The sequence below is a fragment of the Mycolicibacterium llatzerense genome (assembly GCF_025331195.1).
GTDB classification, from domain to species: Bacteria; Actinomycetota; Actinomycetes; order Mycobacteriales; family Mycobacteriaceae; genus Mycobacterium; species Mycobacterium llatzerense.
Map to the genome: position 1 here is coordinate 162,242 of NZ_LXOV01000001.1, position 57,303 is coordinate 219,544.

The window sequence follows — 57,303 nt, forward strand, 5'->3', positions numbered from 1 at the left end:
TGCGGCATCCAACTCCACCGCCACTTCGTCGCCGCGGCGGGCGGCGACGATGCGGCGCTCGGTCGCCCGCACGGTGTCGATGAACTCCAGAGCCACTGTGCGCAAAGCGCTTTCGGCGTCGACGTCGGGTGCCAGGGTCACCGAGGTCAGTCCGGCCGGAAGCAGATCGGCGGGCAACCCGGCCGTGCCGGTCCGTTCGATCAGCTTCTGTGCCAGGGCCAGTGCCGGCAGCGCCGTCGGCACCTCGTCCATGCACGACGTCCGCGCGGCCTTCTCCAGCGCCTTGCGCTCTTCCCACTGGGCGATCTGGTCTTCCAGCGAAATCTCTTGTCCGGCAAGCACTGCCGGCACGCGGTTGCCCAGTTTGCGGATCAGTGTGTCGGCCACGTCGTCGATGCCGAACGGGTGCAGCGGCGCGTCCTCGGCTATGCGCGCGTGGAACAGCACCTGCAGCAACACATCTCCGAGTTCCTCGCGGACGTCGTCGGCATTGCCACCCCGGACCGCGTCGAACAGCTCGTACGTCTCTTCCAGCAGGTAGCGACGCAGCGAGTCGTGCGTCTGCTCGCTCTCCCACGGACCGTTGCTGCGCAGCTTGTCCATCATCGTGACGGCGTCGATGAGCCGCTCCCCCGGCTGCGAACCGTCTGCCGCGATGAGCTTCTCGCCCGCGGCGAGCCGGGCCCGCACCTGGGGATGCTCCGGATCGGAGGACAGCAGCACCGGCGCCGGATTGTCGGAATCGCCGTAGGCCGGCCGGCCCGACGGCAAGGACCACGGCACCTTGACCGGCAGTTCCTCGGTGTACTGCACGTCGCCGGTGAGCAGGACCAGCGCGTCGATCGGCATCAGCGACGGGCGGCGCGGATCGACCAGGACCACCGTCATGCGCGATCCGCCTGCGGCTTCTCGCTGCCAGTCATGCGCTACCCCCCAAGTCGGTTATGTCTACTTCACCGGGCGCTTTTCCGTCGAGCTCCAGCAGCAGTCCGGCCACTGCCCGGGCCAGTTCCAGGTCGCGGATGCGCGGTGCTCCCACGCCGGCACCGGCCCGCGGAATCGGAATCTGCACCGTCGACGTGGTCGCCCGGTAGTTCGCGCCCGGATACATCCGCTTGAGCCGCAGTTGCCCGGAGTCCATGAGCGTCAGGGGCGTCAACCGGATGGTCGAGTCGGAGATCGCGGTCACCTCGGTGACGCCGTACTCGCGGCACAGCAGCCGCAGCCGGGCCACGGCGACGAGCCGCTGCGCGGGTTCGGGCAGTGGCCCGTAGCGGTCTACCAGCTCCTCGACCACCGACGCCACCCGCGCGTGATCGGACGCGGCGGCCAACCGGCGGTAGGCCTCGAGCCGCAGCCGGTCGCTGCCGATGTAGTCCGGCGGCAGGTGCGCGTCGATCGGCAGATCGACCCGCACCTCCTTCGCTTCCTCCACGGCCGCAATGGTTTTCCCGTCCACGGCAGCGCGGTAGGCCTCGACGGCCTCGCCGACCAACCGGACGTACAGGTCGAAGCCGACGCCCGCGACGTGCCCGGACTGCTCGACACCGAGCACGTTGCCCGCACCGCGAATCTCGAGGTCTTTCATCGCGACGGCCATACCGGCGCCCAGATCGTTGTTCTGCGCGATGGTGGCCAGCCGGTCGTGTGCGGTCTCGGTGAGCGGCACCTCGGGCGGGTACAGGAAATACGCGTACCCGCGCTCGCGGCTACGGCCCACCCGGCCACGCAACTGGTGCAGCTGCGACAGGCCGAAGGTGTCGGCCCGCTCCACGATCAGCGTGTTGGCGTTCGAAATATCAAGGCCCGTCTCGACGATCGTGGTGCACACCAGGATGTCGTAATCGCGGTTCCAGAAGCCCTCGACGGTCTTCTCCAGCAGCTCCTCGGGCATCTGCCCGTGTGCCACCACGACGCGCGCCTCGGGCACCAGCTGGCGCACCCGGGCGGCGGCGCTGTCGATCGACTTCACCCGGTTGTGGATGTAGAACGCCTGCCCGTCGCGCAGTAGTTCGCGCCGCAGCGCCGCGGCGACCTGTTTATCGTCATGCGGCCCAACGTAAGTCAGGACCGGGAAGCGTTCCTCCGGCGGCGTGAGGATGGTGGACATCTCCCGGATGCCGGCCAGGCTCATCTCCAGGGTGCGCGGGATCGGGGTGGCGCTCATGGTCAGCACGTCGACGTGGGTGCGCATCGACTTGATGTGCTCCTTGTGCTCGACGCCGAACCGCTGCTCCTCGTCGACGATCACCAGACCGAGGTCTTTCCAGGTGACGCCGGTCGCCAGCAGCCGGTGGGTGCCGATCACCACGTCGACCGAACCGTCCTTCAAACCCTCGATCACCAAACGGGATTCGGCCGGATCGGTGAACCGCGACAGTCCCTTCACCGTCACCGGGAACCCGGCCATGCGGGCCGCGAAGGTCTGCAGGTGCTGGTCGGCCAGCAGCGTCGTCGGCACCAGCACCGCGACCTGCTTGCCGTCCTGCACCGCCTTGAACGCCGCGCGGACCGCGATCTCGGTCTTGCCGTAGCCGACGTCGCCGCAGATGACGCGGTCCATGGGGACCGGCTTCTCCATGTCGGCCTTGACCTCCGTGATGGCGGTCAGCTGGTCCATGGTCTCGGTGAAGCCGAACGCGTCCTCCATCTCGTTCTGCCACGGGGTGTCCGGGGCGAACGCATGGCCCGGCGCGGACTGCCGCTTGGCGTACAGCGACACCAGCTCGCCGGCGATCTCACGAACCGCCTTGCGCGCCTTGGTCTTCGTATTGGTCCAGTCGCTGCCGCCGAGCCGGCTCAGCGTGGGCTCCGTACCGCCGACGTAGCGCGACAACTGGTCCAGCGAGTCCATCGGCACGTACAGCCGGTCGGACCCGCCGCCACGTTTCGACGATCCGTACTCGAGCACCAGGTACTCGCGCCGGGCGCCACCGACCACCCGCTCGGTCATCTCGATGAACTTGCCGATGCCGTGCTGGTCGTGCACCACCAGGTCGCCGGCCGTCAACGCCAGCGGGTCGACGACGTTACGCCGTTTGGCGGCAAGCCTTTTACCCTCGGTGGCCGCGGCCCGGTTACCCGTCAGGTCGGTCTCGGTGATGACGACAAGGTTGACGCCGGGCAACACCAGACCGTCGTGCAGCGGACCCTTGAGCACCCCGACGACGCCGGCCTTCGGTACCGCGCCGGGCTCCAACATCGTTGCGGCGACATCGGATTCACTGAGCTGCTCGACCACGCGGTGCGCGGTACCGGCACCCGGGGTCACCACCGCCGCAAGCCCGCCGGTGGCGATGTGCGCCCGCAACATCGCGAAGATCTCTTCGAGGCTCTGCTGGCTGCGGGCCGACGGCGCCGGCCGGATGTCGACCTCGACCGCCGTTTCGTTGGCCAGCTGGCTCAGTGTCCACCACGGGTGACCACCGGCGGCCGCGGCTTCCCGGATCTCCACGAAGTCCCGGAATCCCGAACCACCAAGCTGCTCAACGTCAATCGGTGCGTCGCCGCCCACGGCGGCCACCGACCACGAGGCCTCCAGGAACTCGCGGCCGGTCTTGATCAGATCGGCCGCGCGGGTCCGCACCTTCTCCGGGTCGCAGATCAGCAGCGGCGCACCGGCCGGCAACCGGTCGGTGAGCAACGCCAGGTCGCCCGGACGCAGCACCGGAAGCAGCGCTTCCATGCCGTCGACCGGAATGCCCTCGGCGAGCTTCGCCATCATGTCCGCGATGCTGCCGGTGACCTGGTTGTCGCTGCTGGGCAGGCTCGCCCCGATCTCGGCGGCGCGTTCGCGGACGTCGGGCGTCAACAGCAGTTCGCGGCAGGGCACCGCGATCATCGTCTCGACGGCGATCTCAGGGATGGACCGCTGGTCGGCCACCGAGAACATCCGCATCTCGGTGACCTCGTCGCCCCAGAACTCGATGCGCACGGGGTGCTCGGCGGTCGGGGTGAAAATGTCGAGAATGCCTCCGCGGACGGCGAATTCGCCGCGCTTGCCGACCATGTCGACCCGGTTGTAGGCCAGCTCGACCAGCCGTGTCACGGTGTCGTCGAAGTCGGCTTCGCCGCCGATGGTCAATGTCACCGGTTCCGCGTCGGTCACCCCGCCGGCCAGCGGCTGCAGCAGCGACCGGGCCGTGGTGACCACGACCCGCAGTGGCGGACCGAGCCGGGTGTCGTCCGGCCGCGCGAGCCGGCGCAGAACGGTCAGCCGGGCGCCGACGGTGTCGACACCAGGCGAGAGCCGCTCGTGCGGCAAGGTCTCCCACGACGGGAACAGCGCCACGGCATCGCCGTGGACGGCCCGCAGCTCGGCGGTGAGATCGTCGGCCTCGCGACCGGTGGCCGTGACGACCAGCACCGGGCCGGCGGCAGCCAGCGCCGCCGCGACCGGGAGCCGGGCGCTGACCGGGCCGACCAAAGCCTGCTCGGCGATGCCCTCGGCGGCCTGCCGCGTCAGTTCCTGCAGGCCAGGATCGGTGAGTGCGAGTTGAACGAGCCCCGCCAACGGGGTTTGGATCGATTGCTGCCCCGGGGAGGTCATGATGCCCCCGATTGTAGTTCGCAGGACTTCGTCAATATTGGGCACGGTCCCGTCAAAGGATCGTCAACGGGACGCTCACCCGGCATTTCCCGGCGCAGGCTGGAGCCATGACACTGCTCGACATCCTGCCGTCCCTGCGGGGCGCCATGCGCCCGCGCATCGACACCACCATCTGGCCGCTGACCACCCAGGTCGACGCCTTGGGACGTCTCTGCATCGGATCGGTGGCACTCACCGACGTCGCCGACGAGTTCGGCACGCCCGCATACGTTCTGGATGAGACCGACTTCCGCACGCGCGCGCAGCACTACCGCGCCACGTTGCGCGGTGTCGAGGTGGTCTACGCCGCCCAGTCCCTGCTGACCAGGACCGTTGCCGGCTGGATGCACGAGGCCGGCCTCGGCATGGCGGTGTGTTCGACGGCCGAGCTGGCCACGGCCCTCGCCGGTGGCATGGACCCGGCGCGCATCGTGGTCCACGGCAGCGGCAAGTCGGTCGACGAGCTGGCAACGGCCGCGGGCGCCGGGGTGGGCCGCATCGTGCTGGACTCCCCCATCGAGATGGCCTATCTGGCCGGTGTCGCGCGCCGGCCGCAGGCGATGTTGCTGCAGGTCCTGCCCGGTGTCGACGTGCTGCCGATGGTCCACCGGGCGCTGGCCACCCCGCAGCTGCCGCTGGCCGGGCTGTACTGCCACCTGGGCACGCAGATCGCCGAGCCGGAGGTCTACGTCGAGGCCGTGCGCCGGCTGGTCGACACCATGGCCGACGTGCGCGCCGCCCACGGCGTCCTGCTCACCGAGCTGAACATCGGCGGCGGGCACGCCATCGCCTACCGGACCGGCGAATCCGAGCTCGACGTCGCGGCACTGGCCGATTTCCTGGAAGACGCCCTCGACGCCGCCTGCGCCGCGAACCGGTTCCCCCGCCCCCGGCTCGTCGTCGAACCCGGCCGGGCGATCAGCGGACGCGCCGGGGTGACGCTGCACCGGGTGCAGTCGGTATCGGCGCGCACCGACGGACGCGCCGTCATCACCGTCGACGGCAGCCATCCCCACTCCGCACCGATCGCGAATTACACTGTGGCCCTTGCCAACCGACACCCCCTCGGGCCCACGCGCCCATCCACCATCGTCGGCCGCGACGGCACGGCCATCGCCGACGACCTCGACCTGCCCGCCGACGTCCACCCCGGCGACCTGCTCGCCACCGCCTGCACCGGCGCCTATCACCACAGCACCGCGTCGAACTTCACCATGACGACCCGGCCGCCGGTCATCGCCGTGTGCGAGCGTCGGGTGCGGCCGCTGATCCGCCGGGAGACCACCGCGGACCTGCTGCTGCGCGACTGCGGCTAACCGCCGAATTCCCGTCAGCCACCCGCTGCGCGAGGCGCTAGGTTGTTGACAGGGAATTCACAGTCCGGGGGAACGGCATGGCATCACGGTCGGGGGCGACTGCCGAGTGTCGGTGACCATATCCGCGGTGAAGGCTTCCGACCCAGCACGCTTGGCCGATGGTGCGGCGCAGCTACGCGGTGTGGTCAAGCAGCTCGATGAGCTCATCTTCGACGAACAGCGAGCGCTGCATCAGCTCGGCGACGGCTGGGAAGGCACCGCCGCCGACGCCGCGAAGGCCAAGGGCGACTCGCTGGTTCAGCAGCACGAGGCGCTCAAGACGCGGCTCACCGCCATGCAGTCGGCGCTGGAGTCCGCCGGAACCAGCCTGACCGCGCTGCGCGGCACCATCATCGGCATGGTGCAGCAGGTCTTCGCACTCGGCGGCACCGTCAGCGATGACGGCACCGCCTCCGCTACCGGCTCTGGCCAGACCTTCACCCCGGAACTCGCCGCGGCCTACACCTCGATCCTCAAGAGCCTGCTGCAGCAGTTCACCGCTGTCGACGAAGCCACCGCTGCCGCCCTCGACAACGCAGGCAGCGGCAGCGCCCGGAGCAACTTCTTCGGCGACCCGCCGGCGTCACCCGCAGGTCGTGACCTCGACAGCCTCAAGCCACCGGACGGCGCCACCGATACCGAGGTGAACAAGTGGTGGGACGGGCTGAGCCAGGCAGAACATGACCGGGTCATCGCCGAGCGGCCGGAGTGGATCGGCAATCTCGACGGCGTCCCCGGCGCCGCACGGGACCAGGCCAACCGCAATCGGTTGGCCAAGCTACGCAATGACCCGAATCTGACCGGCGAGGAGAAGGGCACCATCTCCGAGATCGACAAAGCCCTGGCCAAGCCCGACAGCCATCTGCTGGTGCTGGATTTCGACGGCGAGCATCCGAAAGTGGCTGTCGCACTGGGCGATGTCGACACTGCCGATCATGTCAGCGTTTACGTGCCGGGGACCGGCGCAGTCACGTACGACAAGCCCGGCGAGGGCAACGACCTGCCCACCTACGTCGAACAGGCGGGCTGGCTGCGCACCGAGACACAGCGCGTGCTGGAGAAGGCCGGCAAGACCAATGAGACCGTCGCGACCGTCGCCTGGCTCGGCTACGAGCCGCCCGAGAACGTCGGGGAAGCTGCCAGCGCCCACTACGCGAACGACAATGCGCCGAAGCTGGCGTCGTTCATCAACGGCCTCGACAGTTCCCGCGACACCGACCCGCATCTGACGGTGCTCGGCCATTCCTACGGTTCGACACTGGCCAGCGAGGCGCTGCAGCGCGGGACGGCCGCCGACGACGTCGTCTTCATGGGCTCGCCCGGCCTGGAGACCAACCCCATGCAGTATCTCCACGACACGACACCGTCAGACCTCCACCTGACCCAGGGTCACGTGTACGTCGAACACGCGAAGAACGACGTCGTCGCCAACCTCGGCCGGTATGGCTCGACCATTCCGTCGGACCTGCCCGGCTTCATCGATCTGTCGACCAACGCCGAGACCACACCATTGGGACCGCGCAATGAATCGACGGGACACAGCAAGTACTCGTTCGTCGACACCACGGCGCTCTACAACCAGGCCGTCGTCATGGCGGGACTGGGCCAGGACAACCGATTCGTCAAAGTGGAGGATTGATGTGGCGGCTATCGATAGCACTCATGCTCGCGGCGGTACTCACGGGATGCGGTCCGGTGTCTGAGATGTTCGGGTCGACGTCGTACACGGGTCGGGCAAAAGACGACTACGGCTACGGCACCGCAAGCGAATTGCAGCCCCTTTTGGCTCGCCGCGATGCCGAGGAAGTCCTCGCCGAACGCGACCGCATGATCGGCGACATCATCACCGAACTGACGCGCGTCATGCCCGGATCCCAGTGGTTCCCGAACCGCAACGAGACCTCGGTGATCTGCGGCGACTACGGATCAACCAAAGGCAGCCGGTACTTCGGTCGGAACTGGGTGGCCAAGATGCCGATACCGGCCGACCAATGGCAGCGGATTTCGCAGGCCGTCATCGACGTCGCCGCCAAGTACGGCTACACCAAAGTCGAGAGCCGCAGTCAGAATCCCGTCGGCGACCAGGCGACCGACATGATCATCACCGACAGCGAGGACGGCCGGCTGGCGTTCGGCGCACAGGTCGCCACGGTGCTCCAGGTGACGACCGGTTGCTACCTCACAGCCGAAGACAAGCGACAAGCCCGCGAAGCCGCCCCGAAGTAGTCAGCCCTCGTGCAGTTCCGGGTCGGACTCGAGATGCGTCAGGCCGTTCCACATCAGATTGACCAGGTGCGCCGCGACCACTTCCTTCTTCGGTTCGCGGGTGTCCAGCCACCACTGCGCGGACATCGACACCGAGCCGACGAGCGCCTGCGCATAGAGCGGGGCCAGCTCCGGGTCGAGCCCGCGGCGGGAGAAGTCGCCGGCCAGGATCGAGCTGACCTGGTTGACCGCGTCGTTGAGCAGCGTCGAGTAGGTGCCCGACGTAATGGCCGCCGGCGAGTCGCGGATCAGGATGCGGAAGCCGTCGGTGTGTTCCTCGACGTACGTCAACAGCGCCAGCGCCACCCGTTCGACCCGCACCCGCGACCGGTTGTTGGTCAGCGACGACGTGATGCCGTCGAGCAGCGCGGACATCTCGCGGTCGACGACGACGGCGTACAGGCCTTCCTTACCGCCGAAATGCTCGTAGACCACGGGCTTGGAGACATTGGCGCGCTGCGCGATCTCCTCGATGGACGTGCCGTCGTAGCCGCGCTCGGCGAACAGCGACTTCGCGATCTCGATGAGCTGCTGACGGCGTTCACTGCCGGTCATGCGCGCACGAGGGCTGCGCGCTCCGTTCTCCGCCGCTGCCATGGTCACCAGCGTATCCGCTTGCACTAGAGTCTCTGGCGAGCAATCCGTCGTGGTGTAATCGGCAGCACCTCTGATTTTGGTTCAGATAGTTCAGGTTCGAGTCCTGGCGACGGAGCGAGGCTTGCCGAGCGACTATCGGCACAGCGCCAAGCAGCAAAGCGCGACATCGCGTAGAGAGAGGCGTACGTGACTCGAGGCGAAGCCGCCGTCATCGTCCTGGCCGCTGGGTCAGGCACCCGGATGCGCTCCGACATTCCGAAGGTCCTGCATACGCTGGCCGGCCGCAGCATGCTCGCGCACGCGCTGCACGCCGTGGCCAAGGTCAATCCGACGCACCTCGTCGTGGTCGTCGGCAAGGAACGCGAGCGGGTCACCGCGCATGTGCACGAGATCGCGGGCGGACTCGGCCGGACCGTCACCGTGGCCATCCAGGACGAGCAGCTCGGCACCGGGCACGCCGTCAGCTGCGGCCTGTCCGCGCTCCCCGCCGATTTCGCCGGCACAGTCGTGGTCACCGCGGGTGACGTTCCGCTGCTCGACGCCGACACTCTCGAGGGCCTCGTCGACACCCACGCCACCGCCACCGCGGCCGCGACGGTACTCACCACCACCGTCACCAACCCCACCGGCTACGGCCGCATCCTGCGCACGCAGGACCACGAGGTGATCGGCATCGTCGAGCAGGCCGACGCCACCGAATCCCAGCGCGCCATCCGCGAGGTGAACTCCGGGGTGTACGCGTTCGACGCCACGGCACTGCGCTCGGCGCTGAGCCGGCTGCGGTCGGACAACGCCCAGCAAGAGCTCTACCTCACCGACGCCATCTCGATCGTGCGCGGCGACGGCCAGATCGTCCGGGCCCACCACGTCGACGACAGCGCGCAGGTCTCCGGCGTCAACGACCGGGTGCAGCTGTCCGAGGTGGCCGCCGAACTGAACCGCCGCATCATCGCCGGTCACCAACGCGCGGGCGTCACGATCATCGACCCGGGCACCACCTGGATCGACGTCGACGTCAGCATCGGCCGCGACACCGTCGTCAAGCAGTGCACCCAGCTGCTGGGCGCCACCGACATCGGCGCGAACTGCGTCATCGGCCCCGACACCACGCTGACCGACATGGAGGTCGGTGACGGCGCCGAGGTGATCCGCACCCACGGGCAGCTGGCGGTCATCGGTGCCGGCGCCGCCGTCGGCCCCTTCACGTACCTGCGGCCGGGCACCGAGCTCGGCGCCGACGGCAAGCTGGGCGCGTTCGTCGAGGTCAAGAACTCGAAGATCGGCACCGGCACCAAGGTGCCGCACCTGACCTACGTCGGGGACGCCGACATCGGCGAGTACAGCAACATCGGCGCGTCCAGCGTCTTCGTCAACTACGACGGCGAGAACAAGAGCCGCACCACCATCGGTTCGCACGTGCGCACCGGCTCGGACACGATGTTCGTCGCACCCGTGACCGTCGGCGACGGTGCATACACCGGCGCCGGCACCGTGGTCCGCGAGGACGTGCCACCCGGAGCGCTGGCCGTTTCCAAAGGTGAGCAGCGCAATATCGAGGGCTGGGTGGAGCGCAAGCGGCCCGAGTCGAAGGCCGCGGAGGCCGCGCGCAAGGCGCGCGAACAGGGCTGATGACGCCGGTGAGGGCTATGCACGAAAACGGTGCCGAATCCGTGCACAGCACTCACACTCGAAGTTTGCTGTTGGTGTTCCGGTAACCCGGCAACGGTTCCTGGTTACCGACAAGTACCATTACGACGTATCGATCCCCCACCGCGAAAGCAGCACACAGTGGCCACGGACTGGACCGACAACCGCAAAAATCTGATGCTCTTCTCGGGGCGCGCGCACCCCGAACTGGCCGAACAGGTCGCCAAAGAGCTCGGCATCGAGGTCACCCCGCAGACGTCCCGGGACTTCGCGAACGGCGAGATCTTCGTCCGATTCGACGAGTCGGTGCGTGGCTGCGACGCCTTCGTGCTGCAGAGCCATCCCGCGCCGCTGAACCAGTGGCTGATGGAACAGCTCATCATGATCGACGCGCTCAAGCGAGGGTCGGCCAAGCGGATCACCGCGATCCTGCCGTTCTACCCGTACGCGCGCCAGGACAAGAAGCACCGCGGCCGCGAGCCCATCTCGGCCCGTCTGATCGCCGACCTGCTCAAGACCGCCGGCGCCGACCGCATCGTCTCGGTCGACCTGCACACCGACCAGATCCAGGGCTTCTTCGACGGTCCGGTCGACCACATGCGCGGCCAGTCGCTGCTGTGCGGCTACATCGGCGACAAGTACGGCGACTCTGACCTGGTCGTGGTCTCCCCGGACTCCGGCCGCGTGCGCGTCGCCGAGAAGTGGGCCGACTCCCTGGGCGGCGTGCCGCTGGCCTTCATCCACAAGACCCGCGATCCGCTGGTCCCCAACCAGGTCAAGGCCAACCGCGTCGTCGGTGAAGTCAAGGGCAAGACCTGCATCCTGACCGACGACATGATCGACACCGGTGGCACCATCGCCGGCGCGGTCAAGCTGTTGCGTGAGGACGGGGCCAAGGACGTCATCATCGCCGCCACCCACGGTGTGCTGTCCGACCCGGCAGCCCAGCGCCTGGCCGACTGCGGCGCCCGCGAGGTCATCGTCACCAACACGCTGCCCATCACGCCGGACAAGCAGTTCCCGGCACTGACCGTGCTGTCGATCGCGCCGCTGCTGGCGTCGACCATCCGCGCGGTGTTCGAAAACGGCTCGGTCACCGGCCTTTTCGACGGATCTGCCTAACAATGGCCGCCCGCATCTACCACAACCCGAAGTGCTCGACCTCCCGTAAGACGCTGGATCTGCTGCGGGAGAACGGCATCGAGCCCGAGGTCGTGCAGTATCTGAAGACGCCGCCGACCCGGGCCGAGCTGGTGGCGATGATCGAAGATGCGGGCATCGACGTGCGCACCGCGGTACGCAAGCGCGAATCCCTCTACGCCGAGCTGAATCTGGCCGACGCCACCGACGAGCAGCTGCTCGACGCCATGGCCGAACATCCCATCCTGATCGAGCGGCCGTTCGTCGTCACCGCGAAAGGCACCCGGCTGGCCCGCCCGATCGACGCGGTCCGCGAGATTCTGTGATCCTGCGCAGGGTTTGTGCCGCCGCTGTGGTGGCGCTGGCACTCACCGCGTGCGAGACGAAAACGCCTGACTACAAGTCGATCTGGTCGACGACGCCGACCACCAGCACGACGCCGGTGGACAAGGCCAGTCTGATTCCGTTCCCGGACTACCTGAACAAGCTCGGGGTGCAGAGCAAGCAGGTCATTCCCGACCAGCTCACCGACCTCAAGGTGACGCTGCCCCGGCCGCAGGGCTGGACGGGATACAAGAACCTCAATTACTCGCCCGGCACCGTGACGATCGCCAAGAACGACACCTATCCCCTGGCGATGCTGATGGTGTTCCAGCTGTCCGGAGACTTCGACGTCAAGGATGCCCTCAAGCATTCCGACGCCGATGCCCTGCTGTCCGAGAACTTCAAGAAGCTCTACAGCTCGGGCGACGACTTCCAGGGCTACCCGTCGGCGATGATCGAGGGCAGCTACGACCTGCACAACCGCCGGATGCAGTCCTACAACCGGATCGTGATCGCCCAGCCGTCCCCGCCACGACCGGGTATCCACTACCTGATCCAGCTGACCATCACGACGTATGCCGAACAGGCCAAGGACCAGGCCGGCGACATCGAAGCGATCATCAAGGGCTTCTCCGTCGGCCCCAAGTAGCCCTGCGGCACTAAGCTCGCGGTCATGAGTCAATGGACCGCCGCCGACCTGCCTTCTTTCGCCGGCCGCACCGTCGTCGTCACCGGCGCCAACAGTGGCCTCGGCGAGGTCACCGCACGTGAACTGGCCCGCGTGGGCGCCAAGGTCATCCTCGCCTGCCGCAACACCGCCAAGGGCGACACCGCTGCCGCGGGCATGACCGGCGACGTCGAGGTTCGGCCCCTGGATCTGCAGAGCCTGGCCTCGGTGCGGGAGTTCGCCGCCGGTGTCGACAAGGTCGACGTGCTGATCAACAACGCCGGCATCATGGCCGTGCCGTTCTCCCTGACCGAGGACGGTTTCGAGAGCCAGATCGGCACGAACCACTTGGGGCATTTCGCCCTGACCAACCTGCTGCTGCCCAAGATCACCGACCGCGTGGTCACGGTGTCGTCCGAGCTGCACATGTTGGGCTACATCAGCCTGAAAGACCTGAACTGGAAGTCACGGCCGTACTCGGCATGGTTGGCGTACGGGCAGTCGAAGCTGGCGAATCTGCTGTTCACCAAGGACCTGCAGCGCCGGCTGTCGCTGGCTGGTTCGTCCGTGCGGGCGCTGACCGCGCATCCGGGCTATTCGGCGACCAACCTGCAGGGCCAGACGGGCAACGAGTTGGGCGACAAGTTCTGGCTCGCCGCCAACAAGATCGCCACCCCCGCTTCCTTCGGCGCGCAGCAGACGCTGTTCGCGGCGTCGCAGGACCTGCCGGGCAACACGTTCGTCGGCCCGAAATTCGGCTTCCGCGGGCCGACCGGGCCGACGCAGCTGATCAAGCCTGCCGGCCGGTCAGCACGCACCGCGACCGCCCTCTGGGACCTGTCTGCCCAGCTCACCGCCACTGAATTTCCGCTCTGAGGGGCGTTTCCGCTAGTCTGACTGACGATCACGGCGAGGGTAGGTCCACCAGGACCACCGTTATCGACGGGAACTTCACAGCACTGATGTGCGCTGATATCCCAGCCCTGGCCGTGCCACCCAGTAGATACGGCATCAGGAGCGATTCACATGGCCAAGAACGCGGCCCCCACCTCGAACAATCTGACCGCTGAGGTCCGCACCCGGACCGGCAAGGGCGCCTCGCGTCTGGCCCGTCGCGAAGGCCGCGTGCCGGTCGTCCTGTACGGCCACGGCACCGAGCCGCAGCACCTCGAGATCAACGCCCGCGAGTACGCTGCCGTGCTGCGTAACTCGGGCACCAACGCGGTGCTGACCCTCGACATCGCCGGCAAGGAGCAGCTCGCGCTGACCAAGCAGGTCGTCGTTCACCCGATCAAGCGCAACATCCAGCACGCCGACCTGATCGTCGTGAAGCGTGGCGAGAAGGTCACCGTCGACGTGAGCATCGTCGTCGAGGGTGACGCCCAGTCCGGCACCCTGGTCGCCCAGGACACCAACACCATCCAGATCGAGGCCGACGTCCAGTCGATCCCCGAGTCGCTGACCGTGTCGGTCGAGGGCATCGAGGCCGGTACTCAGATCCTCGCCGGCCAGGTCGAACTGCCCGCGGGCGTCACGCTGGTGACCGACCCCGAGGTGCTGGTCATCAACGTCGTCGCGGCGCCGACCGCTGAGGACCTCGAGGCCGAGGGCTCCGGCGAAGAGGCCGCTTCGGGCGAGGCTGCTGCCGAGGGCGAGGCGGCCGCAGAGGCCGCTGCCGAGTCGGAGTAATTCGCTTTGGCCGAACCGCTTTTGGTGGTCGGCCTGGGCAATCCTGGGCCGCGCTACGAAACAACGCGGCACAACGTTGGATTTCTGGTTGCCGACATCCTGGCCGAGCGCATCGGCGCAGGGTTCAAGGTGCACAAGAAATCCGGAGCTGAAGTCACCACGGGCCGGCTGGGAGGCCGGTCCGTGGTGCTCGCCAAGCCGCGCACCTACATGAACGAATCCGGTAGGCACATCGGGCCTTTGGCGAAGTTCTATTCCGTCGAGCCGGCCGACATCGTGGTGATCCACGACGAGCTGGACATCGACTTCGGCCGCATCCGGCTCAAGTTCGGTGGCGGCGAGGGCGGTCACAATGGTCTTCGTTCCATTGCTTCCGCCTTGGGCACCAAGGATTTTCAACGCGTCCGCATCGGCGTGGGCCGTCCGCCGGGGCGGCAGGACCCGGCGGCGTTCGTGCTGGAGAACTTCAATTCGAAGGAGCGGCCCGAGTTGGGCACCATCCTCGAACAAGCCTCCGACGCAACGGAATTGCTGCTGCAGTATGGCGTCGAGGCAGCGCAGAACACCGTCCACGCCTGGTAGCCGAGCTGCCCACGAAAGCGCGAAAACCCCCAAACTCCAAGGAATTTGGGGGTTTTCTCATGCAGGTACTCCCCGCCTGCGCGGGAGGTACGCCAGCAGAGCTATCCGCAGATGTGTTGCCGGTCAACGGCATCGGTGTAGCAGCTCCGACGGCCCTGAGCGCCCACGCGGGAGCTCTGGGTGGTGTCTTGAGTGCGGATGCCCGGGGTCGCCTTGATCGCCACGCTGCCGTTCGTCTCGCAGGTGGAGAGGCTTCCGGCGTCCTGACAGGTCGGGCGGGCACCTGCAACAGGCGCCATGATGCCACTGACCGAGGCCAGGCCCACCAGCAGAGCGACCATCCTGCGCTTGCTTTGATGAGTCATGTCACCTTCTCACTATTCGGGGAAGGTCGTCTGTCTCCGGTCCGTAATCGACGGGCTGAAAACCACTGACACGCCTTCCAATAACGCATGTTAGGTCGACTATATGTTTCAGCCAGATGACCGCGCCATTAACTCATGACGAACTCACATATAAGGGATTCATAGAATTGCGCTGACCTGGCAACCTCTGAAAAACCGGTGAGCAAGGTCACCGGATGGTCGAGGAACCATCCCGCACAACGGAATTCATAACGGTTGTCACCTGCGTGACTCGATTCACGGGCAGGACCAGGCCAACGTTCGGGAATCGGGATCGAGCGGCGTCTTGTTGGCTGCAGCCCGGTTGAACGCGTCCTGGCGGGCCTCCTCGACCGTGCGTCCGGCACCGCCGGCCACCACACCGGTTTCCGGGGCGTTGACATTGACGATGCACAACCGGTCGTTGGTGACCTCGTCACTGGTGCACTGGACCGCACCGGCACGCTTACACGCCGCGATCACCGCTGCGGAGGCAGCAGGGACGTCGGGCCCGGTTGCGGAGAAGCCGACGATGTCGCTGCCCCGCACCCCGGAGCCGACCGCCGCGGCGATGTCATTCGTGTCCTCGACCAAGCCCGCTGGAGCTTCAGCGCAAGCCGGCACCGCGGCGATGACGCACGCGCCGAACACCGCCACCACAGCCGCAATCACACGCCCCATGAATACGCCGGTCCTCTCGTCAATAATTCAGCGAGATTACCCGGCACTCACAGCTTTCGCTCAGCGAAGCGAGCAGCTCCACCCGCGAGAAAAACGTAAAAAAACCCCGATTTCCGAGGAAATCGGGGTTTTTCATGACTGTGCACGAAACCTAGCCGGTGACGAGTTCCACCGAGTTCGCGCGACGGAGCTTGCCCGAGGGCGTCTTCGGGATGGTGCCCGGGCCCAGCACGACCACGTTGCGCGGCCGCACGTCGACCTCGGTCACGACCTCGTGCGCGACCTGGTGCTCGATCCGGCGCACTTCCACCGGGTCCTGCCAGGCGTTCGATTCGACGGCGACGGCGAAGGTCTCACGCGAGTGACCGGCGTCGAGGCGCACCGCGACGGCGCAGCCCGGGCGCACGCCCTGCACGCGGCCGGCGGCCCGCTCGATGTCCGTCGGGTAGATGTTGCGGCCCGCCATGATGATGACGTCCTTCACCCGGCCGCAGACCACGACGTTCTGCTCTTCGGTGATGTAGCCGAGGTCACCGGTGTCGTACCAGCCGTTTTCGTCCTGCGTCGGCAGGAAACCGGCCATGGTGATGTAGCCGGGGGTGACCGATTCGCCGCGCAGCTGGATGACGCCGACACCGCGCTCGGGCAGGACGTTGCCGTCCTCGTCGACGATGCGGGCCTCCAGGTCGCGCAGCAGCGGACCCAGCGAGGCGAGGCGACGGGTGTTGCCCTTCGCTGCGGGCACGGCGCGCCGCAGTGCGGCCAGCAGATCGGCGTCGACCTCGTCGACGACCAGGCCGGCGTTGCACGGCGAGAACGACACGGCGAGACAGGTCTCTGCCATGCCGTAGGCCGGCAGGATGGCCGACGGCTGCAGGCCGAACGGCTTGCCGGCGTCGATCAGGTCTTCGACGTCGGCGGGGTCGACGGGCTCGGCGCCGGACAGCGCGAACCGCAGGGTGGAGAGGTCGTACTCGCCCGGCTTGGCCTGCCGGCGCAGGCGCTTGGCGAACAGCGCGTAGGCGAAGTTCGGGGCCGCCGTCATGGTGCCCTTGTACTTGTCGATGAGCTTGGCCCACAGCAGGGTGTCGCGCAGGAAGTCCATCGGCGTGACCTTGACCAGCTCGGCACCGAAGTACATCGGGATGGTGAGGAAGCCGACCATGCCCATGTCGTGGAAGCAGGGCAGCCAGCTGACCATGACGTCCTTGTCGACGTCGTACTCGGCGCCGATGAACATGGCCTCGGCGTTGGAGAAGATGTTGCGGTGCGTGATCTGGACGGCCTTGGGCGAGCCGGTCGAGCCTGACGTCAGCTGCATCAGCGCGAGGTCGTCTTCGCCGGTCTCGACGGGGTCGATGGGCTCGGCTTCCAGCAGGTCGCCGACCTTGAGGACCAGCAGGCCCTTCTCCTCCAGCACGGGGGCGGCGACCAGGAACGGCTCGGAGATGATGACGGCCTTGGCCTCGATCATGCTGATGACGTTCATGGTGTCTTCAGCCCAGACGGCCAGGTCGGTCCGCGGCGTCGGCTGGTGCAGCATGGTGAGGCTGCCGCCGCGCATCCAGATGCCCTGCACGGTCGGGGCGATCTCCACCGGGTAGCCGGCCAGCACGCCGATCTTGTCGCCGAGACCGATTCCGGCAGCGGCCAGGCCACCGGCGATGCGCCGGGCCCGCTCGTGGACCTCGCCCCAGGTGTGGCGCACTGGCTCGTGCGGCTCACCAGTGACCATGCCCCGCTGCGATGTACGTGCGTTGTAGTACATCTTGTCGGTAAATCGGCTCACGACAACCTCCTGAGGTCAGGCGCCACTGCCCGTCGTTCCATAGTCCGTCCGGTGCCGGGCGCACTTGTAGAGGCGCGCACGCACAATTCGGCCGCGGTTATATCTCGAATCGATGGCTCCGAGTGCGCGGGCGACGCTGCCCTGGCACGTCTCGATCCCTCACCGACACCGCCGGTGAGAGAAACCATTGCGTTCCACGCCTGGCCGCTGGCAGACACCATCGATCATCTTAAGAGACTCTTAAGTAGCTAACAAACTGTTGGCCGAATTGAGTGCTGAGTCACACCGCGATCAGGCCTGCTTGCTGGGCGCCGGCACCACCCTGGCGCCGTGCACCGGGCCGCTGGCTACGCGTACCGTCCGGCACACCCCGGCGCCGGAAAGTTGGGTGCCGACCTCGACCGCGTCCTCCGCGGAGGCACACAGGAAAGCGCAGGTGGGCCCCGAACCGGACACGATGCCCGCCAGCGCCCCGGCTTCGACGCCCGCCCGCAGGGTGCGCCGCAGCCCGGTGTCGAGGCTGACGGCCGCCGACTGCAGATCATTGCCCAGCAGCGGCGCCAGTTCGCGCGGGTCGCCGGACGCCAGCGCAGCCAGCAGCGGCTCGGGGTCGTCCAGCGGAGGCGGCCCACCGTCCCGGGCGTCGGCCCGGAGGTTGTCCAGTTCGGCGAAAACCTTCGGCGTGGACAGCCCTCCCTCGGCGAAGGCCAGCACCCAGTGGAAGGTGCTGCGCGCCAGCACGGTCGCCAGCTGCTCGCCGCGGCCGGTCCCGAGCGCGGTACCGCCGTGCAGCGCGAACGGCACGTCGCTGCCCAGTCGGGCGGCCAGCGTATGCAGGTCCCGCCGCGGCACGCCCAGCTCCCAGAGATTGTTCATCGCGACCAGCACGGCCGCCGCGTCGGCGCTGCCGCCGGCCATACCGCCGGCGACGGGAATCGACTTGTCGATCGAGATGGCGACGTCGGGCGCCCGGCCGACGTGCTCGGCCATCAGTTCGGCGGCCCGCCAGGCGAGGTTGCGGTGGTCCGTCGGCAGCCCCTCGGCGCCGTCCCCGAGCATCTCCACCGACAGCAGGTCGGCATTGCGGACCGTCACCTCATCGAACAGGGAGACGGCGTGGAACACCGTGGTCAGCTCGTGGTAGCCGTCATCGCGGCACTCACCGACACCGAGGTAGAGGTTCACCTTGCCCGGCACGCGGACGGTCACCGAACCCGTGGGTACCCACTCTGAAGCGGTGTTTCCATCCGACGCAGACACGTCACGACAGTAACGCCCGCGGCGAGGGCCACAACACCAAGTGGTGAGAAACCCTGGCAGACAGGCTCAGTGGTTGGCGTCGACCTGCTGGTCGGACTCCGGAGCGGAGGCCTGCTGCTCGCGGTCCAGCTCGCCCGACCGCTGCAGCAGCCGCACGAAGTCGGCGATCGCCAGGGTCTCGCCGCGACGTGCCGGATCGATGCTGGCGGCCAGCAGGCGCTCGGCCGAGGCATTGCCCGAACCCGCCCATTCGGCGAAGGCATTGCGCGACGTCTTGCGGCGCTGCGCGAAGGCGATGTCGATCAGGTTGAACACCTGCGAGCGGAAGCTGTCGTCGGTCGGCCACGGCGTCGTCTCGTGCCGGTCGATCCGGACCAGACCCGAGTAGACCCGCGGGATCGGCCAGAACACCGTCGGCGAGACCATCCCGTAGCGCCGGACATTGCCGAAGAACCGCACCTTGGCGCTGGGCACCCCGTAATCCTTGGTGCCCGGGTCGGCGGCGAGCCGCTCGGCGACCTCGGCCTGGACCATCACCATGACGGTGCGGATGGTCGGGAATTCCGAGAGCAGGTGCAGGATGGCCGGCACCGCGACGTTGTACGGCAGGTTGGCGACCAGCGAGGTCGGCTGCTCGTCCAGGTCGGACGGCACCAGGTCGAGCACGTCGCGGTTCAGCACGGTCAACCGGCCGATCTCGCTGTGGGAGTGCTCGGCGATCGTCGTCGGCAGCTGGCGGGCCAGCACCGGGTCGATCTCGACGGCCGTCACCTTCGCGCCCCGGTCCAGCAGCGCCAGCGTCAGCGAGCCCAGACCCGGGCCCACCTCCAAGACGTGGGACTGCCGGTTCACCCCGGAAGCCGACACGATGCGGCGCACCGTGTTGGCGTCATGCACGAAGTTTTGTCCGAAAGCTTTACGCGGCCGGAAATCAAGCTCTTTTGCCAGATGCCGGATTTCGGTTCGACCGAGTAGCCGGATCGTCATCGTGCCCCAATTCTCCCGCTACAGACAGGCCAGGCACCCCAACCTTGGCGGGCTCGCGTCACTTCAGCAATCGCGATCTGCTCTTCACGTGTCGCAAGATCAGCTCTCGCAGCATAACGCAGACCGCCTTGCCGCTCCCAGGTGTTCTGATCAAATTGGACTCCACCGTAAAAACCGTTGCCGGTATTGATGGCCCAGTTGCCGGTCGACTCACACCGCGCCAGCGCGTCCCAGGCGGCAGGTTGGGTCACCGGGGGCACCTCGGTACCGGGTTTCGCTCCGATCCGCAGGACGCCGTCCCGCGCCGGCGTCAGCACCTGATTGGAGACCGGCAGCCGGCCGGTTTCGACACCGTTGACCGTGGCGACGGCGAAGGTGACGTTCTGGGTGCCGGGCTGGCCCGGATCCTCGACCACCTTGCGGCTCATGTTCAGCGCCGGATCAGACACCGTGTTCATCGTCGGGGCCAGCGGAGATTCAGTGGTCACCTGCTGCAGCCGGATGCGGGTCACGTCGATCTGCATGCCCTCGGTCACCGGGGTGGCCGCGGCGGGGACGACGGAGTCGCGCTGCTCCAGCGGCACGCCGGCGACGGCCAGCAGTCCGGCCACGTTCGCGGCGGCCAGGTGCACCTGGCGCGGCACGCCGCCGTCGACGATCGTCACGTTGCGGGCGCTGACCACCGGAAGCGACATGCCGGCCAGCGGCACGCGGGTGGCGCGGTCGGCCGCGACGGGCGCGGTGTCGGTCATGGACAGCTGCTTGAGGGCGTCCTGCACGGTGGCCGCGGTGGTCCACACCTGACGGGTGTTCTGGCCGTCCAGCGAGATCTCGAGCGGGCGGCTGCGGCGCAGCACGATGTTGTCGGACTCGTGCACGTCCTGGTCGGCCGCGGGGAACAGGTCGTCGCGCTCGCCGACGGAGAAGCCGTTCTCGGTGAGGACGTCGCCGATGTGGGTCTTCATGGTCTGCACCGTCATCGGTGCGCCGTCGATGGTGAGAGTGACGGTCTTGTGGGCCGCGACGGCGAACCCGCCGGCGACGGTCAGCGTGGCGAGGAAGGCCCCGGTCACGCCGCGCAGCATCGGCGAGCGCGCATCATGCAATTTATTCAGAAAGTTCAAGGCGTCAATCCCGTGTCTTTCGGGCCCGAGGTGGTCCCGAGCAGTGGCCGCGGTGACCACATAAAAGCCACCTCGACCGGGTTGATCACAGAACGGTAACGAACATGCCCGGGAGGCGGCAACCTGGACTAATGATACAGTCCATAGTTTTTCGAAGCATTTGCCGAGGTCACCGCGGCGATTTCGGCCGCTGAAGAATTTCTGATTTCGGCCAGCGCACGGACCGTGTACGGCAGGCAATACGACTCATTGGGCGCCCCGCGGAACGGATGCGGCGTCAGGAACGGCGCGTCGGTTTCGACCAGCAGCAGCTCCGCCGGGATCATCGCGGCCGCCTCGCGCAGCGCATGGGCGTTCCGGAAACTGACGGTGCCAGAGAGGCTCATGAGCCAGCCGTGATCGGCGCAGGTACGCGCCATCTCCGCGTCCGACGAGAAGCAGTGGAAGATGACCGTCTCCGGCGCGCCCTCGGACCTGAGCATGTCGAGGACCTCGGCATCGCCGTCCCGGTTGTGGATCATCAGCGGCTTGCCGACGCGTTTGGCCAGGTCGATGTGCCAGGCGAAGGCCTCGCGCTGCGTCGCCTCGTCGGCACAGCCGTCGAGCTTGCCCGGCCAGTACATGTCGATGCCGGTCTCCCCCACCGCGACCACGCGCGGGTCGGCGGCCAGGGTCTCCAGGGTGCGTTTGGCCTCGTCGTCGAGGGCGTTGGCGCGGGTCGGATGCAGCGCGACGGCGGCGTACACGCGCGGATCGGCATGAGCCGCGCCGACCGCCCACTCGGCGGCCTCGAGGTCGTCGGCGATGGTGACGACCTTCTCGACGCCGACGGCCTCGGCCCGGTCCAGGATCACGCGGATGCTCTCGGCATCGGTCGCACCACAGGCGTCCAGGTGGGTGTGGGCGTCGACCAGTCCGGGCAGCGGTTCCGGGGCGGGCGGCTTCTCACGTTTGGCGCTCACAGCGACACCTTAAGGTGGGGGCAACATGAGCAGCCAGAATTCCCCCGGCGCCCAGGGGCCCTTCTACATCACGACCGCCATCGCCTACCCGAATGGCGCGCCGCACATCGGGCACGCCTACGAGTACATCGCCACCGACGCGATCGCCCGGTTCAAGCGGCTCGACGGCTTCGACGTCCGCTACCTGACCGGCACCGACGTGCACGGCCAGAAGATGGCCGAGGCCGCCGCGGCCGAGGGCATCTCGGCGGCGGAGCTGGCCAATCGCAACTCCGACGTGTTCCAGGCCCTGCAGGAGAAGCTCAACATCTCCTTCGACCGGTTCATCCGCACCTCCGACGCCGACCACTATGAGGCGTCCAAGGAGATCTGGCGACGGATGAACGAGGCCGGGGACATCTACCTCGGCACCTACGCGGGTTGGTACTCCATCCGCGACGAGCGCTTCTTCGCCGAGGATGAGACCGAGGTCCGGGACGGCGGCCGCTTCGCCATCGAGACCGGCACGCCGGTCACCTGGACCGAGGAGCAGACCTACTTCTTCAAGCTGTCGGCCTACACCGACCGGCTGCTGGCGCACTACGAGGAGCACCCCGAGTTCATCGGCCCCGACGTGCGCCGCAACGAGATCGTCAGCTTCGTCTCGGGCGGACTCAAGGACCTGTCGATCTCGCGGACCACGTTCGACTGGGGCGTCCCGGTCCCCGACCACCCCGAGCACGTCATGTACGTGTGGGTGGACGCGCTGACGAATTACCTGACGGGCGTTGGCTTTCCGGACACCGCGGGCGAGGCCTTCGAGAAGTACTGGCCCGCAAACCTGCACATGATCGGCAAGGACATCATCCGGTTCCACAGTGTGTACTGGCCGGCATTCCTGATGTCGGCCGGAATCGCCCTCCCGGAACGGGTTTTCGCGCACGGCTTCATCAACGTCAAGGGCGAGAAGATGAGCAAGTCGGTGGGCAACGTGGTGGACCCCATCGCACTCATCGACGCCTTCGGCCTGGACCAGGTGCGCTACTTCTTCCTGCGCGAGGTGTCCTTCGGCCAGGACGGCAGCTACAGCGAGGAAGCCATCATCGGCCGGATCAACGCCGACCTGGCCAACGAGCTGGGCAACCTGGCGCAGCGCTCGCTGTCGATGGTCAACAAGAACCTCGGTGGAATCGTCCCGGAGCCAGGCGAATTCACCACCGCCGACCTCGAGTTGCTCAAGCAGGCCGATGATCTGCTGGACACCGTGCGCGGCCACTACGACGTGCCGGCCATGCATCTGGCACTCGAGGCGATCTGGCTGATGCTGGGCGCGGCCAACCGCTACTTCTCGGCCGAAGAGCCGTGGGTGCTGCGCAAGTCTCCCGCTGAGTCGGACCAGGCCCGCTTCGGCACGGTGCTATACACGACGCTGGAGGCGGTCCGGATCGCCGCGCTGCTGGTGCAGCCGGTGATGCCGGAATCAGGGGGGAAGCTGCTCGATCTTCTTGGGCAGGACGTCTCGGCGCGGGACTTCCGCGCCGTCGGTACCCGACTGGCACCGGGAACGGTGCTGCCGACACCCGAAGGCGTTTTTCCCCGCTACCAAGCGGAGACCAAGGAGTAGCGAGAAGATATGGCGCAGAACGGCTTACACGAGCGGCTGCACGACGTCTACGAGGAAGTCACCCGCCGCAACGCGGGCGAGATCGAATTCCACCAGGCCGTCTACGAGGTTCTGACCAGCCTGGGCCCGGTCGTCGACCAGCACCCCGAGTACTCCGACACCGCCATCATCCGCCGGTTGTTCGAGCCGGAACGGCAGATCATCTTCCGCGTGCCGTGGATCGACGACGCCGGTGCCGAGCAGATCAACCGCGGCTTCCGCGTCGAGTTCAACTCCGCGCTTGGCCCGTTCAAGGGCGGCCTGCGGTTCCACCCGTCGGTGTACCTGGGCATCGTGAAATTCCTTGGCTTCGAACAGATTTTCAAGAACTCGCTGACGGGTCTGCCCATCGGCGGCGGCAAGGGCGGGTCGGACTTCGACCCCAAGGGCCGCTCCAAGAACGAAGTGATGCGGTTCTGCCAGTCGTTCATGACCGAGCTGTACCGGCACATCGGTGAGTACACCGACGTCCCCGCCGGCGACATCGGCGTCGGCGGCCGCGAGATCGGCTACCTGTTCGGTCAGTACAAGCGCATCACCAACCGCTACGAGTCGGGCGTCCTCACCGGCAAGGGCCTGACGTGGGGTGGTTCGCAGGTCCGCACCGAAGCCACCGGCTACGGCACGGTGTTCTTCGTCGACGAAATCCTGCGCAGCTCAGGGCAATCGTTCGACGGCAAGCAGGTGGTGGTGTCCGGGTCGGGCAACGTCGCGATCTACGCCATCGAGAAAGTGCACGCGCTCGGCGGCACTGTCATCGGCTGTTCGGACTCCAGCGGCTACATCGTGGACGAGAAGGGTGTCGACCTCGAGCTCCTCAAGGAGCTCAAGGAAGTGCGCCGCGGCCGGATCTCCGAGTACGTCGAAATGCGTGGTGGCGGCGCACAATTCGTCGAGGACAACTCGATCTGGCAGTTGCCGTGCGACATCGCGCTGCCCTGCGCCACACAAAACGAATTGGACGGTGACGACGCGAAGGCGCTGATCGAGTCCGGCTGCCAGATCGTCGCCGAAGGCGCCAACATGCCGTGCACCCCGGAGGCGGTGAAGCTGTTCACCGAGGCGAAGGTCGCGTTCGCGCCCGGCAAGGCCGCCAACGCCGGCGGCGTCGCCACCAGTGCACTGGAGATGCAGCAGAACGCGTCGCGGGATTCGTGGACGTTCGAGGAGACCGAGCAGCGCCTGGCCGAGATCATGGGCCGCATCCACGACCGCTGCCTGAGCACCGCCGACGAGTACGGACAGCCGGGCAACTACGCGGCCGGGGCCAACATCGCCGGCTTCATCCGGGTCGCCGACGCGATGTCGGCGCTCGGAGTCGTCTGACCTGGGCATTGACCGAGATCAGCGCCGGCGCCGAGTGATCTGGGCCACATCTGTGGGTAGGTTTGTCACATTCCGGGCGCCGCTGGTGTCTTGAGGGCATAACCAACCCGAAGGAGATGCAGTGATGACCGGAAACCAGAAGCCCAACCGCGTCGTCGTCATCGGCGGCGGCTACGCCGGTGCGCTGGCGGCCAATCATGTTCGGATGCGTGATGACGTGGCAGTCACCCTGGTGAACCCGCGGCCCAAGTTCGTCGAGCGCATCCGCCTGCACCAGCACGTGGCCGGGAACTACGACGCCACCGTCCGCTACGACACGCTGCTCGCCGACGACGTGCGCCTGGTGGTGGACACCGCCACGCGGATCGACGCCGCGGCCCGCACCGTTGAACTGGCGTCCGGCGACACGCTGGATTACGACTACCTGATCTATGCCGTCGGCAGTACCGGAGCCGTGCCGGCGTCGGTGCCCGGCGCCACCGAATTCGGCTATCCGCTGGCCGAATTCGAGCAGGCCGAGCGGTTGGCCGCCCGGCTGCAGGACGTGCCGCTGTCCGCGCAGTTGGTGGTCGTCGGCGCCGGCCTGACCGGCATCGAGGCCGCTTCCGAATTCGCCGAGGCCGGCCGCAACGTCGTGCTGGTCGGCAGCAAGCTGGCGCCGTCGATGAGCGCACCGGCACGCCGCTCGGTGGCCAAGGCCCTCGCCAAGCTGGGTGTGACGGTCATCGAGGGTGACGTCAGCTCCATCACCGCCAACCGGGTGACGTTGGCCGACGGACGCTTCATCAGCAGCGCCGTGACGGTGTGGACCGCCGGCTTCGGCACCCCGGAGCTGGCTGCCGCCAGCGGGCTGCGCACCGACGAACTGGGCCGGCTGTTGACGGACGAAACCCTGACCAGCATCGACGATCCACGGATCGTGGCCACCGGTGACGCTGCCGCGCCGTCGGGACAGCCGCTGCGGATGAGCTGCCAGGCCTCGAGCCCGCTCACCGTGACCGCGGTGGGCACCGTGCTGAGCCGCATCGCCGGCACCGAGCCGGCGCCGCTGGACCCGGTGTTCGCCGGATCGTGCACCAGCCTGGGCCGCCACGCAGCGACCATCCAGATCGCCCGCAAGGACGATTCGTCGACGAACTACTACATCGGCGGGCGGGCCGGGGCCAAGCTGAAGGAAGCGATCTGCAAGGGCACGCTGTGGGGCATCCGGCGCGCGGCGCGTAAGCCGAGTGCGGTGTTCGTGATGACGGGTGGCAAGCGGGCCGAGCGTCTGGCTGAGGCTGTCACCGCATGACCAGTTCTGCCGGGGCAGCAGGGGGTGAACACGCCGAGCGGTTCACCCACCTGCGGCCGCTGCTCTTCACCATCGCCTACGAAATCCTTGGCTCCGCAACGGAAGCCGACGACGTGCTGCAGGACAGTTATCTGCGGTGGGCCGACGTCGATCTCGAGACGGTACGGGACACCAAGTCCTACCTGGCCCAGTTGGTCACCCGGCAGGCGTTGAACGCATTGCGGGCCGGCGCCCGGCGCCGGGAGGAGTACGTCGGCCCATGGCTGCCCGAGCCACTGCTGCTCGACGAGCGCGATGCGTCGTCGGATGTCGTTCTCGCCGAATCGGTTTCGATGGCCATGCTGGTGGTCCTGGAGACCCTGGGCCCCGACGAGCGGGCGGTGTTCGTGCTGCGCGAGGTGTTCGGGTTCGACTACGACGAAATCGCCGGAGCCGTAGGCAAATCCACCGCGGCGGTGCGGCAGGTGGCGCACCGGGCCCGCGAGCATGTGCAGGCGCGGCGCAAGCGGTTCACGCCCGATACCGAAAAGTCCGCGGAGGTGACCACCCAGTTCCTGACGGCGGCCGCGACCGGCGACCTGGACGGCCTGATGACGCTGTTGGCTCCGAATGTCACCTGGACCGCCGACAGCGACGGCAAGGTCAGTGCCGCCCGTCGGCCGGTGTACGGACCCGACAGAGTGGCTCGCCTGGTACTGGGGCTGCTGCGTGGCGCCGTGGACTACGACGCACGCATCGACCTCGCGACGTACAACAACGCCCCGGCGTTGGTGCTGTACCTCGGCGAGAAGCTCGAGGGCATCATCCTGATCGAGATCGAGGACGGCCAGATCAGCCACTTCTACGCCATGCGCAATCCCGACAAGCTCGGTGGAGTGCTGGTCGAGCGGGAGATCCGCCGCACCGTCTGACAAGCTGTGGGGCGTGCGAGTCGAGCGGTTGGCCGACCTGGGCGCCGCCCCGGGGGTCTTGAAGGCTGTCGCCGACGCCGCCGCTCGGCGCAGCCTGCCTCCGCCGGCCGCGCTGCTGGGTGACTGGTTCGGCGCGACGGCCGTCATCGCGCCGAGCGTCTCCATCGAGCCGGCGACCGCCACCGAAGTCTTCGATGCGCCAGCGGGTTCCGGCGAGGTGATCGGCGGCGGCTGGTTCGGCTACCTGTCGTACCCGGACGGCGCCGGCCGCATACCGATGGCCGCGGGCGGCTGGTCGGACTGTGTGCTCCGGCAGGACGCGGCCGGGCACTGGTGGTACGAAAGCCTTTCCGGGGCACCGATTCCCGACTGGCTCGCCGACCTGGAACCGGCGGCGCCCGCGCCGTACTCGATTGACTGGTGTCCGCCGGACCGCACCAGTCACCGCGCCGGCGTACTGGCCTGCCTGGAGGCGATCGCCGCCGGCGAGGTGTACCAGGCCTGCGTCTGTACCCGCTTCACCGGACGGATAACCGGTGCGCCCGTTGACTTTTTCGTCGATGCCGTCGCCCGGACCGCGCCCGCCCGGGCCGCGTTCGTGGCGGGCGAGTGGGGTGCGGTGGCGTCGCTGTCGCCGGAGTTGTTCCTGAGCCGCCGCGGCGAGGTCGTCACCTCAAGCCCCATCAAAGGCACGCTCCCCCTTTATCATTCGCCGTCGGAGCTGGCGTCGTCGGTAAAGGACGTCGCCGAGAACATCATGATCGTCGACCTGGTCCGCAATGATCTGAGCCGCGTCGCCACCACCGGGTCGGTCCGGGTTCCCGAACTGCTCGCGGTCAAACCCGCCCCGGGCGTCTGGCACCTGGTGTCCACGGTGACCGCACAGGTTCCGGCTGCGACGCCGATGTCGGCGGTACTGGACGCCACGTTCCCGCCCGCCTCCGTCACCGGCACCCCGAAATGCCGCGCCCGCGAACTCCTCGCCGAATGGGAACCCTACGATCGCGGAATCTATTGCGGGACCGTCGGTTTGGCGTCACCCCTGGCCGGCACCGAACTGAACGTCGCGATCCGCACGGTGGAATTCGACGCCGACGGCGCGGCGATCCTCGGCGTCGGCGGCGGCATCACCGCCGACTCCGACCCCGACCGCGAGTGGGAAGAGTGCCTCCACAAGGCCGCCGCCATCGTCGGCCCCTGACCATCCGCGAGCAGACGTAAAACTGTCGAATTTCGCGGGAAAACGACAGTTTTGCGTCTGCTCGCGGAAGAACTGTCAGTCGCGGGACTTGAGGACGGCGTCGTAGAGCTCGCGTCGGGAGGGGGCACCGGGGTTCTCGGCGATCACCTGGGCGCAGGCGTCTTTGACGCGCGCTCCGTCGTCGACCAATTCCTGCACCAGCGCGACCAACGCGTCGATGTCCGCCACCGGCGTCGCTCCCGCCAACACCACGGTGATCTCACCGAGCACGCCGTCGGCGGCCCACTCGGCCAACTCCCCCAGCGTCCCGCGCTTGATCTCCTCGTGGGTCTTGGTCAGCTCGCGGCACACCACAGCGCGCCGATCCGGCCCCAGTGCAGTCACTGCCTCGGCCAAGGTCTCGGCCAGGCGGCGCGGCGATTCGAAGAACACACACGTCCGTCGCTCGGTCGCGAACCCGGCCAGCCACGCCGCCCGGCCCTTGCGCGGTGCGAAGCCCTCGAAGCAGAACCGGTCCGAGGCCAGCCCGGACACCGCCAGCGCCGTCGTCACCGCCGACGGGCCCGGCAGGCAGCTGACCGGCAGACCCGCCTCGGCGCACGCCGCCACCAAGCGGTATCCCGGATCGCTGATCAAGGGCATCCCGGCATCGCTGACCACCAGCACGGTCTCCCCCGCGGCGACCGACTCGACGAGCCCCGCCACCCGGGACGCCTCGTTTTGATCGAAGAAGCTGACGATGCGCCCAGCAGGACGGACATCGAGAGACGCCGCCAGCGCGCGCACCCGTCGGGTGTCCTCGGCGGCGATCACGTCGGCACTGCCGAGCGCCTCGATCAGGCGGGCCGAAGCGTCGCCGGGCTGGCCCAACGGAGTGGCCGCGAGCAGCAGCCGACCGGCGTCCGCGAGTGGACCAGAAACTGATGTCACCGGGACAGCCTACGATCGCTGACGTGACCGCCCCCGCTCTCGACGCATCCGAGGCCGAGCGCGAGGTCCCCGTGATCAGTCCGGCGCCGCTGACGCCCGCCGCCGATTTCGGCCCCACCGACCGGCTGCGCGGCTGGACCATGACCGCGGTGATCACCGCGCTGGCCATGATCACCCGGTTCCTGAACCTGGGCTCACCCACCGACGCGGGTACCCCGATCTTCGACGAGAAGCACTACGCGCCGCAGGCCTGGCAGGTGCTGCACAACAACGGCATCGAGGACAACCCCGGCTACGGCCTGGTGGTGCATCCCCCGGTCGCCAAACAGCTGATGGCCATCGGCGAGTGGATCTTCGGATACAACGGCGTCGGCTGGCGGTTCTCAGGCGCGGTATGCGGCGTCATCCTGGTGCTGCTGGTGGCGCGGATCGTGCGGCGCATGACGCGCTCGACGCTGTTGGGCGGCATCGCCGGGCTGCTGATCATCGCCGACGGCGTCAGCTTCGTCTCGGCGCGCACAGCCCTGCTCGACGTCTATCAGACGGTGTTCATCGTGGCGGCGTTCGGCGCGCTCCTCGTGGACCGCGACCAGGTGCGCGCGCGCATGCACGTCGCGATGACCGAAGGCCGCATCGCCGAGACCGTCTGGGGCCCGCGACTGGGCGTGCGGTGGTGGCGCTTCGGGGCCGGTGTGCTGTTGGGGCTCGCGCTGGCGGTGAAGTGGTCGGGCCTCTACTACATGGTGTTCTTCGGCCTGATGACCGTCGCCTTCGACATCGCGGCCCGGCGCGCGTACCGCGTGCAGCGGCCCTGGCTGGGCGCGCTGCGGCGCGATGTCCTGCCCGGCATGTGGGCGCTGACGCTCATCCCGGTCGGCGTCTACCTGGCGTCGTACGCGCCGTGGTTCGCCTCCGAGACCGCGATCGACCGGCACATGGAGGGCCGGAACATCGGCGAAGGGCCACTGGCCACGGTGCGTTCGCTCTGGTACTACACGCACGACGTCTACCGCTTCCATTCCGGGCTGACCAACGCCGCCGGCAATCACCACCCGTGGGAGTCAAAGCCGTGGACATGGCCGATGTCGCTACGGCCCGTGCTCTACGCCATCGACAACAACAACGTGCCGGGCTGCGGCGCGCAGTCGTGCGTCAAGGCCGTGATGCTGGCGGGTACGCCGGCCATGTGGTTCATCGCGGTGCCGGTGCTGGCCTGGGCCGTGTGGCGGACGTTCGTCAGACGCGACTGGCGGTACGCGGCCGCGCTCACCGGCTACGCCGCGGGATACCTGCCGTGGTTCGCCGATATCGACCGGCAGATGTACTTCTTCTACGCGACGCCCATGGCGCCGTTCCTGATCATCCTGATCACGCTGATCCTCGGCGACATCCTCTATCCACGATCGACAGAACCGGAACGACGAACACTCGGGCTGCTGGTCGTCTGCTTCTACGTGGCGCTGGTGATCACCAACTTCGCCTGGATGTACCCGATCCTGACCGGGCTGCCGATCTCACCGTCCACCTGGAACATGGAGATCGTGCTGCCCTCCTGGCGGTGATCCCCCCGGCGCATCGAACGCCTGTGCGATAAGATCGCGGGGTGTCCTTGGCGGTTCAGGGTTCGCTGTTCGACCATGCCGAACGGCGGTGGCTCGACGACGGCGCCTGGGTCGATGTCCGCGCAGGCTGGCTCACGGGCGCCGACACCCTTTTCGACGAACTGCTGACCGCAATTCCGTGGCGCGCCGAGCAGCGCCAGATGTACGACAAGGTGCTGGACGTACCGCGTCTCGTCAGCTTCCACGACCTGGCCCGGGAACGGGCGCCGCATCCCGGGCTGGCGCGGCTGCGGGTGCGGCTCAACGACGCCTACGCCCACGAACTTGGCGAGCCGTTCACCACCGTGGGCCTGTGCCTGTACCGCGACGGCGCCGACAGCGTGGCGTGGCACGGCGACACCATCGGCCGCAGCAGCACGCAGGACACCATGGTCGCGGTGCTGAGCCTCGGGGCGACAAGGGTTTTCGCCTTGCGCCCGCGTACTGCCGCCGCGGACGGCAGGCGCACCAGCGTCCGGCTACCTCAGGGCCACGGCGACCTGCTGGTGATGGGCGGCGCGTGCCAGCGCACCTGGGAGCACGCGGTACCCAAGACCGCCCGCCCCACCGGACCGCGGATCAGCATCCAGTTCCGGCCGCGCGACGTGCGCTAGTTACTGACCCCTGACCGTCGAGACTGACTTGGTCAGCAGCTCCGTCGCCTGCTGCGTGTTCACCGGCACGACGGGCTGGTCCGGCACGACGAGCGAGTTGGCGGTGACGATGACCAGGAACCTGCCGAAACCGGCGACGTAGTTGTAGAGCTGGCCGGTGGCGGGCTTGCCATTGGCCACCGTCTCGAGAATGCGATGCGTGCCGACGGTCTTGACCCCGTCGATGGCCGGTGCCTGTACCTCTTCGACCAGACCCCGCAGCCCCGCACCGGAGAAGGCGACCTTCTTGCAGGCGTCACCCGGGTCAGCCGGAGCGATCGGTTCGGACGTCTCCACCGCCAGGATGACGAACCGGTTGCCCTGGCCTTCTGCGGTGACGGCGGTCATGTTGCCCTTGGCGCCGGGTGAGACGGCCATGCCGGAGGCGAACTTGGCGCAGTCCGGTGGCTCGAATTTCAGGCCAGGGGGCAGTGTCTGCGGGGCGAACGCGCGCGGGTCGATGCCCGTCGGCGCAACCGTCTTGACCTGGTATTCGGGCCCGAAAGTGCCCTTCAGATCAAGGATTTTGGTGATATCGGGGTCGGCGACCACCTGGGCGTGGGACATGCATGCCGCCACCAGACCGGCGGAGGCCACCGCGAGCACCGTTCTGCGCATTGTGGCGAATCTACCGGGCTGACCCGTCCACGGCCGGGATGCCCCGCACCGACCGCACGGCCGCGTCCAACAACGTCGCCGGGAAATCCGCGGGCAGCGCGGGCGCGACAGCCCCCGGATCGGTCACCATGGTGACCGAAACCGCCAGCGTATCGACGTAGGCGGTCAGAGTCGTTGCCTGCGAATGGGTTTGCGCGCCGTTCTCGACACTGGTGGTGATGTGCGCCGTCATGCCCAGTGTCCGGGCGTCGGCGATCGGGGGTGCGTCGGTGCGGTCGACGGCCGCGCGCGCACGGCCGGTGCTCAACGTCCAGGACTGGCAGTCGCCGGCAAGCTCTGTCGCCGGGGCGTCGCCCGGCGCCGCGGTCACGTACACGATGCCGCCCGCCCCTGACGCCGACCAGCCGCGCACCCCGTCAGCCGGTGCCGCCACCAACGCGCCACAGTCCGCCGGGTCCGCAACCGAACCGGACGGCATGCCCCAGAACGTCGTCGGCGCGGCGGGCGCGGGCAACGCTCCGAACTCGTAGCCCTGCAGCTCCTTGGGCAGTTGCCGGCGCATCCGACCGATGGCGGCCGGATCCGCGGGCTTCGCGGCCGCAGTGGTGGTCGGCCGCGCGGGTTCGGTGGTCGACCCGCACGCGGCGCACAGCAGAACCGCTGCCGACAACGCGAATGCGCGCATTTGCTGTTGATAGCACGGCAAACCCGCCGACCGTGGCAGATACCCAGTGCCACGCCGACGCATCTTTTGCGGACACGGCACAGCGACGAAAGCTCGCGCCGCCCGCCGCGTCCGCCCCGTAGTCTGCATCCGACGACAGGAGACGGAAATGGTGTCGATGAAGGTGGCCGGCGTTGCGCTGGCCGTGACGGTGAGCGCGCTGGGCGCGAGTGCATGCGACTCGGGCTCGAAACCGGCGCCGTCGTCGACGTCCAGCAGCGCCTCGAGCACCAGCGCCGCGGCCGCACCGACCTCGTCGGCGCCCGGCGCGCCGGCGGCTCCGGCAGCGCCGAAGAAGACCATCCGGGACTACCTGCTCGAGAAGAACATCACCGAGCAGCAGCTGCACCCCGGTGATCCCGGTGCACCGACGCTCACCATGCCGCTCCCGCCGGGCTGGGTGGACGCGGGCGCGCTGACGCCGAAATGGGCTTGGAGCGCAAGCAAATTCGATGATCCGGCCATGAAGGCCGACCCTCCGACGATCATCGTGCTGATCTCGAAGTTGCCCGGCGGCAATGCCGACGAGGTGCTGGAGTACGCGCCCGGCGAGTTGCAGAACCTGCACAACTGGCAGGACGCCGGCACCAACTGCGACGCCAAGCTCGCCGGCTTCAAGGCGTGTCAGGTCGGCGGCATGTACAACCAGGACGGCAAGGATCGGCTGATGGCCCAGAAGACGGCGGCCATCCCGACCAAGGACGGCGTGATCGTGCTGCAGATCAACGCCAGCGGCACCAAGGAGACGATCGCGCCGCTGATGGATGCGACGTCGTCGATCGACAAGTCACTGAAGATCACTGTGCCCTGAGTCAGGCGCAGTTCACGCGCGGGAGAACACCGAGGCCGCGGCGACCTGCTCGGCGGTGGGCCGCATCCCGGTGTAGCGCTCGAACTGTTCGGCGGCCTGCAGTGCGATGACCTCGGCGCCGGTGATCACCGGAATCCCGGCCGCCCGGGCCGCGCGCACGAGCGGGGTCTCGGATGGCAGGGCGACCACGTCGAACACGGTGTGCGCCTTGGCAATAACCTCCGGTTCGAACGACAGATCGTCGGCTTCGGCCCCACCCGCCATCCCGATCGGGGTGACGTTGACGACGATGTCCGCGCCACCTGACGCGTCTGCCGCGTAGCGATACCCCAACCGGTCGGCCAGCCGGCCGCCGGTCTCCTGGTTGCGGGCCACGATGGTGCCCGCCTCGAATCCCTTGTCCCGGAACGCCGCTGCCACCGCGCTGGCCATGCCACCGCTACCGCGGATGAGCAGCGTCTCCGCGGGGTTCAGGCCGTGCTCGTCGATGAGCCGCGCGATCGCCAGATAGTCGGTGTTGCAGGCCGTCAGCCGGCCCGCGTCGTTGACGATCGTGTTCACCGAATTGATCACGCGCGCAGACTCTTCCAGCTCATCGACCAGTGCGATGACGTCCTCTTTGAACGGCATGGACACCGAGCAGCCGCGGATGCCCAGGGCTCGGACACCACCGATCGCCGCCGCGATGTCCGTAGTGGTGAAGGCCTTGTAGACGAAATCCAGACCGAGCTCGTTGTAGAGGTAGTTGTGGAAGCGCGTGCCGATGTTACTGGGCCGGGCGGCCAGTGAGATACACACCGAGGTGTCCTTGTTCAGCAGCGGACGCCCGGAGTACAGCGAGTCGGTCATCAGCCGACCGCTTTGATCACGTGCTGCGCCAGCGTGTAGATGTCGCGATACTGCGTGTGCGACAACGACAATTGCTTAGGTGTCGGCACGTCGAACTCGGTGACGATCATGTTCCGGTCGTCACGTTCCCAGGTCGCACCGTAGTGCTCCAGAATCTTGCGCATCGGAAAGTTGTCGGACAGCACTCGCGCCGCGAACCGCTCGATGCCCGCGCCACGGGCGGCGGGTACCAGGGCATCCATCAGGAAGGTTCCGATACCCTTCCCCTGGTAGTCGTCACCCACCATGAAGGCCACCTCGGCGACAGTCGGGTTCTCGTGCAGCCGAACGAATCTCGCGTCGGCGACCATCGGGCCGTCGGGCCCCTCCGCCCCGTCGGTCAGCACCCACACGAAGTGGTCGACGTAGTCGACCTCGAACAGGTAGGCCATCAGCGCGGGACTGGGTTCGTAGGCGGTCTGGAATCTGCGGTACATGGTCTCGGTCGAGAACTCGACGGGCCCCTGGCGCACTCGCGGGTTGTCGCCGGGCAGCACGGGCCGCAGGAACATCTGGCTGCCGTCACTCAGCTGCACCGGCAGTGGCGTGATGAACTCCGCGAGCCGCTGGCGCGCCGTACGCACCAGCCGCTCTGCCATGCAGGGGACGTCGAGCATGGCAGTCAGGGCGTCGTGTCCGCCGATCCATCCGGTCAGCGGTTCGGTGACCAGCACGGTGGCGTTGCGGGTGCCGCCCCGCAGCAGCGCGATCTCACCGACGATCAGGCCCGGGCCGAGGTTGTGGACGCTGAGTTCGCCGTCGGGGGCGGTGTGCGTCACCCGGACGCTGCCGGCGCTGATCAGGATGAACGACTGCGCAGGTTCACCCTGCGTCATCAGCACCTCGCCAGGCTCGGCCGTCAACGGACGCAGCAAGGGCGCGAGCCGGTCAAGGTCCTCTTGACGGCACTTGGAGAAGAAACCCAGCGAGGCCAGTTCATCCGTCGTCGATTCCGGCACGTCGAAAACGTTACCGGCGGACGGCACGCCGCGTGGTGCCGTTGACACCGCCCTTTACTGAAAACGATTTTCGACAAGCCTGCGCGGTTCGGGTATCGTCGGCCACGCCTTATTGAAAACGATTTTCACTTAGTCGCTGGAGGTCCTCATGAAAGCCGGCATTCACCCCGACTACCACCCCGTCGTCTTCCAGGACGCCACCACCGGACGCACGTTCCTGACCCGATCCACCGCCACCAGCTCGCGAACCATCGAATGGCAGACCGCCGACGGAGTTCACACCTACCCACTGATCGTCGTCGATGTCACCTCGGACTCGCACCCGGTGTGGACCGGCAAGCGCCAGATCCTGGACACCGCCGGCCGCGTCGAGAAGTTCAATCGCAAGTACGGCCGATGACCTTGCCGCAGGTTTCCCCTTACCCCGGCGAAACATTCGGCTCTCCTTCACGCACCATCCGGCCCCGACCGCGCCCCGCGTGCCACACGCGGGGCGCGGTCACCACCGCAGCCTGGGACTGGCAGTTGCATGCCCGGTGCCGTGGATTGCCGGCCGAGGTGTTCTACACCGGTGACGACGACCGCGGCGCGCGGCGAATCGCACACGAAGAGCACGCCAAGCAGATCTGCCACCATTGCCCCGTCCTGCGTGACTGCCTCGGCCACGCCATGGAAGCCGGTGAGCCCTACGGCATCTGGGGTGCGACGACACCGAAGGAACGAGCCGCGTTGCGCGGGTTCCCGAATAGGCCCGAGTTCAACCACTGAGGGCCGTATCGTCGACTCGTGACCCCCAGTGTTGGTCCCCTGCGCTCGCGGTGGCCACGCAGACGGTCGTCGCACCCGAGCGCCGGAGAGGCAGCGGGCGTCACCCTCACCGCGCTGGTGACGATCGCGGGCGTCGGTGTCGCGGTGTCGGGCACCGTGTTGGAAGTCCTTCAGCACCAACACTTCACGACGGCAGCCGGGATCGAACGCATCCTGCTGGTGATCGCGGCGTTGCTGCTCCCGGCGGGACTCGCGGTGCTCTGGAAGGCGCGCGACAGGGTTGCGAACTTCACAGGAAAATATTAGCTGAGCTAGCAAAACTGTCGGTACCGTGGTGTCAACACCACCACACCGATGGGAGCAACGATGGGATTCGGACCGCCACAGGGCCGGCCGACCGTCACCGACGACGAGATCGCCGCCATCATGGATCCGCCACAACGCGTCCGCACACTGCGAAACGTGTTGGACGCCACCGGCGATGCCCTCGACCCACTGATAGACCTGTACCGGCCATACGTCACCGGGCTGGACCGACTGCCCCGAGACGGCCGCTTCCTGTTGGTCGGCAATCACACCGCATTCGGCTTCGCCGAGATACTGCTGATGCCGTACTTCACCCGCCGCGAGCTCGGAGTGCAAGTACGCCCCCTGGCCGAGCGGGGCCTGGCACAGGCCAAGGGCTTCGGCGGCGATCTGGTCGCCGCCTATGGCGGCGTGGTCGGCCACCCCGACACCGCGCGAGAACTGATGCGGCACAACGAGACCGTGCTGGTCTTCCCCGGTGGCGGACGCGAAATGCCCAAGTTCAAGGGCGAGGAGTACCAGCTGAAATGGGACGGCCGAAACGGTTTCGCCCGCGTGGCCATCGAAAGCGGATACCCGATCGTGCCCGTCGGCCTGGTCGGCAGTGACGACGTCTACGAACCCCTCATCGAACGCGACAGCCCGCTGGGCCGGCTCAGCCAGTCCATCGGCGAGCGGTTCGGTGGCCGCGCCGACATGGCGATGCCCCTGGTGCGCGGCATCGGGCCGACGCTGATCCCCCGCCCGCAGCGCATGTATCTGGAATTCGGCGAACCGATTTCCACCACCGCGCCGACCAGCCGAACCAACCATGCCCGGTGGGTGGAGACCGTCAAGTCCACGACTCAGCAAGCGCTGGAACAGATCCTGGCCGACCTGCAGGAAGTCCGGGCCGGGGATCCGTATCGCAGCCTGAATCCGTTGGCCTGGTCGCGGGCAGCTCAGCCACCCGAGGCCGTCGTCCGCGCGGGCTGACCACGATGGCGGTCGGGAGACCGTAACGTGAGTTGCCATCGGTCTGCATGCACCCGCATGCAGCAGAAAGGCTTCGCGAGATGGCACTCACCGACTACCAGCAGCTGGCCCTGACGCGCCGGGACAACGGCGTCCTGCTGATCACCCTCAACCGGCCGGAGAAGTACAACGCCGCCGACGAGGGCATGCACGCTGAACTCGCCAACATCTGGAAGGACGTCGCGGCCGATCCGGAAACCCGGGTCGCCGTGATCACCGGTGCGGGAAAGGCATTCAGCGCCGGTGGGGATCTGGCCATGGTCGAACGCATGGCCGGCGACTACGGCCGGGTCTCGCACATGCTCGACGAGATGAGCGACCTGGTCTACAACATGATCAACTGCGACAAGCCGATCGTGTCCGCGATCAACGGCGTAGCGGTCGGTGCCGGCGCCGTGGCCGCGCTGCTGGCCGACGTGGCGATCATCGCCGAAGACGCCAAGATCGGCGACGGGCACGTCAAACTCGGTGTCGCGGCGGGAGACCACGCCGCGATCATCTGGCCATTGCTGGCCGGAACCGCGAAGGCGAAGTACTACCTCATGACGGGCGAGATGATCGACGGCATCGAGGCCGAGCGCATCGGCATGGTCGCCAAAGCCCTACCCCGCGGAGAGGTTCTGGACGAAGCGCTCCGGGTGGCCGACATGCTCGCGACCGGCGCGCAGCAGGCCATCCGGCTCACCAAACGCGCACTCAACAACTGGCTCCGCAATGCCGGCCCCATCTTCGACCAATCGGCGGCCTACGAGATGTTGACGTTCCTCGGCCCGGATGTCGTCGAGGGGTATACGGCGCTACGCGAGAAGCGCACACCGCAGTTCCCGTCCGCGCGATAGCCGCAGGAGCCCACGTGACCTGGCAGCAGATCGAACCCTTTCTGGTAGCGCTCGCCATCGGGCTGCTGCTGGGCCTGGAGCGCGAGCGTAGTCACACACGCAAACTTCCCGCCGGATCACGCTCGTTCGCGCTGCTGTCGCTGGCCGGTGCAGTCGCAGCGGGTTTCGGCCCATGGGCCGTCGTCGCCGTATTTCTCGGCGTCGGTGCGCTCGTCGCCCTCGCCTACTTCCGCACCAGCGACGAAGACCCAGGGACCACCACGGCGACAGCCGCACTTGTCGCGTACCTCCTTGGCGCCCTTGCCTATTCCCGCCCAGCGCTCGCCGTGGCCCTCGCCGTCGTCGTAGCAGGCCTGCTCGTCTCGAAAACCCGCATCCATCGTTTCGCCCGCGACATCATGACCGAGGTCGAACTGGAAGATGCCATCAAGTTTCTCGTCGTCGCGTTCGTGATCCTGCCGCTGCTACCGGATCGCGGTCTCGGACCGTACGGCGTCCTCAATCCGGAGAAGGTCTGGCTCCTCGTGGTGCTGCTCACCGGCATCGGATGGGTGGGCTACATCGGTGTTCGGGCGCTCGGCCCGGAACGCGGCCTGCTCATCACGGGCATCGCGGGCGGATTCGTCTCAGCGAGCGCAACGACCGCGTCCATGGGGCGGCTCAGCCGCACGACACCGAGCTTGCGGGCGCCCCTGGCCAGCGCTCTGCTGGCCAGCTTGGCCACTTTTGTCCAGCTGCTCATCGTGATCGCCGTGGTCGATGCCGAAGTGCTCAAGCGCCTATGGCCGCCCGTCGTCGCGGGTGCCGTCGTGCTGGTCGCGATCGCCGCCGTCGTCTACCGAGGAGCGGGGCGGCTCACCGAGGACAAGCCGTCCCCCGACCACGACGCCGGCGCAGCCCCCACAACCCGACCTTTCGCACTGCGGCCGGCGCTGATCCTCGCCGCCGTCCTGACCCTTGCGCTGCTCGTCGGTCGGTGGGGTGCTGATGTGCTCGGCGCCGGGGGCACTGTGCTCGCCGCGTTCGCCGCCGGCCTGGCCGATGCGCACGCCGGGGCGGTCGCCGCCGCGAGCCTTGCCGCCAAGGGCGACATCACTGTCGATACCGCACTCGTCGCGGTAGCAGCCGCACTCGGCTCCAACCTGATCGTCAAAACGGTGCTGGCGTTCACCGCCGGTGGTCCTCGGTTCGGACTTCGGTTTCTCGCCGGGATGACGCCGCCTGCAGTGGTTTTCGGAGTCGTCCTGGCCCTCACGATGACCGCGACGTAGCCTCTGATCGCCTGTCAGCCCTCGGTCGAAACCGCCTCGACCAACGCATCGGCGGCGAGCAGACCCAGGTTGTTCGAGGCCAGCGGGCTGTCCCCGGTGAGCAGCCGGCGGTCCTGATGGACCTGTGCGGTCATCTGGTCATTGACCACCTTCAGGCCCTGGTCCTCCAGCGCCTCGGCGATGAACAGCCGCAGCCCGCCGGGCAGGTAGCCGATGTCCTTGTTGGGGCCCTTGTCCAGCGCGTCGGGGAAGACGCAGATGCTGTAGCCCTTGAACGGCGAGTCCTCCTTGCCGATCGCGGCCGCGAGCAAGCTGGCGGGACCGTGACACAGCGTGATGATGAACTTGTCGTTGGCCAGTGCCCAGTCGAGCACCGCACCGACCTCGGGGCTGAACGGGATGCCGACCTCGACGCCGTGGCCACCCGGGATGAACACCGCCAGGTAGTCGGAGTCGGGGCCCAGCTTGTCCGCGATCACCTCGCGAAGATTCAACGGTTCCTTGAGCTGGGGCTTGAGCGCGGCATAGGTCTGCTGGACGGCGTCGTCCTTGCCCGGCATCGCCCACAGCTCCAGCTTGACCGGGTTTCCGGTGATGGTCGCGACGTCGACGTCGAAGCCGGCCGCCATCAGATGGTGCAGCGGCAGCAGCATCTCGACAGGATGGTTCCCGGTGGAGAACATGGTGCCGTTGTCCATCAGCAGATATCGCTCGTCGGTGGCGATCATCAGGACTTTCCACCGCCCGCCGGTATAGGCGCCGGCATGCTTGACGCCACCGAAATCGGTTCTGTCCGAAGTGTATTGACTCAATGAATACGCCGAGGGAAAGAAGGCGTTATCCTCAGCCGGATCGGGTGTCGGAGACTTGCTCAGTTCGTCATGATCAGTTGCCACGGCACTCCACCTCAATCGTTGTCAGTTCGCTCGCATCAGGGACATCGGTCGGGGATCCGAAACACCCGCGACGCTGTTCCCACATCCATCCTGAGACGTCCGGACGCCGAAGTCGATGGCGACGGCAACCACGCGAGCGGCGCGTAATTGTCCGCCGGAACAAAGGGCGCCGGTAGTTCCAATACCCTGAACGAGTGTCCGCCAAAACGACTGACCCAGGGCGCATGATCGCGGCAAGTCTGCTGCCCCGCGTTTCGGAGCTGGCGCACGTGCTGGTTGACCGGATTCAGCAGAACATCGAGGTATACCGAAGCGGCGACCTTGTTCCCGAGGACGATCTGTACGAATCCTGCCGAGCCAATCTGGAGTTCATGTTTCGCCACCTGGCGCATGAACCGATGCTCGATCTCGAAGCGCCGCGCCGTACGGGTCGGCGGCGCGCCGACCAAAGGGTTCCACTTGCGTTGGTGCAGAATGCATTTCGGAATTCATTCGAGTGCATGTGGCAGATGATCGTCGCCGCTGCGGCTGAGACCGAATCAGTTTCCGATGCCGACCTGGTGTCCATAGCGGGTGAGATCTGGACCTTCCATGACACCTTCACCAGCGCAATGATGAACGCTTTCAACGAGACCGTGGCGCTGTTGATGCTGCGCCGCGACCAGGAACGTTCGGCACTTGTCGAAGCAGTGTTGCAAGGCGGGATGGGCGATGCCAAAACTGTCCACGACGCCGCAAATCTGTTGGCACTGCCCTATCAAGGAACCTTCGCCGTGGTTGCGGCCGACGCTCCGGGGCTCGCTCAACACGCCTTACCGAATGTCGAACCCGTTCTGCGGGCTCGCGACATTGGATCAGCGTGGCGCCTGACGCCCGACCTGCACCTCGGAATCGTCTCCATGCGGAGCACAGCTGGAATGGCCGAACTCGTTGACGTGCTGCGGTCCCTCGCTACCAGCCGGGTCGGCGTCAGCCCGTCCTTCAGCCGTCTCGATCAAACTCCGCACGCGTTACATCTGGCCCGGAACGCGCTCGCTGCCGGGACGGCGGGTGCAGCCGCAGTGACGGTGTTCGACGACAGCCCCTTGCCGATGTTGGTGGTCAGCGCCCCAACCACTGCTGCCGCGATCAGCAGGAAGATCCTCGGACCCATCCTCGAGCTCACCGACACTGACCGCGAGCTCTTGATCACGACCATGGCGGTTTACTTCGAGGTCGACGGCTCGGCAAGTCAGGCAGCCGAACGGCTCCACTGCCACCCGAACACCGTCCGCTATCGGTTGCGGCGAATCGAGAAGCTATCCGGGCGTTCCTTCGAACGGAAGCTGGACTCCGCGGAGCTGTACATCGCACTCAACGCCCTGAAGCAGCTGCCGACCATGCAGTCGGCTTCGGCGGAGCAGACCTAAGCGTCCGACCCAACGACGTCTCCGATCACGGCAGGCCCGGAGAACAGAAATGGGGCCGGTATTCACCGGCCCCATTTCAATCTCTGTGGAGCTAAGGGGAATCGAACCCCTGACCTTCTCGATGCGAACGAGACGCGCTACCAACTGCGCTATAGCCCCTTACCGGATGCAAAGGCTACCAGCACCGGTCCGTCACATAAAAACCGACTTACTGCCCGGCCGCCCGGGGCAGGTCATACTCCCTGCCCATCCGGGCATATTCCAGGTGTTCGAAGATCGGGTCCTCGTCGTCGATGTCCAGGACGGCGGCGCCGGGGCGGCGCAGCCGGGACGGGACGACGTCGAATTCCTCGTCTTGTGTGTTCTCCACGCCGTGCCGGGACCGCATCATGCGCTGGGCACGACGGCGCCGCAGCTGCTCTTCGATCCGCGTCTGACGGCGCAGGTACGCCAGGTACAGCACCGAGATGGTGCTGACCGTGCCGCACACCCACCACATGCCGGGCGACAGCGCGTAGGCGGCGATGCCGGTGAACAGGATCGCCAGCGCCATGCCGGACAGCATCCGGCTGCGGAACCTGTACTTGCGCTCGGCGGCCGCGACGGCGGCCTTCGACTCGTAGCGGTTGCGGCGCGCGTGCGACATCGAGTCGGCCAGCTTCGGCTCGTCCTCCGACACCGCCTCGACACCCGAGGTGTCGTCGACGTACTCGTAGTCGTGTTCGGTGCCGTCCTCGGCCTCTTCCTCGGCCTGTTCCGCGACAGCCTCGTCAGCCGCGACGGCTTCGTGGACGTCGGTGGTCGGCTCGGCCTCGGCCTCGGGCTCGTCGACGTCCGCCGCCGCCATCGCGTCGGTGTGCGCCTCCTCCGGCTCGAAGTCGGCCTCGGAAACGGTCCGGATCGCCATGGTCGGCGTCGCGACGTCGTCGAAAAGTGTTGGCTGCTCGCGGGTTTCAGGCTCGGGAACCGCTTTCATGCGCCCTGAGGCGCCGATCGGCAGAGCACCGGAGTCCATCTCGACGACCTCGACGTCGAGATACGCCGATTCCTCGACGACGACCTGATCGGCCAGCACCACCGAACGCGGTGAATCGGCTTCCGGGTCCGCGACCGGGATCGAGTCGGTGGTCGCATCGCTGCGCGCGAAGTCCTCTTCGAACGCGGTGAGGTCCTCATCCTGTTTCCAGTGCGGGTCGCTGAAGTGACCGGTAGCGGGCCCGCTGCGGCGTCGCAGCCGGCTGTTGCCATTCGTGTTGAGCACACGGGTCGCCAACGCGACATCGCTCGTCCGGCGGACGTTCTCGCGCTTGCTGATCAACATCGGCACCAGCACGAAAAGCCACAACACGACGAGGGATATCCACAGGAGGGATTGGGGGATGCTTGGCATATCGCCGGCTCCTTTCCCCATCAGATTAGGTCGGTGACCAGCGCATCCGAAGCCGACGCGCCAGGGTCAATTACACACCTGTAATTCGCTACTTACAAGCACATCAGCCACAGATGTCACATCTGCAACACAGCCGTTTTCCGATTTGTGCACGATTTGCCGCGCCTACCGGGCAAAACCGTGCACAAATCACTCAAACCCAGGCGGCTCGCCCATCCCTGACCAGCGCCGATGACGCCGACTGGGACATCTCCTCCACCGTCATGGCCACCAGCAGATGGTCCCGCCACGCCCCGTCGACTTCCAGGTAGCGCTGCAGCAGGCCCTCTTCGCGGAAGCCCACCCGCGCCAGCACCGACCGGCTCGGACCGTTTTCCGGACGCACCGTCGCCTCGATGCGGTGCAGCCCGACCGGACCGAAGGCGTGATCGACACCCAGCGCCAGCGCGGCCGTCGCGATCCCGCCGCCGGTGAACTGGCGTGCCACCCAATAGCCGATCCACGCCGACCGCAGCGCTCCATGCGTCACATTGCCGATGGTCAGCTGACCGCAGAACTCACCGTCCAACTCGATGACGTACGGCAGCATTCGCCCGCGCCGGGCCTCCGACCGCAACCCCGAGCACAGCGCCGGCCATGACGAAACAGCATGGCGCGCAGTCCAATCCACCTCACCGACCGGTTCCCAGGGCTCCAGGTGCGCACGGTCGGTCAGCCGCATCCGGCTCCACACCGCGCCGTCGCGCAACCGCACCGGACGTAACCGGATCACTCCGGCATGCACGCGGATCGGGCCTACCGACAGCGGCCAGCCCGGATGCACAGCACTCGATCGCAACAGGTTCACGGCTCAGCCGCGCTGCGCCAAAAAGGCCACGTCAACGGACTCGCCGGTACGGATCTGTTCGGCCTCGGTGGGCACGACCACCAAGCAGTTCGCCTCGGCGAGGGTCGCCAGCAGATGCGACGCGCCCGGCGCGCCGCCCAGTGCCTGCACCAGATATTCGCCGGTGTCCTGATCACGCATCAACTGGCCACGCAGAAATCCCTTGCGCCCCACCACCGATGAGATGGGAGACAACGTGCGGGCCGGCACGACGCGCCGCATCGGCTGCCGCTTGCCCAGCGACATCCGGATCAACGGACGCACCATCACCTCGAAGACCACGAGGGCGCTCACCGGGTTCGCCGGCAGCAGGAAGACCGGGACGCCGTCACGTCCGAGCGTTCCGAAGCCCTGCACCGACCCGGGATGCATCGCGATCCGGGCGACCTCCATCTCCCCCAGCTCAGCGAGGACCGAACGCACGCCCTCGGCCGCCGCACCACCGACGGCCCCCGCGATCACCACGAGTTCCGACCGGCTCAACTGTCCTTCGACCACGTCGCGCAGGGTCTTGGGATCGCCATCCACGATGCCGACCCGGTTCACCTCGGCGCCGGCGTCCCGGCCGGCAGCGGCCAGCGCGTAGGAGTTGACGTCGTAGACCTGGCCGTTTCCGGGCGTCCGGGAGATGTCGACCAGCTCACCGCCGACGGAGATGATCGTCAGCCGCGGCTTCGGGTGGACCAGCACGCGTTCGCGGCCCACGGCCGCCAGCAGGCCGACCTGCGCCGGTCCGATGATGGTGCCGGCACGCACCGCGACGTCGCCCGGCTGCACGTCATCCCCGGTACGACGCACATAGGCGCCGGACCGCACACCGCGCAGGACGCGCACCCGCGCTGAGCCGCCATCGGTCCAGCGCAGCGGCAGCACCGCATCGGCGAGGGTCGGCATCGGCGCACCGGTCTGCACCCGTGCGGCCTGACGCGGCTGCAGCCGGGTGGGAGTGCGTTCACCAGCAGCGATGGTCGAGACCACGGGCAGAGTGACGTCGCTGTCGCCGCCGGAGTCCGCACCCATCACGTCGACACTGCGCACCGCGTAGCCATCGATGGCGGCTTGATCGAACCCGGGCAGCGGTCGTTCGGTGACAACCTCTTCGGCGCACATCAGGCCCTGCGCTTCGGCAATCGCCACCCGCAGCGGTCGCGGCGCTACCGCCGCAGCCGCAACCCGGGCCTGCTGTTCTTCAACCGAACGCACAGCTCGCCTTTCTGGATACCTCGTACACCGTGGCCGACCACATGCTCGCGCATGTTCGGGCCAACCGTACCGCCGGTGTCAGGCGCTCAGCGCTCGGCAAGACCCAATCGCTCGACCAACCACCGCCGCAATTCCGGGCCGTAGTCGTCGCGTTCCAACGCAAAGTCAACCGCAGCTTTAAGGTAGCCGCCGGGATTTCCCAGGTCGTGTCGGGACCCGCGGTGCACCACCACGTGCACGGGGTGGCCGTCCTCGATGAGCAGCGCGATGGCATCGGTCAGCTGGATCTCACCGCCGACACCCTTCTGCACACGCCGCAGCACGTCGAAGATGGCGCGGTCCAGGATGTACCGGCCGGCCGCCGCGTACAGCGACGGGGCGTCCTCGACCTTGGGCTTTTCCACCATGCCCTTGACGCGCAACACATTCGGGTTGGCCGCGTCGGGCACCGTCTCGACGTCGAACACGCCGTAGGCGCTGATCTCGTCCTTCGGCACCTCGATGGCGCACAGCACGGACCCGCCACGCTTGGCGCGCACCTTCGCCATGGTCACCAGCACACCAGTCGGCAGCACCAGATCGTCGGGCAGCAAGACCGCGATGGCGTCCTCGTCGGGCAGCAGCACCGGCTCGACGCAACTGACGGCGTGTCCCAGGCCGAGCGGCTCGGCCTGAACAACCGACTCCACCTTGATCAACGCGGGCGCCCGGCGCACCTTCTCGAGCATCACGTGCTTGCCGCGCGCCTCGAGCGTTCCTTCGAGGATGAGATCCTCGACGAAGTGCGCAACGACACCGTCCTTGCCCTCCGAGGTCACGATCACCAGTCGCTCGCCACCGGCGTCAGCGGCCTCGGCAGCAACCAGCTCGATGCCGGGGGTGTCGACGACCGGCAGCAACTCCTTGGGCACGGTCTTGGTGGCAGGCAGAAAACGCGTGCCCAGACCAGCCGCCGGGACCACCGCGGTGCGCGGCATCGGCACTGAAGTCTGTGTCGTCATTGTTCACACGATAACGGCATTGCCTCGATCCGCCCCACCAAGGGTTCGCCTTGGCGAGGTCGGCGGCAACGTCAAAGTGGCCATTACCTGGACAGGTGTACAACACTGCAAGAGCAAATATGACACGGTGGTAACCGTGAGTCCCGAGGCCGGCAAGCGCGACCTGCGCAGCGCCATCCTGCGTCGACGTCGCGCCCTGACCCCCGGGCAGCGGCAGACCGACGCCGAAGCCCTGACACTGCGAGTGCCGGAACTAGTGGACCCCGGCGACGTGGTGTGCGCCTACGTGCCGATCGGCACCGAGCCGGGTTCGCCCACGATGCTGGACGCTCTGATCGACGCGGGAGCACGGGTGCTGTTACCGGTGACCCGCCCCGACGCCCCACTGAGCTGGGGCTGGTACCGGCCCGGGCACCTCACGGAGGCGCAATTCGGGCTGCTCGAACCCGCTACACCGCATCTGCCGCCCGACGCGATCGGGCAGGCCAGTGTGATTCTGATCCCCGCACTGGGCGTCGACCGTGCCGGTGTCCGGCTGGGCCGCGGTGCGGGTTTCTACGACCGCTCGCTGTCGCTGGCCGCGCCGGACGCGCTACTCGTGGCGGTGGTGTATGACGACGACCTGCTGCCGGAGCTGCCCGGCGAACCGCACGACGTGCCGATGACCCACGCCCTGACGCCGAGATCAGGGCTGGTCAGGCTGGGAATCTAGGAAGTACCGGGGGACGTCAGTCCTTGCCGCAGGTACATCCCGATCCGCAGTTACAGTCCTCGCAGGTGCAGTCCGGGTTGTCGCAGCCGCTGCCCTTGGTGATGTTGCCAGTCATGCACACAATGCTATGTGTCCCGCCGTCCTTCCGGAAGCAATTGCCGCCGTCACCGGTCCGCGAGTCGTGCCGGCCTGGGAATGCCCGGGACCGAATAGCTGTTTTGGCACTTAGCCCGGTAGAGTGCCAACAAGTTTGACGACCTCGGAGGTTTCCGTGCCGACCTATTCCTACGCGTGTACCGAGTGCGACAACCGGTTCGACGCGGTGCAGGCATTCAGCGATGACGCGCTGACCGAATGCCCGAAGTGCCAGGGCCGACTGCGCAAGCTGTTCGGTTCCGTCGGCGTGGTCTTCAAGGGCAGCGGCTTCTACCGCACCGACAGCCGCGATTCGAAGAGCTCCAGCACCGCGGCCGCGCCGGCCAAGAGCGAGTCGAGCTCCAGTTCGTCGGACTCGTCGTCGTCCTCGTCGAGCAGCACGACGTCGGCCGCTCCGGCGGCCGCAGCATCCAGCTGAGTTATCCACAGGCCGGACGCCTTCCGGCCTGTGTTTCCCGATCAGAATCCCTACCGTTACGGCATGGGGGATTCACTCGACGCGCCGTTGATCGGCCGACTGACGCAGAAACTGCGGCCCGACTGGGCCAGGACCGCCGCCGCGCGCCGAGTCGCCGCAGGCTTCCTCGTGGTCCTCGCGGCCGTCATCGAATTTCGCCCCGACCCCCGGGACGGACAGGTCGCCGTCGTCGTCGCCAAGCATGACCTGTCCCCCGGCTCGGCATTGACGGCTGACGACGTCGTCGTCGAATCTCGTTCTGCGCCAAGCATTCCCGACGGCGCACTGCGCGAATCAAGCGCCGCGGTCGGCGCGACTCTGGCCGCTCCCGCGCGACGCGGTGAGGTCATCACCGACGTGCGGTTGCTCGGTTCCCGGCTCACGGCCGCTGCCGCCGGACCCGACGCCCGCATGGTGCCATTGCATCTGGCCGACGCCGCGCTCCCGGACCTACTGCGCTCAGGCGACGTCGTGGACGTCCTGGCGGGACCGGAGAACACCGGCCCGGCAGTAGATCAGTCGTCGGCCGAGGTCATCGCCACCGACGCCCGGGTGGTGCTGGTGTCCGAACGCCTCAAGTCACCGACGAGCGGCGACGAACGCGTCGTGCTCGTCGCCCTGCCGCGGCACAGTGCCAACGCCGTCGCCGGGGCGGCTCTGCACCGGGCGATCACCGTCACCCTGCACTGACCCGCGAAATTTCCCTGGCGGCCGATTTCGATTTCGTCACCGGACCGCATCTGTTGCGACCATCAGGCCGCTGCTTCCTGCGCGAAGCGCAGGCCCGCCTTACCGTTCGTGGGTACAGGTCGTATCACAGGGAGGGCAGTCATGCTTAAGGGCTTCAAAGAGTTCCTCGCGCAGGGGAACATCGTCGATCTGGCGGTCGCGGTGGTCATCGGCGCCGCGTTCACCACGCTGGTGAAGTCATTCACCGACCAGGTGATCCAGCCGCTGATCTCCAGCATCGGCGCCGGGGGCGACCACTCGTACGGCGTCCTGCGCATCCACCTGCTCGGCGACAACTACATGGACCTGAACGCGGTCTTGAGCGCGACGATCAACTTCGTCCTGGTCGCCGCGGTCATCTACTTCGTCGTCGTGCTGCCGTACAGCAGGTTCCGCGCCGCCAAGGAGGATGCGATCAAGCAGGAAGTCGAACTGCTGACGCAGATCCGCGACCTGCTGGACAAGAAGTAGCGCATCCGGCGCGAATACCCCACAACTACGACTAGGCCCCGGCCGGTTGGCCGGGCGCCGTGTCGTATGCCGGTTGAAACCGCCTGGATCAGTTCATGTTCCAGGGTTCGCCGTAGGTGGTCACCGAGTCACCGGTCTTGGCAATGAGCCGCGCGAAGGGACGCAACATCACCCCGCCGGCCGCGCCGGTCACCGTGCCATGCGCGTTCGACACCGCCACCGAACCGGCCGGACCCGACACATCCACCGAGAACGTCGCGACTTCCTGGATACCCGGACCGTTGCCCAGGTCAGCGGAGATCGACACACCGGGGAACAGGTTCGGCGTGATGATGCCGCCACCACCGCCGACAAACGTGGTCGGGTTGACGTCATCGAGCAGGATGTTCGGCGTGGTGTAGCTGAAGTTGATACCCACACCCAGCGACCACGGGAAGCCGATCTGGTAGCCCAACTCCAAGGTGCCGCCGAACTCGTCGCAGCCCTTGCCCGCGCAGTTGTACTTTGCCCGGCCCGAGTGGAACCACTCACGGGTCAAGCGGTTGCGGTCCAGAGGGAACACGCCGTTGAGGAACGTGTCCCACTGCTGCACCGTCAACGTCCGATCCTGGCCGTCGACCAGGCTCAGCTCATTGTCCAGACCCGCATGGGACGTACCTGCTCCGAGGAACAGCGACGCCAGCGCCGCTACCAGTGCTACCAGCACCCGACTGAATGCCTTCATATTCTCCCTAGCTCAGTAGGCGGTGCCAGCAAGCTGACCGCGCGACCGTCGCAAGACCTCCATGTGAATCTCACATGTTGCTCTTACCTTTTGCTCATCGTTGACACGAGGAAGATATCGGCGCGCGCACCGTCCGGCAATGCGAACGACGTAAAGACCGCGCATATATTCCCGAGCTGGAAAAGTTTGCTGGGAACCACCTGCGAGATAGGGCCGACCACAGCGCCCCGCGGGCCCGAAACAGGGCGGAAACATGGTCTCAATGAGGCCATTGACCGGCGTAATCAGGAGTTAACCCAATCAGCGACCAGCCGTTGTGAGAACTACATGCTCAGCGGTGGTGCGGCGGGACGTTGTCCCGTAGCCAGCGATCTCGGTCACCATCCGAGGAGGGGGACTGCTCGTTACATTCATCGCGAGTTACGTCCGGTAGAACGTCACCGAACACCTTGTTAACTAGGTCGCGAGAGGGCCGTGTATCACCCATCACAGCCCTCCCGCAGTGTGATCAAGCTCACACTTTTGCCAAATCCGATTGTTCATGTTGGACGAACTCATAACCACTCCGTTCGACCGATAGCCCCAAGCGGAGCTCAGCTATTTAGATGTCGAGGCTCGACAGCTGCGCGATGATGTACGCCGCCAACGGCCCCAGCGTCGCCATGCCGTCGCGCACCGACGCGCGTGAGCCCGCGATGTTGACCACCAGCGTGCTTCCCGAGACTCCGGCCAGGCCACGCGAGAGCCCGGCGTCCGAAATGCCCGCGGCCAAGCCCGACGACCGCAGCGCCTCGGCGATACCGAGCAGCTCACGATCGAGCATGGTGCGAGTGGCTTCCGGCGTGACATCGCGGGGGCTGACTCCGGTGCCGCCGACGGAGATGACCAGGTCGACGCCACCGATCACCGCGGTGTTGAGGGCATTGCGAATTTCGATCTCGTCGGCCGGGACCACGACCACCCCGTCGACCAGGAAGCCGGCCTCACCGAGCAATTCGGTGACCAACGGGCCGCTGTGATCCTCTTCTCCGTGCGCCGTCCTGTCATCCACGACCACCACGAGCGCGCGCCCGGCCAATTCCCCTGCCTGTTCCATGCCTGTCACCGTATATCCCGCCTCTGACATGCTCCCCGTGCCCGTCACTGCTGTGCCTTCCCGAGCGTGACCTGAACTGTCTGTGGTTTGCCCGCGTTGTCCAGGTAGGTCAACGTGACCTTGTCACCGGGGGCCTTCGAGCGCACTGCAGCTACCAGCGCATCGGCGCTGCTGATCACCCGGTCGTCCACCTTGGTCACCACCACACCGCTGGGCAAGCCCGCCGACTGGGCCGCACCACCGCTGGTGACGTCGACGATCCGGGCGCCGTCGATGGCCTTGTCGTTGCCGACCTGCACGCCGAGCGAGGCATGGCTGGCAATGCCGTTCTTGATCAGCTCGTCGGCGATGCGCTTGGCCTGGTCCACCGGAATGGCGAAGCCCAGCCCGATCGAACCGCTCTGCGACTGGCCGGAATCCCCGCCCAGCGTCGCGATCGCCGAGTTGATACCGACCAGCTCACCGCTCATGTTGACCAGCGCACCACCGGAGTTGCCGGGGTTGATCGCGGCGTCCGTCTGGATGGCGTCGAGCACGGTGTTCTGGTTCTTGGCATCGCCACCCGCGGCGACGGGACGGTTCAGCGAGCTGATGATGCCCTCGGTCACTGTGCCCTGCAGACCCAGCGGCGAGCCGACGGCCACCACCTGCTGCCCCACCACCAGATTGGACGACGAACCCAACGCGATGGGCGTCAGACCTGAAACACCCTTGGCCCGCACCACTGCAATGTCGCTGCTCGGATCCGTACCGACGATCTGGAACGTCGCGGTGTTACCGGTGTTGAACGTGACCTTGGTCTGGACCGGCGGAGCGCCTGGGGGCGGCGCATCTTTGGCACCGGCCACCACGTGGTTGTTGGTCAGGATCAGCCCGTCCGCGGACAGGATGATGCCCGAGCCCTCTTCGGACGACCGGCCCATGTCGGTCTCGAGCTTCACGACGCTGGGCACCACCTTGGCAGCGACCTGCTCGACCGAACCGATCGGCGCGTTCCCCGCGTGCTGGCCGCGTGCCGAACCGCCCAGCGACGTCGAACTACTCGAGTTGTCGGGCTGAGCCAGCATCACGATGCCGCCACCGATACCCGCCGACACCAGTGCCACGGCCGCCATACCGGCGATCAAAGGCCCTGTGCGGGAACGGTTCTGGCCCTGCGGACGCGGCGTGATGGACGGCCGGCCATTGTGCTGTCCCGTCCGGTACGGGTCGTACGGCTGCGAACCGTACTGCTGCGTCGAGTACTGCCCGGTGGAGTACGAGCCGGTCTGGTGCTGCCCAGTCTGATGTTGCCCGGTCTGGTGCTGGCCCGTCGGGTACTGACCGGTGGCGTAGCTGCCGGTGGGGTACTGCCCGGTGGTCTGCTGTTGCTGATGCGTGGCGTACCGCCAGTCGTATGACGACCCCTGCTGCTGCGATGCGCCGTAGCCGGGCGCGGACTGATAGGAATCAGAACGCCGACCGGACTCGGGCTGCTGCGAGTACCTCGGGTGATTCGTCATTACTGGTCGACACTCTTCCTGTATTTCAGATCCGTTGCCGGGACAACGAACGACATGACCGAACGGTGCCCTTTCGGGCTGAGAATCCACTGAGACACCACTGGCCGCACCCTAGACTTCCTCCCCCGTCCGGGCAGGTTCATTTTCCGTGGTCACGCCCGTTACGTCCAGCCCGGAGGGGCGGTGTGTTGCGGTCAACCCGGAGGGACGCCCCGGCAACACCAGATGGATCGACGTGCCGGGCGGCGTGCCACCGGGCACCGTGTCCTCGATCCGAAGTGCGCCACCGTGTTTCAGCACGACCTGCTTGACGATCGCCAGCCCCAGACCGGAACCGGGCATGGCCCGCGCGGTGGTCGACCGGTAGAAACGCTCGAACACCAGCGCCCGCTCCGGCGGCGGAATTCCCGGTCCCCAGTCGGACACCACCAGCTCCGCGTGCGTCGGGCTGATGCGTCCCAGCCGGACCCGCACCACCGAGCCGGCCGGACTCCACTTCGCGGCGTTGTCGAGCAGGTTCAGCACCGCCCGGGACAACCCTGCCCCGTCGCCGTACACCTGCCAGCCCGCGATATCGACGTCGAAGTCAATGTTGTTGCGGCGGCGGCGAACTCGTTCCAGGCTGCGGTCGACGACCTCGGCCATCTCGACCGGCTCATGGATCGTCACTCCGGCGTCGTCGCGGGTCAGGTCCACCAGGTCGCCGACCAGGGTGGACAGCTCCTCGATCTGGGCGATGACGTCGGACTGCAGACCCGTCATCTCCTCCTCGGGAAACGGCGGCGCTCCGGGCGCCATGGCCGCCATCAGCAGTTCGACATTGGTCCGCAGCGAGGTCAGCGGTGTGCGCAACTCATGACCGGCGTCCGACACCAAGCGGGCCTGCCGGTCTCTCGACTCGGCGAGCGCCCGCAACATCATGTTGAAAGCCTCTGTCAGCCTGGCCAATTCGTCATTGCCGTACACCGGTATGGGACGCAGGTCATCGGTGCGGGCCACGCGTTCGGTGGCCTCGGTCAATCGGGCCACGGGTCTGAGCCCGGTACGCGCCACCGTGCCACCGGCGATGGCGGCGACGGCCATGCCAATTCCACCCACGATGAGCAAAATGGTGCCGAGACGCTTGAGTACCTCGGCAGTGGGCGACAGATTCTTGGAGATCAGCAGCGAATTACCCGACTGCAGGTGCACCGCCAGCACGCGCTGATAGTTGGTGGTACGCAACGACATCAGCAGCTTGCCGGCGATGACGTCCTTCTCCGGCGTGCCGAGCGGCAGGGTCTGCCCCTGCTGGTTCGCGGTGTAGATGGACTGTCCCGGGATCACGTACATCGCGTTGACGTCCGAGTAGGCGGTGCCCTCGATGGCCTTGCCGGGGTCGACGGCCAGGGAGCCGCTCTCGATGAGCAGTTGCGCGCGGCTGTGCAGCTGGTTGTCGATGTCGCCGTACAGCGCCTTGGACACCACGACGTACACCGCGACCGACATCAGGACGACGACCATCGCCACCATCGACATCGCGAGCAGCATGACGCGCCATTTCAGAGACACCGAGCTGGCGTCGTGCTGCACCGCGCCATCGGGAGTCGTCACCGGCATCTGCGGCACTTCCCGCATCTTCCGGTCCACCGTTGCGCGAACCTTGCCGAGCATCAGGGTGGGGTCTCACGCAGCACGTAACCCACGCCGCGCACGGTGTGGATCAGGCGCGGTTCTCCCTCGGCCTCGGTCTTGCGACGCAGGTACCCGACGTACACCTCGAGGGCATTGCCCGACGTCGGAAAATCGAAGCCCCACACCTCTTCGAGGATCCGGCTGCGGCTGAGCACCCGGCGGGGATTGTGGATGAGCATCTCGAGCAGCGAGAACTCGGTACGGGTCAGGCTGATCGACCGGGAACCCCGGGTGACTTCGCGCGTCACCGGGTCGAGGCTCAGATCGGAGAAGGTCAGCGCCGCCGACTCGGCGCGGTCATCGGGTCCGGTCCGGCGGAGCAGCGCCCGCATCCGTGCCAGGAGTTCCTCGAGCGCGAACGGCTTCGGCAGGTAATCGTCGGCACCGGCGTCGAGGCCGGCCACCCGCTCATCGATGGAGTCACGGGCCGTCAGCATCAGCACGGGCAGGTCATCACCATTGCTGCGCAGCTGACGACAGACGCCACGGCCGTCCAATCGGGGCATCATGTCGTCGAGCACCACGGCGTCGGGCCGATCGCTGGAGATCAACTCCAGCGCCTCGACACCGTCTTGGGCCAGTTCGACCGAGTACCCGTTGAAAGTCAGGGACCGACGCAGCGATTCACGCACAGCGCGGTCATCGTCGACTACAAGGATTCGCACAGGCACAGTCTCACCCCACCATCTGAGAGCGGACTGAGAAGACGCGCCACGAGGGCGCGAGAAAAACCGTTACGACCGAAAGTCGAGATGGTTCAGACGCGGCGGTCGAGGTCGACGAGACCCAGACGCGCGGCCTTGAGCAGGCGACGCGGCACCTTGTGCGCCTGACCTGCGACGTTCACGCTGACCAGGCCGGTGGCCTCGGCCTTCCACTGCGCGCGACGGCTACGGGTGTTCGAGCGCGACATCCTGCGCTTGGGCACAGCCATGATGTGCACCTCTCTTGCTAAACGGAATTGCTTGCGGTCAGCCGCGCCACGAACAAACGAACAAGGCCAGCGGCGATTGCACCTCAGGATAGCCGCCGACCTGCGTAGGCTCCAAAACGTCGCCCCAACCGGGCAACACGCAACTCACAACCCCCTTGACTCGGTACCGTCAGTACCGACTAACCTCCCTACCGGTTGGTTGAACGACGGGAGTGTGTGTGACATCACCAGCAGTCCGGATCGGTAACTGCTCGGGGTTCTACGGAGACCGGCTGGCGGCGATGCACGAGATGCTGGCCGGGGGTGAGCTGGACTACCTCACCGGCGACTATCTCGCCGAGCTGACCATGTTGATCCTCGCTCGCGACCGGGCCAAGAACGCCGACCTCGGATACGCCAAGACCTTCCTGCGCCAACTGGAGCAGTCGCTGGGTCTGGCCCTGGACCAGGGCGTGAAGATCGTCGCCAACGCCGGCGGCCTCAATCCGGCCGGCTTGGCCGCGGCGGTGCGGGCGCTGGCCGAGCGGCTCGGCTTGTCGGTGAACGTCGCGCACGTCGAAGGCGACGACCTCGTCGGCCGCGCCGCCGAGCTGGGCTTCGGCACGCCGCTGTCGGCGAACGCCTACCTCGGCGCCTGGGGCATCGTGGATTGCCTGAACTCCGGCGCCGACGTCGTCGTCACCGGGCGGGTCACCGATGCCTCGGTGATCGTCGGACCGGCCGCCGCGCACTTCGGCTGGACCCGCACCGACTACGACGCGCTCGCGGGCGCGATCGCCGCGGGCCATGTCATCGAGTGCGGTACCCAGGCCACCGGCGGCAACTTCAGCTTCTTCACCGAGATTCCAGACCTGATCCGCCCCGGGTTCCCGCTCGCGGAGATCTCCGCGGATGGCTCATCGGTGATCACCAAGCACCCCGGCACCGGCGGCCGCGTCAGCGTCGACACCGTCACCGCGCAGCTGCTGTACGAGATCACCGGAGCGCGCTACGCCAATCCCGACGCCACCCTGCGGGTCGACTCGTTGGAGCTGGCCGCCGACGGCGAGGACCGCGTGCGCATCTCCGGCGTGCGGGGCGAAGCACCGCCGCCCACGTTGAAGGTGTCGCTCAACAGCATCGGCGGCTTCCGCAATGCGGCGTCCTTCATCCTGACGGGCCTGGACATCGAGGCGAAGGCAGATCTGCTGCAGCGCCAGCTGGAAGCCAGCATCGCGGTGCGGCCGGCCGAGCTGCAGTGGACGCTGGCCCGGACCGATCATCCCGACGCCGACACCGAGGAGCGCGCCAGCGCGCTGCTGCACTGTGTGGTGCGCGACCCCGACCCGGCCAAGGTCGGACGCCAATTCTCCGCGGCTGCAGTCGAACTCGCACTGGCCAGCTATCCGGGATTCACGACGACGGCCCCTCCCGGCGACGGCCAGGTGTACGGCCTGTTCAAGCCCGGCTACGTCGACGCAACCTTGGTGCCTCATGCGGCAGTACTGGCCGACGGCTCGCGGGTCGACATCGCACCGTCGGCGCAGACCCAGGCGCTGGGTCCGGTCGCCGACCCGGCGCTGCCCGAACCGCTGCCGGCCGGACCGACCCGCCGGGCGCCGCTGGGCACCATCGCCGGGGCCCGCAGCGGCGACAAGGGCGGCTCCGCCAACGTCGGTGTCTGGGTCCGCACCGATGACCAATGGCGTTGGCTGGCAAACACATTGACCGTCGATAAGCTGCGCGAGCTGCTGCCCGAGGCCGCCGACCTGCCCGTGACCCGGCACCTGCTGCCGAACATGCGCGCCATCAACTTCGTCATCGAAGGCATCCTCGGCGAAGGCGTCGCCTACCAGGCCCGATTCGACCCCCAGGCCAAGGGCCTCGGGGAATGGCTACGAACCCGTCATCTCGACATACCGGAGGAATTGATTTCGTGAGCATCTGGACCACGCCCGAACGCGATGCGCTGCGAAAGACCGTGCGCGCGTTCGCCGAACGCGAGATCCTGCCGCACGTCGACGAGTGGGAGCGCAGCGGCGAGCTACCCCGCTCGCTGCATGAGGCAGCCGGTGCGGCCGGTCTGCTGGGCGCCCAGGCGCCCGAGTCCGTCGGCGGTGGCGGCGGCGACGGCGCCGACGCGGTGATCGTCTGCGAGGAACTGCACTACGCCGGCGTGCCCGGCGGTGTCTTCGCGTCGCTGTTCACCTGCGGCATCTCCACGCCGCACATGATCGCCTCCGGCGACCAGCGACTGATCGACACCTACGTGCGACCGACGTTGCAGG

The 57,303-nt window shown here is 67.2% G+C and carries 57 protein-coding genes and 2 tRNA genes (2 of these 59 only partly in view); 32 read left to right on the forward strand and 27 right to left on the reverse strand.

Annotated elements, in window-relative coordinates; translation table 11 throughout:
• Positions 1-888 carry the 5' portion of a nucleoside triphosphate pyrophosphohydrolase gene (locus A7G45_RS01065; protein ID WP_043398959.1) on the reverse strand. It extends 60 nt beyond the left edge of the window, so 888 of the gene's 948 nt are visible here — the first part of the coding sequence; its start codon is at positions 886-888; the stop codon falls past the left edge of the window.
• 31 nt (positions 889-919) lie between these two features.
• Positions 920-4,549 (reverse strand): transcription-repair coupling factor, encoded by a 3,630-nt coding sequence (mfd, locus tag A7G45_RS01070; RefSeq protein WP_260932614.1) that lies wholly within the window; start codon positions 4,547-4,549, stop codon positions 920-922.
• Between the two features lie 107 nt (positions 4,550-4,656).
• Between mfd and A7G45_RS01075 the strand changes: the two genes are divergently transcribed.
• From A7G45_RS01075 to A7G45_RS01085, 3 genes are all read left to right on the forward strand, one after another.
• Positions 4,657-5,904 carry a diaminopimelate decarboxylase family protein gene (locus A7G45_RS01075; protein WP_260932616.1) on the forward strand — a complete coding sequence of 416 codons (1,248 nt, stop codon included), beginning with the start codon at positions 4,657-4,659 and terminating at the stop codon, positions 5,902-5,904.
• Between the two features lie 127 nt (positions 5,905-6,031).
• On the forward strand, positions 6,032-7,582 hold the full coding sequence (locus A7G45_RS01080; RefSeq protein ID WP_260932618.1) for an alpha/beta hydrolase: 1,551 nt from the start codon (positions 6,032-6,034) through the stop codon (positions 7,580-7,582).
• 65 nt (positions 7,583-7,647) lie between these two features.
• Positions 7,648-8,169, forward strand: a complete 522-nt coding sequence (locus A7G45_RS01085; RefSeq protein WP_260937880.1) for an LppA family lipoprotein — start codon at positions 7,648-7,650, stop codon at positions 8,167-8,169.
• On the opposite strand, the gene A7G45_RS01090 is transcribed toward A7G45_RS01085, so the two are convergent.
• A complete protein-coding gene (locus tag A7G45_RS01090; protein WP_043398953.1) occupies positions 8,170-8,763 on the reverse strand; it encodes a TetR/AcrR family transcriptional regulator in 594 nt (197 codons plus the stop codon).
• An 85-nt stretch (positions 8,764-8,848) separates the two neighbouring features.
• Between A7G45_RS01090 and A7G45_RS01095 the strand changes: the two genes are divergently transcribed.
• From A7G45_RS01095 to pth, 8 genes are all read left to right on the forward strand, one after another.
• Positions 8,849-8,920 (forward strand) — tRNA-Gln (locus A7G45_RS01095).
• A 71-nt stretch (positions 8,921-8,991) separates the two neighbouring features.
• Positions 8,992-10,434, forward strand: coding sequence for a bifunctional UDP-N-acetylglucosamine diphosphorylase/glucosamine-1-phosphate N-acetyltransferase GlmU (gene glmU, locus A7G45_RS01100; protein ID WP_260932620.1), 1,443 nt, complete (start codon positions 8,992-8,994; stop codon positions 10,432-10,434).
• A 159-nt stretch (positions 10,435-10,593) separates the two neighbouring features.
• Positions 10,594-11,574 carry a ribose-phosphate diphosphokinase gene (locus A7G45_RS01105; RefSeq protein WP_043398950.1) on the forward strand — a complete coding sequence of 327 codons (981 nt, stop codon included), beginning with the start codon at positions 10,594-10,596 and terminating at the stop codon, positions 11,572-11,574.
• Between the two features lie 2 nt (positions 11,575-11,576).
• Positions 11,577-11,918, forward strand: a complete 342-nt coding sequence (gene arsC, locus A7G45_RS01110; RefSeq protein WP_133763332.1) for an arsenate reductase (glutaredoxin) — start codon at positions 11,577-11,579, stop codon at positions 11,916-11,918.
• Positions 11,915-12,565: an LpqN/LpqT family lipoprotein gene (locus tag A7G45_RS01115; protein WP_260932627.1), complete on the forward strand. Its 651-nt coding sequence runs from the start codon at positions 11,915-11,917 to the stop codon at positions 12,563-12,565. Before arsC ends, A7G45_RS01115 begins: the two co-directional genes overlap by 4 nt.
• Before the next feature lie 24 nt (positions 12,566-12,589).
• On the forward strand, positions 12,590-13,459 hold the full coding sequence (locus A7G45_RS01120) for an oxidoreductase (RefSeq protein ID WP_260932630.1): 870 nt from the start codon (positions 12,590-12,592) through the stop codon (positions 13,457-13,459).
• Between the two features lie 150 nt (positions 13,460-13,609).
• Complete coding sequence (locus tag A7G45_RS01125) at positions 13,610-14,272, forward strand: 50S ribosomal protein L25/general stress protein Ctc (protein ID WP_020099098.1); 663 nt, start codon at positions 13,610-13,612, stop codon at positions 14,270-14,272.
• Between the two features lie 6 nt (positions 14,273-14,278).
• A complete protein-coding gene (gene pth / locus A7G45_RS01130) occupies positions 14,279-14,854 on the forward strand; it encodes an aminoacyl-tRNA hydrolase (protein WP_043398940.1) in 576 nt (191 codons plus the stop codon).
• Between the two features lie 101 nt (positions 14,855-14,955).
• Here pth and A7G45_RS01135 read toward each other — a convergent pair whose 3' ends face one another.
• The 7 genes from A7G45_RS01135 to A7G45_RS01165 form a co-directional block, all read right to left on the reverse strand.
• Positions 14,956-15,219, reverse strand: a complete 264-nt coding sequence (locus A7G45_RS01135) for a hypothetical protein (RefSeq protein ID WP_110788919.1) — start codon at positions 15,217-15,219, stop codon at positions 14,956-14,958.
• A gap of 276 nt (positions 15,220-15,495) precedes the next feature.
• The gene (locus A7G45_RS01140; RefSeq protein WP_043398934.1) at positions 15,496-15,918 is read right to left on the reverse strand and encodes a hypothetical protein; all 423 of its coding nucleotides are present in this window, start codon (positions 15,916-15,918) and stop codon (positions 15,496-15,498) included.
• Between the two features lie 151 nt (positions 15,919-16,069).
• Positions 16,070-17,707 (reverse strand): fatty acyl-AMP ligase, encoded by a 1,638-nt coding sequence (locus A7G45_RS01145; RefSeq protein WP_043398932.1) that lies wholly within the window; start codon positions 17,705-17,707, stop codon positions 16,070-16,072.
• Positions 17,708-17,998: 291 nt separating this feature from the next.
• Positions 17,999-18,967, reverse strand: coding sequence for a 4-(cytidine 5'-diphospho)-2-C-methyl-D-erythritol kinase (locus tag A7G45_RS01150; protein WP_260932637.1), 969 nt, complete (start codon positions 18,965-18,967; stop codon positions 17,999-18,001).
• A gap of 66 nt (positions 18,968-19,033) precedes the next feature.
• Positions 19,034-19,954, reverse strand: a complete 921-nt coding sequence (gene rsmA / locus A7G45_RS01155; RefSeq protein ID WP_043398927.1) for a 16S rRNA (adenine(1518)-N(6)/adenine(1519)-N(6))-dimethyltransferase RsmA — start codon at positions 19,952-19,954, stop codon at positions 19,034-19,036.
• Positions 19,951-21,078, reverse strand: coding sequence for a resuscitation-promoting factor (locus A7G45_RS01160; RefSeq protein WP_260932640.1), 1,128 nt, complete (start codon positions 21,076-21,078; stop codon positions 19,951-19,953). The genes rsmA and A7G45_RS01160 overlap by 4 nt, the downstream gene beginning before the upstream one ends.
• Before the next feature lie 128 nt (positions 21,079-21,206).
• Positions 21,207-22,040 (reverse strand): TatD family hydrolase, encoded by an 834-nt coding sequence (locus tag A7G45_RS01165; protein ID WP_260932641.1) that lies wholly within the window; start codon positions 22,038-22,040, stop codon positions 21,207-21,209.
• Between the two features lie 25 nt (positions 22,041-22,065).
• Here A7G45_RS01165 and metG point away from each other — a divergent pair, with 25 nt between their 5' ends.
• The 5 genes from metG to A7G45_RS01190 all read left to right on the forward strand — a co-directional run bounded on the left by metG (position 22,066) and on the right by A7G45_RS01190 (position 28,414).
• Positions 22,066-23,643, forward strand: coding sequence for a methionine--tRNA ligase (gene metG / locus A7G45_RS01170; protein ID WP_260932644.1), 1,578 nt, complete (start codon positions 22,066-22,068; stop codon positions 23,641-23,643).
• 9 nt (positions 23,644-23,652) lie between these two features.
• Positions 23,653-25,008, forward strand: coding sequence for an NADP-specific glutamate dehydrogenase (gene gdhA, locus A7G45_RS01175; protein ID WP_071287849.1), 1,356 nt, complete (start codon positions 23,653-23,655; stop codon positions 25,006-25,008).
• A gap of 124 nt (positions 25,009-25,132) precedes the next feature.
• On the forward strand, positions 25,133-26,302 hold the full coding sequence (locus tag A7G45_RS01180; protein WP_260932650.1) for an NAD(P)/FAD-dependent oxidoreductase: 1,170 nt from the start codon (positions 25,133-25,135) through the stop codon (positions 26,300-26,302).
• Positions 26,299-27,213 carry an RNA polymerase sigma-70 factor gene (locus A7G45_RS01185; RefSeq protein ID WP_260932652.1) on the forward strand — a complete coding sequence of 305 codons (915 nt, stop codon included), beginning with the start codon at positions 26,299-26,301 and terminating at the stop codon, positions 27,211-27,213. The genes A7G45_RS01180 and A7G45_RS01185 overlap by 4 nt, the downstream gene beginning before the upstream one ends.
• Positions 27,214-27,226: 13 nt before the next feature.
• Positions 27,227-28,414: an aminodeoxychorismate synthase component I gene (locus A7G45_RS01190; RefSeq protein ID WP_260932654.1), complete on the forward strand. Its 1,188-nt coding sequence runs from the start codon at positions 27,227-27,229 to the stop codon at positions 28,412-28,414.
• Positions 28,415-28,489: 75 nt separating this feature from the next.
• Here the strand turns inward: A7G45_RS01190 and rsmI are convergent, their stop codons facing one another.
• Positions 28,490-29,344, reverse strand: a complete 855-nt coding sequence (gene rsmI, locus A7G45_RS01195) for a 16S rRNA (cytidine(1402)-2'-O)-methyltransferase (protein ID WP_260932657.1) — start codon at positions 29,342-29,344, stop codon at positions 28,490-28,492.
• A 23-nt stretch (positions 29,345-29,367) separates the two neighbouring features.
• Here rsmI and A7G45_RS01200 point away from each other — a divergent pair, with 23 nt between their 5' ends.
• Together A7G45_RS01200 and A7G45_RS01205 are read left to right on the forward strand one after the other, a co-directional pair.
• Positions 29,368-30,906, forward strand: a complete 1,539-nt coding sequence (locus A7G45_RS01200) for a dolichyl-phosphate-mannose--protein mannosyltransferase (RefSeq protein WP_260932660.1) — start codon at positions 29,368-29,370, stop codon at positions 30,904-30,906.
• Between the two features lie 41 nt (positions 30,907-30,947).
• Positions 30,948-31,559, forward strand: a complete 612-nt coding sequence (locus A7G45_RS01205; RefSeq protein WP_043398896.1) for an alpha-ketoglutarate-dependent dioxygenase AlkB — start codon at positions 30,948-30,950, stop codon at positions 31,557-31,559.
• Here A7G45_RS01205 and A7G45_RS01210 read toward each other — a convergent pair whose 3' ends face one another.
• Positions 31,560-32,216, reverse strand: coding sequence for a DUF5642 family protein (locus tag A7G45_RS01210; RefSeq protein WP_260932664.1), 657 nt, complete (start codon positions 32,214-32,216; stop codon positions 31,560-31,562).
• Positions 32,217-32,226: 10 nt separating this feature from the next.
• Entirely contained in the window at positions 32,227-32,901 is a 675-nt protein-coding gene (locus A7G45_RS01215; protein ID WP_260932667.1) for a DUF5642 family protein, read from the reverse strand.
• A 148-nt stretch (positions 32,902-33,049) separates the two neighbouring features.
• Between A7G45_RS01215 and A7G45_RS01220 the strand changes: the two genes are divergently transcribed.
• Positions 33,050-33,751: an LpqN/LpqT family lipoprotein gene (locus A7G45_RS01220; protein ID WP_260932669.1), complete on the forward strand. Its 702-nt coding sequence runs from the start codon at positions 33,050-33,052 to the stop codon at positions 33,749-33,751.
• 12 nt (positions 33,752-33,763) lie between these two features.
• Here the strand turns inward: A7G45_RS01220 and A7G45_RS01225 are convergent, their stop codons facing one another.
• Both A7G45_RS01225 and A7G45_RS01230 read right to left on the reverse strand, forming a co-directional pair.
• Complete coding sequence (locus A7G45_RS01225) at positions 33,764-34,600, reverse strand: shikimate 5-dehydrogenase (RefSeq protein WP_260932672.1); 837 nt, start codon at positions 34,598-34,600, stop codon at positions 33,764-33,766.
• Positions 34,600-35,598 (reverse strand): acetyltransferase Pat, encoded by a 999-nt coding sequence (locus A7G45_RS01230; RefSeq protein ID WP_260932676.1) that lies wholly within the window; start codon positions 35,596-35,598, stop codon positions 34,600-34,602. Before A7G45_RS01230 ends, A7G45_RS01225 begins: the two co-directional genes overlap by 1 nt.
• A gap of 148 nt (positions 35,599-35,746) precedes the next feature.
• Between A7G45_RS01230 and A7G45_RS01235 the strand changes: the two genes are divergently transcribed.
• The 6 genes from A7G45_RS01235 to A7G45_RS01260 all read left to right on the forward strand — a co-directional run bounded on the left by A7G45_RS01235 (position 35,747) and on the right by A7G45_RS01260 (position 39,796).
• A complete protein-coding gene (locus tag A7G45_RS01235) occupies positions 35,747-35,998 on the forward strand; it encodes a type B 50S ribosomal protein L31 (RefSeq protein WP_043398883.1) in 252 nt (83 codons plus the stop codon).
• Complete coding sequence (locus A7G45_RS01240; protein WP_260932680.1) at positions 35,995-36,366, forward strand: WhiB family transcriptional regulator; 372 nt, start codon at positions 35,995-35,997, stop codon at positions 36,364-36,366. The genes A7G45_RS01235 and A7G45_RS01240 overlap by 4 nt, the downstream gene beginning before the upstream one ends.
• Before the next feature lie 18 nt (positions 36,367-36,384).
• Positions 36,385-36,672, forward strand: a complete 288-nt coding sequence (locus tag A7G45_RS01245) for a hypothetical protein (RefSeq protein WP_260932681.1) — start codon at positions 36,385-36,387, stop codon at positions 36,670-36,672.
• 60 nt (positions 36,673-36,732) lie between these two features.
• Entirely contained in the window at positions 36,733-37,647 is a 915-nt protein-coding gene (locus A7G45_RS01250) for a lysophospholipid acyltransferase family protein (protein WP_260932684.1), read from the forward strand.
• An 80-nt stretch (positions 37,648-37,727) separates the two neighbouring features.
• Positions 37,728-38,525 (forward strand): enoyl-CoA hydratase/isomerase family protein, encoded by a 798-nt coding sequence (locus A7G45_RS01255; RefSeq protein ID WP_260932687.1) that lies wholly within the window; start codon positions 37,728-37,730, stop codon positions 38,523-38,525.
• 14 nt (positions 38,526-38,539) lie between these two features.
• A complete protein-coding gene (locus A7G45_RS01260) occupies positions 38,540-39,796 on the forward strand; it encodes an MgtC/SapB family protein (RefSeq protein ID WP_260932689.1) in 1,257 nt (418 codons plus the stop codon).
• A 14-nt stretch (positions 39,797-39,810) separates the two neighbouring features.
• Here the strand turns inward: A7G45_RS01260 and hchA are convergent, their stop codons facing one another.
• The gene (hchA, locus tag A7G45_RS01265; RefSeq protein ID WP_260932692.1) at positions 39,811-40,692 is read right to left on the reverse strand and encodes a glyoxalase III HchA; all 882 of its coding nucleotides are present in this window, start codon (positions 40,690-40,692) and stop codon (positions 39,811-39,813) included.
• A gap of 194 nt (positions 40,693-40,886) precedes the next feature.
• On the opposite strand from hchA, the gene A7G45_RS32460 reads away from it, so the two are divergent.
• Positions 40,887-42,101 carry a PucR family transcriptional regulator gene (locus A7G45_RS32460; protein WP_131630657.1) on the forward strand — a complete coding sequence of 405 codons (1,215 nt, stop codon included), beginning with the start codon at positions 40,887-40,889 and terminating at the stop codon, positions 42,099-42,101.
• Positions 42,102-42,187: 86 nt separating this feature from the next.
• On the opposite strand, the gene A7G45_RS01275 is transcribed toward A7G45_RS32460, so the two are convergent.
• The 5 genes from A7G45_RS01275 to A7G45_RS01295 all read right to left on the reverse strand — a co-directional run bounded on the left by A7G45_RS01275 (position 42,188) and on the right by A7G45_RS01295 (position 46,581).
• Positions 42,188-42,260, reverse strand: a tRNA-Ala gene (locus tag A7G45_RS01275).
• Positions 42,261-42,309: 49 nt separating this feature from the next.
• Positions 42,310-43,491 carry a divisome protein SepX/GlpR gene (sepX, locus tag A7G45_RS01280; protein WP_260932698.1) on the reverse strand — a complete coding sequence of 394 codons (1,182 nt, stop codon included), beginning with the start codon at positions 43,489-43,491 and terminating at the stop codon, positions 42,310-42,312.
• A 193-nt stretch (positions 43,492-43,684) separates the two neighbouring features.
• Positions 43,685-44,338: a GNAT family N-acetyltransferase gene (locus A7G45_RS01285; protein WP_043398871.1), complete on the reverse strand. Its 654-nt coding sequence runs from the start codon at positions 44,336-44,338 to the stop codon at positions 43,685-43,687.
• Positions 44,339-44,341: 3 nt separating this feature from the next.
• Positions 44,342-45,580: a molybdotransferase-like divisome protein Glp gene (glp, locus tag A7G45_RS01290; protein ID WP_043398868.1), complete on the reverse strand. Its 1,239-nt coding sequence runs from the start codon at positions 45,578-45,580 to the stop codon at positions 44,342-44,344.
• Between the two features lie 86 nt (positions 45,581-45,666).
• Positions 45,667-46,581: a UTP--glucose-1-phosphate uridylyltransferase gene (locus A7G45_RS01295; RefSeq protein WP_260932703.1), complete on the reverse strand. Its 915-nt coding sequence runs from the start codon at positions 46,579-46,581 to the stop codon at positions 45,667-45,669.
• Positions 46,582-46,717: 136 nt separating this feature from the next.
• Here A7G45_RS01295 and A7G45_RS01300 point away from each other — a divergent pair, with 136 nt between their 5' ends.
• The 4 genes from A7G45_RS01300 (at position 46,718) to mscL (ending at position 49,106) form a co-directional block, all read left to right on the forward strand.
• Positions 46,718-47,293, forward strand: a complete 576-nt coding sequence (locus A7G45_RS01300) for a 5-formyltetrahydrofolate cyclo-ligase (protein ID WP_260932705.1) — start codon at positions 46,718-46,720, stop codon at positions 47,291-47,293.
• 271 nt (positions 47,294-47,564) lie between these two features.
• The gene (locus tag A7G45_RS01305; protein ID WP_071287864.1) at positions 47,565-47,867 is read left to right on the forward strand and encodes an FmdB family zinc ribbon protein; all 303 of its coding nucleotides are present in this window, start codon (positions 47,565-47,567) and stop codon (positions 47,865-47,867) included.
• Positions 47,868-47,930: 63 nt separating this feature from the next.
• Positions 47,931-48,596 (forward strand): SAF domain-containing protein, encoded by a 666-nt coding sequence (locus A7G45_RS01310; RefSeq protein ID WP_260932709.1) that lies wholly within the window; start codon positions 47,931-47,933, stop codon positions 48,594-48,596.
• Between the two features lie 141 nt (positions 48,597-48,737).
• The gene (gene mscL, locus A7G45_RS01315; RefSeq protein WP_043398854.1) at positions 48,738-49,106 is read left to right on the forward strand and encodes a large-conductance mechanosensitive channel protein MscL; all 369 of its coding nucleotides are present in this window, start codon (positions 48,738-48,740) and stop codon (positions 49,104-49,106) included.
• Positions 49,107-49,194: 88 nt separating this feature from the next.
• Here mscL and A7G45_RS01320 read toward each other — a convergent pair whose 3' ends face one another.
• The 6 genes from A7G45_RS01320 to rpmF form a co-directional block, all read right to left on the reverse strand.
• Positions 49,195-49,830: a porin MspA gene (locus tag A7G45_RS01320; protein ID WP_260932714.1), complete on the reverse strand. Its 636-nt coding sequence runs from the start codon at positions 49,828-49,830 to the stop codon at positions 49,195-49,197.
• 601 nt (positions 49,831-50,431) lie between these two features.
• Positions 50,432-50,956: a MogA/MoaB family molybdenum cofactor biosynthesis protein gene (locus A7G45_RS01325; protein WP_133763292.1), complete on the reverse strand. Its 525-nt coding sequence runs from the start codon at positions 50,954-50,956 to the stop codon at positions 50,432-50,434.
• 14 nt (positions 50,957-50,970) lie between these two features.
• Positions 50,971-52,428 (reverse strand): S1C family serine protease, encoded by a 1,458-nt coding sequence (locus A7G45_RS01330; RefSeq protein WP_260932720.1) that lies wholly within the window; start codon positions 52,426-52,428, stop codon positions 50,971-50,973.
• A gap of 111 nt (positions 52,429-52,539) precedes the next feature.
• Entirely contained in the window at positions 52,540-54,027 is a 1,488-nt protein-coding gene (locus A7G45_RS01335) for a sensor histidine kinase (RefSeq protein WP_260937882.1), read from the reverse strand.
• A 53-nt stretch (positions 54,028-54,080) separates the two neighbouring features.
• Positions 54,081-54,767 carry a response regulator transcription factor gene (locus A7G45_RS01340; RefSeq protein ID WP_260932725.1) on the reverse strand — a complete coding sequence of 229 codons (687 nt, stop codon included), beginning with the start codon at positions 54,765-54,767 and terminating at the stop codon, positions 54,081-54,083.
• Between the two features lie 92 nt (positions 54,768-54,859).
• Entirely contained in the window at positions 54,860-55,036 is a 177-nt protein-coding gene (gene rpmF, locus A7G45_RS01345) for a 50S ribosomal protein L32 (protein ID WP_043401019.1), read from the reverse strand.
• A gap of 218 nt (positions 55,037-55,254) precedes the next feature.
• Between rpmF and A7G45_RS01350 the strand changes: the two genes are divergently transcribed.
• Both A7G45_RS01350 and A7G45_RS01355 read left to right on the forward strand, forming a co-directional pair.
• On the forward strand, positions 55,255-56,955 hold the full coding sequence (locus tag A7G45_RS01350; protein ID WP_377042094.1) for an acyclic terpene utilization AtuA family protein: 1,701 nt from the start codon (positions 55,255-55,257) through the stop codon (positions 56,953-56,955).
• Positions 56,952-57,303: the 5' portion of an acyl-CoA dehydrogenase family protein gene (locus tag A7G45_RS01355; RefSeq protein WP_043984032.1), read on the forward strand. Its footprint extends 797 nt past the window's final position; 352 of the gene's 1,149 nt are visible here — the first part of the coding sequence; its start codon is at positions 56,952-56,954; its stop codon lies off the right edge, out of view. Before A7G45_RS01350 ends, A7G45_RS01355 begins: the two co-directional genes overlap by 4 nt.

What these genes read in the sequence shown, in the direction of transcription:
- mscL (WP_043398854.1), top strand. Translation starts at nt 48,738, where the DNA reads ATGCTTAAGGGCTTCAAAGAGTTCCTCGCGCAGGGGAACATCGTCGAT.
- A7G45_RS01335 (WP_260937882.1), bottom strand. Translation starts at nt 54,027, where the DNA reads ATGCCGGTGACGACTCCCGATGGCGCGGTGCAGCACGACGCCAGCTCG.
- A7G45_RS01255 (WP_260932687.1), top strand. Translation starts at nt 37,728, where the DNA reads ATGGCACTCACCGACTACCAGCAGCTGGCCCTGACGCGCCGGGACAAC.
- A7G45_RS01330 (WP_260932720.1), bottom strand. Translation starts at nt 52,428, where the DNA reads ATGACGAATCACCCGAGGTACTCGCAGCAGCCCGAGTCCGGTCGGCGT.
- gdhA (WP_071287849.1), top strand. Translation starts at nt 23,653, where the DNA reads ATGGCGCAGAACGGCTTACACGAGCGGCTGCACGACGTCTACGAGGAA.
- A7G45_RS01180 (WP_260932650.1), top strand. Translation starts at nt 25,133, where the DNA reads ATGACCGGAAACCAGAAGCCCAACCGCGTCGTCGTCATCGGCGGCGGC.
- A7G45_RS01310 (WP_260932709.1), top strand. Translation starts at nt 47,931, where the DNA reads ATGGGGGATTCACTCGACGCGCCGTTGATCGGCCGACTGACGCAGAAA.
- A7G45_RS01085 (WP_260937880.1), top strand. Translation starts at nt 7,648, where the DNA reads ATGTTCGGGTCGACGTCGTACACGGGTCGGGCAAAAGACGACTACGGC.
- A7G45_RS01235 (WP_043398883.1), top strand. Translation starts at nt 35,747, where the DNA reads ATGAAAGCCGGCATTCACCCCGACTACCACCCCGTCGTCTTCCAGGAC.
- A7G45_RS01210 (WP_260932664.1), bottom strand. Translation starts at nt 32,216, where the DNA reads ATGCGCAGAACGGTGCTCGCGGTGGCCTCCGCCGGTCTGGTGGCGGCA.
- A7G45_RS01140 (WP_043398934.1), bottom strand. Translation starts at nt 15,918, where the DNA reads ATGGGGCGTGTGATTGCGGCTGTGGTGGCGGTGTTCGGCGCGTGCGTC.
- A7G45_RS01250 (WP_260932684.1), top strand. Translation starts at nt 36,733, where the DNA reads ATGGGATTCGGACCGCCACAGGGCCGGCCGACCGTCACCGACGACGAG.
- A7G45_RS01090 (WP_043398953.1), bottom strand. Translation starts at nt 8,763, where the DNA reads ATGACCGGCAGTGAACGCCGTCAGCAGCTCATCGAGATCGCGAAGTCG.
- A7G45_RS01185 (WP_260932652.1), top strand. Translation starts at nt 26,299, where the DNA reads ATGACCAGTTCTGCCGGGGCAGCAGGGGGTGAACACGCCGAGCGGTTC.
- sepX (WP_260932698.1), bottom strand. Translation starts at nt 43,491, where the DNA reads ATGCCAAGCATCCCCCAATCCCTCCTGTGGATATCCCTCGTCGTGTTG.
- A7G45_RS01295 (WP_260932703.1), bottom strand. Translation starts at nt 46,581, where the DNA reads ATGACGACACAGACTTCAGTGCCGATGCCGCGCACCGCGGTGGTCCCG.
- A7G45_RS01120 (WP_260932630.1), top strand. Translation starts at nt 12,590, where the DNA reads ATGAGTCAATGGACCGCCGCCGACCTGCCTTCTTTCGCCGGCCGCACC.
- A7G45_RS01325 (WP_133763292.1), bottom strand. Translation starts at nt 50,956, where the DNA reads ATGTCAGAGGCGGGATATACGGTGACAGGCATGGAACAGGCAGGGGAA.
- A7G45_RS01215 (WP_260932667.1), bottom strand. Translation starts at nt 32,901, where the DNA reads ATGCGCGCATTCGCGTTGTCGGCAGCGGTTCTGCTGTGCGCCGCGTGC.
- metG (WP_260932644.1), top strand. Translation starts at nt 22,066, where the DNA reads ATGAGCAGCCAGAATTCCCCCGGCGCCCAGGGGCCCTTCTACATCACG.
- arsC (WP_133763332.1), top strand. Translation starts at nt 11,577, where the DNA reads ATGGCCGCCCGCATCTACCACAACCCGAAGTGCTCGACCTCCCGTAAG.
- rsmA (WP_043398927.1), bottom strand. Translation starts at nt 19,954, where the DNA reads ATGACGATCCGGCTACTCGGTCGAACCGAAATCCGGCATCTGGCAAAA.
- A7G45_RS01240 (WP_260932680.1), top strand. Translation starts at nt 35,995, where the DNA reads ATGACCTTGCCGCAGGTTTCCCCTTACCCCGGCGAAACATTCGGCTCT.
- A7G45_RS01320 (WP_260932714.1), bottom strand. Translation starts at nt 49,830, where the DNA reads ATGAAGGCATTCAGTCGGGTGCTGGTAGCACTGGTAGCGGCGCTGGCG.
- A7G45_RS01075 (WP_260932616.1), top strand. Translation starts at nt 4,657, where the DNA reads ATGACACTGCTCGACATCCTGCCGTCCCTGCGGGGCGCCATGCGCCCG.
- A7G45_RS01220 (WP_260932669.1), top strand. Translation starts at nt 33,050, where the DNA reads ATGGTGTCGATGAAGGTGGCCGGCGTTGCGCTGGCCGTGACGGTGAGC.
- A7G45_RS01135 (WP_110788919.1), bottom strand. Translation starts at nt 15,219, where the DNA reads ATGACTCATCAAAGCAAGCGCAGGATGGTCGCTCTGCTGGTGGGCCTG.
- mfd (WP_260932614.1), bottom strand. Translation starts at nt 4,549, where the DNA reads ATGACCTCCCCGGGGCAGCAATCGATCCAAACCCCGTTGGCGGGGCTC.
- A7G45_RS01125 (WP_020099098.1), top strand. Translation starts at nt 13,610, where the DNA reads ATGGCCAAGAACGCGGCCCCCACCTCGAACAATCTGACCGCTGAGGTC.
- rpmF (WP_043401019.1), bottom strand. Translation starts at nt 55,036, where the DNA reads ATGGCTGTGCCCAAGCGCAGGATGTCGCGCTCGAACACCCGTAGCCGT.
- A7G45_RS01225 (WP_260932672.1), bottom strand. Translation starts at nt 34,600, where the DNA reads ATGACCGACTCGCTGTACTCCGGGCGTCCGCTGCTGAACAAGGACACC.